This is a genomic window from Thalassobaculum sp. OXR-137, assembly GCF_034377285.1.
Classification (GTDB): domain Bacteria; phylum Pseudomonadota; class Alphaproteobacteria; order Thalassobaculales; family Thalassobaculaceae; genus Thalassobaculum.
In genome coordinates this window covers 4,191,133-4,248,239 of record NZ_CP139715.1, presented here as the reverse complement: position 1 = coordinate 4,248,239, position 57,107 = coordinate 4,191,133, and the positions used below count along the sequence as shown (strand labels likewise).

The following is a 57,107-nucleotide window of genomic DNA, read 5'->3' as shown; positions in this document are numbered from 1 at the left end:
CGTCGCCGCTGCTGTGCAGTTGCAGGATGTGCCGGTGGCGCGAGCCGGGGGCCAGTTTCGCCACGCCGGTTCCCTCGCACAGGGTCTGGGCGGCGCCGATCAGGCGGCGGCGCTCGGCGCCCGGATCCATCACCGCCACTTCCGTCAGTCCGTCGGTCAGGGTGATCGAGGCCGGCACGGTGATCGAGGCGTCGGTGAGGTTGCGCAAGGTGACGTCCAGAAACACCGGTTCGCCCAGGTCGAAGCTGCGCTTGATCACCGCCGGCGCGTCCTCGGCCGCCAGCTCGTTGGCCGGCCGAACCGACACCCGGATGTCCAGCACCGGGTCGGTCTTGAAGCCGGGCGTCCGGCCGGTGTCCGGCTGCAGCCCGATCCCGATGCCCTTGGGCGGCACGCTCCAGTTGCCCCAGCCGGGACAGACCTCGGGGTCCGGGCGGTGGCTCAGGTTGCGGCTGTCGACCGCGTCGAACTCGAGCTTGGAGATCGCCGGAAACAGAGGGCCGGTCGCCGGGTCGACGATCCGCAGCAGCTCCTGGATCTGGTTCATGATCCCGCAATTCTGCGCCCGCTCCACCGGCGAATGGCGCAGGCCCAGGGTATGGCCCATCTCATGGGCCATGGTGCGCAGGGCGACCTGGGGCGACCGGCCGATCGGCAGGCCGCGGATGCTCTGGTCGATCCGGGTGTTGAGATCGGCGACGGAACTGGCCAGGTCTGCGTCGAGGAAGACTGCGGCGCCCTGGCGCTGGCGGTCGATGTTGTCGAACATCAGACCGGCGATGTTGCCGAACTGCCCGGTGCCGTCGAGCCCGGACCAGTTCAGCGAGGAAACCAGGAACAGGTGCTGCACCCAGAGCGGTCCCGCATCGTAGCGGGCCACCTGTTCGGCCAGCATGGCGTCGAGCTCGCTGCGGGTCAGGCTGGGGTCGTTGGGGATCCGCCCGGCCGGCCGGATGACCTCGAAGTCGATGCCGGCCTTACGATAGATGTCCACCAGGGTTCGGGCGTTGTAGGTCTCGTCCTCCGGCCAGGGACGCCCCTCCATCTCGTGCACGACGAGCCGCAGGCCCCGGGGGAACTCCGCGGCTTTCACCGCCCACAGAGCGTGCGGACGGCCGTCGCACAGGATCGCGCCGGCCAGGACGGGGGCGGCGGCCGGAGCGGGGGCGAGGGCAGGGGTCGCGGGTGCCGCCGGCGGTCGGTGCAGCGTCGGCTGCAGGGTCAGCGCCATCGCGCAATCGGCGAAACTCCCGAAATCGCCGACCCGGTTGCTGGCGGTGCTGCCGACGGTCGGAACCCAGGAGAAGACCCGGGCTTGCAGGGTGAGGGCGTTGCCGTCCAGGCGGCCGCCCATGGACCGGAAATGGCAGGCGTAGTCGCTGCGGTTCGGCTGGCAGTACCAGCCGTCGCCGACGGCCAGACGTTCGCTCCCGTGAGGCAGCTCGCCGGCCGCCAACCCCCGCGGCACGCGGTAGAGATCGCCGGAGACGCAGAGCGCGCCCGCTTCCTGCGAGATCCGCAGCGTCCCCTGATGGGCCGGCGATCCGTCCTCGGCCAGCGTCAGCAGGTACCACGATCCCTCCGCCGTCCGGGCCGAGAGCTGCAAAGGCTCCGGCGCGGTGCCGGCTTGCGGCCAGGGGCACGGGACCGACGGAGGACTTGCGACGTCGCCGGCGAAGACTTCGGCATTCGGCGCCACAATCGACGTGACTTCCACGGTCCCAGCCCCCCGACCAGTTCTCGGCCAAATCATGAAGTGAACGGTGCAGCTTTTTCTTGCGCACCGCTTGCCGTCAGTGTGAATTCTCACACAGCTAATGGGTGAAGCCCATGGGCCGGATGGTGGTAGTCTGCGGCCCGCGATTTACGCAAATTTCAAGGAGTGGGGCGATGGCCGATGATGTGTGGAATGTTGGCATCTTCTACCAGGCGGACAACGGCGACTGGTACGAGGTGAAGAAAACCCGGTTGCTCGACCGGCTGGACAACAATCCGAATTTCGAGAAGGTCCTGAACAAGGCGGGCGCCCAGTTCCCGAATAAGGCCTTCGTGCTGCGCAGCGACGGCACCGCCGACCGCAGCGACAGCTTCAACTGCATGGAAGGTATCGACGGGGCCTGACGGCACGCGGTCACGATACCCGACAATCGCGCCTGTGATCCCAGACGATTGGAGGGAGTGGTGAACGACGCTGCGCCGGTTACCTTTCTGGAGATCGAGGGCACCACGCGTGCCTGTTCACCGCGCGAAACGATAGAGCGCGTGATGCCGTTGCTGCCTGTCTTCGGCATCACGCGTGTCGCCAACGTGACCGGCCTCGACACCATCGGCATTCCGGTGGTCATGGTCACCCGCCCGAACGCCCGCTCCGTCTCGGTGTCGCAGGGCAAGGGGGCGACCCTGGACGCGGCAAAGGCCTCCGGCCTGATGGAGGCGATCGAAATCCATCATGCCGAGCATATCCTGGCGCCGCTGCTGCTTGGTTCCTACAACGAGTTGCGGTTCCGCGAGACGGTCGTGGACGTCACCTCCATGGCTCTTTCGACCCGCAAGGATCTGACGGCGACGGCGCGGCTGCTGTGGATCCAGGGCTACGAGCTCGTGACCGGCGATCCGGTCTGGGTACCTTATGAGGCGGTCCATACGGATTTCCGCACGCCCTTCCCCGAGGGCAGCGGCTATTTTCTCTGCACCTCCAACGGGCTCGCCTCCGGCAATACGATCGAGGAGGCGATCTGCCACGGCCTCAGCGAGGTGATCGAGCGCGACTGCCTGGCGCTCTGGCGGCTTAGATCCCGGGAAGACCGCGACCGGTGCGAGTTGGATCTCTCCACGGTGACCGATCCCCACTGCCGCGCCTTGCTCGACCGGTATGCCGCCGCCGGGGTGCCGGTGCGGGCCTGGAACCTCACCTCCGAGATCGGGGTGCCGGTGTTCAACGTCTGGATCCCGACGCCGCCCACCGGAATGCCCATCTCCGTCAGCGGCTTCGACGGGCACGGATGCCACCCCTTCGCCCATATCGCCCTGTCCCGCGCCCTGTCGGAAGCGGCTCAGGGCAGGCTCACCATGATTGCCGGCGTGCGCGACGATATCGACCCGACGTATTACGACGAACGTCCGGACGAAACGCCGGTCGTCCCGCCGGTGGCCGAGACACGCTCCGCGCCGCCCCCGGTTTCCTATGGCGATGTGCCCAGCCTGCAGGGGCGCAGTTCCCGGGCGCTGATCGAGCGGATGGTCGAGCGGCTGTCGGCGATCGGGCTGGAGCAGGTGATCGTGGTCGACCTGACCCGTGCGGAGTTCAACATCCCGGTGGCGCGGGTCATCGTCCCGGGTCTGGAGGGCAATCCGAATGCCCGTCTCTATCGGCCGGGGCGCCGCGCGCTTCGCGCCGCCGGGATCGATCCGGAGCAGGGGGCAGCGTCATGACCCTGATCGTGTTCGGCGGGCCGTCGTTGGCGCCCGGCGCTCGGGAGCGGTTCCCGGAACTGTCCTTCCGCGGTCCCGCCCGTCAGGGCGACGTGTATCTGGCTCTGCGTGAGTCGCCCAGGGCGATCGGCATTATCGACGGCTTCTTCGATACTGTGCCCTCGGTCTGGCACAAGGAAGTGCTCTGGGCCATGGCCCAGGGTGTCCATATCCTCGGGGCCTCCAGCATCGGGGCCCTGCGCGCGGCCGAACTCGACAGTTTCGGCGTGGTGGGAGTCGGGAGCGTCTACGAGGCGTTTCGTGACGGCATGCTGGAGGATGACGACGAGGTGGCCGTCACCCACGGTCCGCTGGAACTCGGCCATCGTCCGCTGACCCTGGCCATGGTCAGCATCCGGGCGACCCTTGCGGCCTTTCCCGTGGATCAACTGTCGGACCCTGGCAGTCTGGCGCTGTATCGGGACGCGGCAAAAGCGCTGGGATACCGTGATCGGACAGTGCCCCGGATATCGGCGCGGGCCTTGGAGCAGGGCGGGCATCGCGGGGATATCGATACCCTGGCCGCACAGATCTCCGAAAAGCTCGTCGACGTCAAAGCGGAGGATGCGGAGACCCTGCTGACGATGATGCGGAACCGGGCCGCCGAATTCTCGGAACCGAAGACCGTGCGCTACACCTTCAACGACACCTCGGCCTGGCGGGCCTTCGTTGCCTGGGCGGAGGGCCAGGCGTGGCCGCGTGTCGCCTGAAACCCGTCAGCGCCGTTGCAGGTGGGCCCGCGTTTCGAGGACCGCCTTGCGAAGCGGCGGAGAGTCGAAGGCCTCGGCAGACGACAAGGCGGAGGCCAGGGCCTCGGCACCCTCTGTCTCGTAGCCGCGTCGGATCAGCACCTCGCCGAGCAGACGCAGGCGTTCAGAATCATAATAATAGGGGTGCTCTGACGGAAGGTCCGCGCCGGCCTGGGTGAGTTCGGCTTCGGCCTCCTCGAGAAGGTCGGAAGCCAGCAGACATTCCGCCAGCAAGGTCCGGGCATAGGGCAGCAGCTGTCCGCCGCCGCCGCTCTTATAGGAGCCGATCGACTCGCGGATCCGGGAGATTCCGGCTTGCCTGTCGCCAGAGAATGCAATTGCCCAACCAGCGAGAATGCCGCCACGGTCGATCCAGTAGCGCATACCCGACTTATTTTCGCTTGCGATAAGTGTTGACTGGTTCGCTTCGGCCAGTGCCTGTTCAGGGTTTCTCTCGCACTGCCAAATCGACGCGCAGATACTGTGCGAGTACGCGAGGCCGAAGACGTGCTGCATCCTTTCAGAACGCTGCTTGGCGGCCTTGATTGTCTCGAAAGCGGCGTCCCGATCTCCTAAGAACCAGAAATTCCAGGCGCTGAGACAAAGAGCGACAACACCGGGGTCTGTGCCCTGCGCCCCGATCGCTCGATTGATGCCCGCAGAACCGTAGAGCCGCAGGGCTTCCTGAAAGCTCGCGTGGGCTTCCTTGAAGCCGCCGGACCAAAGCCGATAGGCGCCGTTGGCGTTCGCCGCATCGACCCTCATCAGCGGATCTCTGGAGCGCGCGGCGATGGCGCTGAGCTGGCGGGTGAGAACTTCGACGAGCGGATAGTTGCCCTGGATCATGTTGGCGTTCCAGAGACCGCGCACCGCGTCGAAGGTCGACCGGCCGTCGTCGCTGGAGACCGTGAGGGACAGGGCCTTCTCGAACATCTCCTGGCCGACCTGATCGCCCCATCCGTAGAAGATGTTCCGGGTGGCACCGATGAGGTTGTAGATCCGCACCAGCCATTCCCGGCGGCTGCCACCTTCCTCCATGGCGTCCGCTTCGGCCGCGGCGAGCTCGAGCTGGTGGATCGATTCCGTCGCGGCGTACTGGCCCTTGAACTTCTCCGCCGCCACCAGACGGTAGCTCAGGCATTTCTCCACCTCGTCCGCCTCGGAGAAGTGCCAGGCCAGCACCTCCGGCAGGGCGGCGAAGCCGTCCTCCGCCGCGTAGGTCTCCATCGCCTGGGCGATCCGGCCGTGCAGGGCCGCCCTGTCGGCTTTCAGCAGGCTGGAATATCCGGCGTCGCGCAGCAGCGCGTGGCGGAACCGGAACTCGTCGCCGACCGCGGCACTGCCGGTCAGGATGCCGCGCGACTCCAGGTCCGAGATCACGGCGATGGCCTGGTCGATATCGACCCCGACGGTCCGCGCCACCAGACGCAGGTCGAACACGTCGCCGCAGACCGCACAGGTCTGGATGAAGGCCTTGCCGGGGCCGAGCTCGTCGATCCGCTCGTTCAGCAGGTCCATCAGCGTGCCCGGCGCGTCCTCCGGATCGACCTCCCGGCCGTCGCCGTTGCCCTTGCGGGCGGCGACCCGGTCGAGTTGGTGGGTGACGTACTCCTCGATGAACAGGGGAATGCCGCCGACCTTGGCCAGCACCGCCTGGGCGTCGAGATGGGCGAAGGGCTTCTCCGAGATCAGCAGGTCGACCATCGCCCGGGCGTCCTCCTGGGTCAGGCCGGACAGCTGCAGTTCGGTGACGTCGAGCTTCAGGCGGGCGGACAGGGTCTCCCGGCTGGTCAGCACGACCTGGATCGGGTGTTGCTCCACCCCCCGGCACAGCACCTCCAGCCACTCGGTGGAGGAGTCGTCGAGCCACTGGACGTCCTCGATGACCACGATGACCGGCGTGCGGGCGGCGAGCGCCTCCAGACGGCGCACCAGGGCGGCGACGACGCGGGCGCGCTCCTCGCCGGGGCGCGAGATGGCGACCCCGGACTGTCCGTCCTCCAGGATGCGCAGGATCGCCTGGGCGTTCTCGATTTCCTGTTCGCCGGGGGACGCGGCCAGTTCGCGGGTCAGCGTCTCCAGCCGCGATCCGCCGGGCGGCGTGGCGGCGTCCAGATGCCGGATCAGCTCGTCGCGCAGCGGCTGCCACGGGCTGTTGCGATGGTGTGTGTTGCCCTGCATCAGGACCAGATGCGGCTGGTCCTCGGTCACCGAATGGACGAACTCGTAGATCACCCGCGACTTGCCGATGCCGGCCGGGCCGACCACGCCGACGGCCGCCCCCTGGCCGAGCCGCGCCCCGTCCCACAGCCGGTGCAGGACCGTCAGCTCCTCGGTCCGGCCGACGAAGGCGCAGCGCTGCAGTGCGTCGCGGGCGAGGAAGCGCAGGGGCAGCTCGCGATGGCCACGCACCCGCCAGAACATTTCCGGATTGCGGAACCCCTTGAGCCGGATCGGCGGGTTCGGGGCGCAGACGAAGAAGCCGCCGGCCTTGCGGTAGACCGCGTCGGAGATCGCCACCTCGCCGGGATCGACCTGTTCCTGGAGGCGCCGCGCCACATGGGGCGCGCGCCCGATGACCTCGTAGAAGACCGACCCGCTGCTGGTATGGGCCTCGCCGACCAGCACGGAACCGGATGCGATGCCTGTGCGGCAGGCCAGCGTGGTCCGCATCGGCGTGCGGATCTTGGCGACCGCCTCGGCGACGGCGAGACCGGCGCGCACGGCCTGCTCGCTGGCATCCTCGCGGGCCAGGGGGAAGCCGAAATAGGCCAGCACGCCGTCGCCCTCGATCCGGGCGATATAGCCGCCGAACTGTCCGATCAACCGGGCGCACGTCCCCGAGAACGCGTCGAAGACGTTCTGGGCATCCTCGGGATCGAGGTCGTCGACCAGACCGGTGGAGCCCACCAGATCGACGAACATGACCGTCAGATGGCGTCGTTCCTTGACCGGACGCCGTGATTCCTCGGACAACGCCTTTTCCCCCAAGTGTAAGGCGTATTAAACACTAGATATTCAGTCGATCAGTTTATGTCCGGGAACGCCAGCATGCCAGCGACCAGCATAGACCGACCCGATCCTCCGCGCGCAGTAGATGTAGATCGCGAAGGGGTTTATGAAAATCGATCCAGAATGGAAAGAATGGTTAATATTTTCTACCTATCGATCGGCGCCAGCAGCCGCTCGACCAGGTACGGCGTGAGGATACCGGTGGGCCGGCGCCCCACCGAGAGCTGATATTCCTCGATCATCGACCGGGTTGCCGCATCGAGCCGGCCGGTCAGGAAGCGTCCCGTCATGCCGAGAGCGCGCTGGATATCCTCGATGTCGTCGCGGGTGAGGCCGGAGGCCTCCAGCGCGCTCTCGGCCCGCTCCGGTGCCGCTGGGTGGTCGGCGAGGACACCGGCGGAGGGCAGGGTGGCACGGGGACCGGCGATACTGCCGCGGGCCACCCGCGGGGGAACCAGCCGTCGCATCAGGGAGAACCAGAGATCGGCTGCGAGGGAGACGGCGACGGCGGTGACCGCGAAGCCGAGCAGCTTGGACGGGTGCGCGGCGATGGTGGACAGGGCCTGCAACCCGGCCGCCAGGGGGCTGTCGTCGGCGGACAGGGGCCAGCCGACGGGCAGGGCCGGCGATCCCTCGGCAACCGACGCCGCGCCGGCCCAGATCGCCCGGGCGATCTCCAGGGTGTCGAGATTGAACAGGACGGCCGCCAGCGCGGCCACGGCGAGGATCCAGCCCTGACTGCGGCGCCGGTACCAGCCGGTCACCCGGTCCATGGCGTCGTCGTACCACTCCTCGATCCGAAGCCGAAACCCGACCCGGTCGAACGCCGTCTCCTCGGCGAACAGACCGAGTGTCCGCTGAAGATCGGCGTTCGGGGCGGCGGCCACCAGGTCCGGGACCCGCGGCCGCGGCCTGTCTTCCGACTGCGCGAGGGTGGACAACTCGTCGAGGAGGGCGCCGGCGAACAGACGCGACGGCAGATAGGCCGGAGCGGACCGGCCGGCCATGCGCAGATTGCGGACCGCCGGATGATCCAGGATCCGTTCGGCCAGATTGTTGGTGACGCAGGGGTCGTCATGCTCGCCGCACAGGTCGCGGATCGTGCGGGCGAGGGCCTTCTGGCGGAGCCGAAGGGCGGAGGCGAAGATCTCCCGAAGGGCGGAACAGAGGAGTGCGGTCAGGATGTAGAGGAGGACAAGGCTGACAATCACGTCGATCAGCGATCCGGAAACGGGCATGCCGGTCTCCTGGCGGGAGCTGTATGCAGCTACGGGATGTCGTTGAAGAAGACGTAATTGCCGATCTGGGCGCAGGGGGCGTGCTCCCGGGAGTAGTAGGGGGAGACCCGCCGGTGGTGAAAGTGATCGGCCCCCAGGGTCAGCCCGCCGACTCGGCCCGCCACCAGATCGCGGGCGATGGTCACGCAGTCGGCGATCTCGGGATCTTTGAGGGAGATCGACAGCGTCCGTCCGCGGTTCGGATCGCCGGGGTTCCAGCAGCTGAACTGGTCCGGCTGGCGGCAGACAGCCTCCACGCTGAGCCCGAACCGGGGCGAGCGCTTGATCGCCCGGTTGTAGACCACCTCGGCAATGGCGAAGCGGGTTTCGGCCGGTTCGCGGCGGGCTTCCCCGTAGAGGGTGCGGGCCACGAGGTCGATGGCGTCGTCGAGATCGTCGACGGGTGGGCGGTCCAGCGGCATCGTGATGACGTCCATGTCTGTTAACAGGTCGAGGTCATGGTGCTTGGCGAAGGTGTCGAGCACGGGGGCGATGGGCGTGAAGACACTGATGTCGCTGCGGCCCTCATCGGCGCCGTCCCGATTGCCCCAGCCGTGGAGGCCGACTGCTCGGCCCCGATCGTTGAGCAGGCTGCCGCCGCTGTCGCCCGGGCGGGTGACGGCGCGGCACAGCGCCTGATCGCGGAAGCCAACACGCCGGCGGCCGAGGCCCGGCACGTCGGCGTCGACGGCCAGGGTGGCCCGTTCGCAGACCACCATCGTCCGCTGCCGCCCGCTTGCGGCACCGGTCAGGTGCAGATGCATGCCCGAGCGGATGTCCCCGCTGACCCCGGTGGGCAGCCTGCCGGTCAGGCGGGCGGCGGCCTCCGGGCGAACGATCTCCGCAAGGGCGGCATCCACGGTGTTCGGGTACCCGGCCTCGCTGGGGACCGGCGTCGTCCAGGCGACCAGCCGGGCGGCGGGCCGGCCGTTGCCGGTGCCGTCTGAGATCATCAGGCGATCGCCGACCTGCGGCTCCGGTCCGCCGGCCAGCACATGCCCGGAGCCCACGAGATAGGTCCGGCCGTCGAAGCGATGGCGCATCAGATATCCGTACGACCCCCAGGGCGCCCCCTGGCGGTCGGCCTTCACCGCGTTCAGATCGGCACCCGGCGCACCGGACGGCAGGACTCCGCCACGGGGAAGAAGCGGGGGGAGGGCTTCGACGTCGATGGGGATCCGGATATCCGAGGCCGGCAGCGTCAGGAAGGCGGGCGCGGGGGCGTCGAGAGCGCGCGACGGACGCTTCTGCGAGACGAAAACTTTCAGGCACCGCGCGCCGTCGTGGCGGCCGGCCGTTTGGCGCAATCCGATCCCAAAACCCAGGACAGTCTGCTCCCGCGCCCACTCCGCGCGCGGAGCGGATCCCGATGTCAGGCGTTCGAAGGCGGCGGCGATTGGGTCTGCGTCATCCATCTGGTCAGAGGCCGGGTCCGCGGTGGTTCAAGCTCGGGGTGCCGGGCCGCCGCCGTCGGGAGTAAGCGACGGCGACCCGGCTGGCGCTCTGTGTCGGTCTTGGTCTGCCCCCAAAGATGACGAGCGCCGTGACATCAACCTGCGCCAGCAGGAGCGGATATGCGACCACAGCCGTCACGGTGTTGCTGTGTTGATTCTCACGCTCACGTCGGAAAAGCGGCTTCCGCGCCGGCCGGACAGGAGTGACGCAGAGGGTTAACGACCGGACCGGGCCCGGGGGTCGCCCGGTGCCGTTCCGAAGACGAGAACGGTATCGACAGAATAGTCTCAATGGATTGCGCCGGACGCTCTCCCGGAACACGTTAATTATTTATAAACTGGTGGAAATTCAGCGAAAAGAAGAGCGGTCTTTTAACCAATCTTTAGACCTTTTCCCCTCATATGGCGCCCAACGCAATGGGTCTATCTGGAGGGAAAGATGAAAGTGTGGCTTGCAGAGAAAGACAAGGAGATGCGGACTGCCGCCTCGGCCGTCCTTGTCCTGGTCTCTGCCCTGTTCTGCCTTGCCGGCCCGGCCAAGGCCGAGCCCAAGGCGCTCACCCTAACGATGGACGAGCTTGTCACCGACGAGATCATCGCGGACATCCGCGAGTGGGTGAACGTTCCGGTCGTCCTCGAAGCCCTGCGCAGCCGCAACGAGGGAGCCGGTCAGCTCAATCAGAGCGAGATCGACCGGCTCGATAAGCAGTGGCGTGCGGAAACCAAGAATGAGGATCAGCCGCTGATCACCTCGGTCCTGGCCAACCCGCTGTCCTCCTACCTCTATCGGGTCCAGGCCCGATCTGTCGGTCTCCTGACGGAAGTCTTCGTCATGGATCGCAACGGCCTGAACGTCGGCCAGAGCTCGGTGACCTCCGATTACTGGCAGGGCGACGAAGCCAAGTTCCAGAAGACGGTCGATGTCGGCCCGGGAACCGTGTTCGTCGATGAGCCCGAGTTCAACGACGAGACCGCGACCTGGCGCGCCCAGATCAACCTGACGATCGACGACGACTCCGGCAATCCGGTCGGCGCCATCACGGTGGAAGTCAATCTGACGGAGCTGGAACGGCGCAAGCTGGCCGGTCTCGGGGCCTGAGGAGGACACCATGTCTGCTTTGAACAACATCTCGATCGGTCGGAAATTCGCCGGCGCGTTCGGCATTCTGGTCGCCATCATGCTGGTCTCCGGCGCGCTGACGTTCTACCAGCTGAGCCGGGCAACGGATGCGGCCAAAGAGGTCGACCGGGTCAACACCCTGCTCGACACGCTGACCGCCATGCAGGGCAATGCGATCGACCAGTCCGGCAGCATCAAGGAACTCCTGATCAGCGGCGACCGGACGTCGATCGACCGCTACCGGCAGCAGGGCGAAGCCTTCGACGCCGCCAGTCAGACCATGCTGAACGCGCTGGCCGACGATCCCGAGACCAAGCGGCTGACCGAAGAGTTCATCGCGGTGAACCGGCAGTGGCGGGAGACCGCCGAGCGTCAGATCGCCCTGATGCGCCAGCCGTTCACGGTCGACGAGGCCCGCCAGATCGAAAGCAACGGCGCCGGCCGCGAGTATGTCGCAGCCCTGAGCCAGAAGTTCGAAACCCTGAAAGAGCGCGGGAACAACATCGTCAGCGATGCCACCGCCAAGCAGGACCAGATCTTCATCATCGTCGAGGTCTTCGCCGCCGGATCCGCCCTGCTGGGCGTCATCTTCGCCGCACTGGCCTATCTCGTCCTCAACCGAGGCATTTCGCTGCCGATCAGCGCCATGTCCGTGGTCATGGGGCAGATGGCGACCGGCAACCACAACGTCACCGTCCCGGGTGCGGGCCGCGGCGACGAGGTCGGTCAGATGGCCGAAGCCGTGGAAGTGTTCCGCCGCAATATGGTGGAGAACGAGCGCCTGCAGGCCGAGGCCGCCGCCAAGCAGAAGGCGGAGCTGGACCGAGCGCAGGCCCTGCGCGACATCACCCAGCAGTTCGAGACCGAGGCGCAGTCGATGACCGCGGCGGTGGCCGCGGCGGCGACCGAGCTGGAGGGCACCGCCCAGGCGCTGAACACCATCGCCGATCAGTCCACGCACCAGGCGACCATCGTCGCCACGGCGTCGGAAGAGACCTCGATGAACGTGCAGACCGTCGCGACGGCGAGCACCGAGCTGTCGGCGTCGATCAGCGAGATCTCCCATCAGGTGGCGAACGCCAACAACCTGGCCAGCGCTGCACGCACCGACGCTCAGTCGACCGAGTCCGAGGTGCGGGCGCTGGACGAGGCGGTGCAGCGGATCGGCACGGTTGTCACCCTGATCCAGGAGATCGCCGAGCAGACCAACCTGCTGGCCCTGAACGCCACGATCGAGTCCGCCCGTGCCGGCGATGCCGGCAAGGGCTTCGCGGTGGTCGCCTCGGAGGTGAAGAACCTGGCCGGTCAGACCGGCAAGGCCACCGAGGAGATCGCGTCGCAGATCCAGGCCGTGCAGGACCGCACCAGGACGGCGGTCAACTCGATCGCCAAGATCGTCACCCGGGTGAACGAGGTGCAGGAAGTGGCCGCGGCCGTTGCGGCGGCGGTCGAGGAGCAGGATTCCGCGACCAAGGAAATCTCGCGGAATGTCGAGGAAGTCGCCACCGCCGCCAACGAGGTGAACACCAACATCTCGGGCGTGCGGGAAGCGGCGAGCGAGACCGGTGAGTCGTCCGGCCGGGTGCTCACCACCGCCCGAAGCCTGACCGAGCAGGCCGAGGGACTGAAGAACCGGGTCCAGGCGTTCCTGCGGGACGTCCGCGCCGCCTGATCCCGGAGAGAACTGCGAAGCAGCGGGCGGTCCAGCACGGGCCGCCCGTTTCTCTTTGCCGTCTCTGTCGCGAAATTTCTTCCCGGTCCATGTCACACCGGGGAGCGCTCCGTCGTCATGTCCGTGTCGACCCCGTCGACGCGTTGATCCGACACGATGGAGATCCCCATGACCCCCCGACTTGCCAATCCCTATCCGCTCGCCAAGGACGGCTTCGCCGCCATGGTCGCCCTGGAGAAGGCGATCGCCGCCAGCCCGATCGAAAAGTCGCTGCTTCACCTGATCAAGCTGCGCGCCTCACAGATCAACGGCTGTGCCTACTGCATCCACATGCACACCACCGAGGCCCGGCGCGACGGCGAGAGCGAGATGCGGCTCTATATGACCAGCGCCTGGCGCGAGTCCTCGCTGTATTCCGACCGGGAGCGGGCGGCCCTGGCCTGGACCGAGGCCCTGACCCGGGTCGCCGAGACAGGCGTGCCCGATGCCGACTGGGAGCTGGTCCGCGATCAGTTCGAGGAGGCCGAACGCGCCTGGCTGTCGCTGACCATCGGGGCGATCAATGTTTGGAACCGGGTGGCCGTCGGTTTTCGCTATAACCATCCGGTCGAGAGTGGCGCTGGACACGAGAATGCGGCCTGAGCCGGATATCGCTGATTTCGAGACGCAGCGGCCCGCGCTGCTGCGTCTCGCCTATCGCATGCTGGGATCCATGGCCGAAGCCGAGGACGTGGTGCAGGAAAGCTGGCTGCGCTGGCGCCAGGCGGACCGCGGGACCATCGGCAATCCTCCCGGCTGGCTGCGTCGGGTGGTCTCGCGGCTGTGCCTGGACCAGCTCAAATCGGCCCGGATGCGGCGCGAGACCTATGTCGGCACCTGGCTGCCGGAACCGGTCGTGGACGCGCCGGATCCGGAGTTGCTGGCCGACAACCTGACCTATTCGCTGATGCTCGCCCTGGAGCGGCTGTCGCCGCTGGAGCGCGCGGCGTTTCTGCTGCACGACGTCTTCGAGATGCCGCTGGCGGATGTCGCGGAAACCCTCGACCGGGAACCGGCCTCGGTGCGTCAGCTCGCCGTGCGGGCCCGCCGCCACGTACGGGCGGATCGGCCGCGGTTCCCGGTCGCGCCGGAAGAGGGCCGCCGGGTGGCCGCGGCGTTCTTCGAAGCCGCGCGGCTGGGCGATGCCGCTGCGCTGAAGGGGCTGCTGGCCGAGGACGTGTCCCTGCGAGCGGACGGCGGCGGCAAGGTGCTCGCCTTTCCCAATGTCATCCAGGGGGCGGACAAGGCGGTTCGGCTGTTCTGCGGCCTGGCGCGGAAATATGCCGGCCGGCTCCGCTTGGAGGCGCTGGTCACGGTGGACGGCCTGCCGGCGATCGTCTCGCGCAACGGTGGGACCCTGCAGGCCATGGTGCTGGAGGTGGTGGAGGGCCGCATCGCCGCGATTTACGTGATCCGCAATCCGGACAAGCTCGAACGCCTCAGCGGCGTCCTGGGCTGACCGGGCGCCAGCGGGCGCCGGCAGCACCGCCGGAGGACCAAGTACTGTAAGTCGCGGCACCGATCCGGCCTTCCATATCGCTTCCGGTCTGAGACACTTTGAGGTAATTTCAATTGTGTCGAATTACCGTTGAATTCCATGTCCGTGTCCCGCCCCTTCGCGCCGAATATGCACACGCTCGACCGCATCGTTCGGCTCGTGCTGGGTGTGGGCTGCCTCTATGCCGGCTTCATCGACTGGGGACTGATCCCGAATGCGGTGATCTCGGTCCTGGTGGGGCTGTTCGGCGTGGTGAATCTCGGGTCCGCGATTTTCGGATATTGCCCTGTCTATCGGCTTGGCGGCATCAGGACGAACAGGGCCTCGGAGTGAAGGGGCTGGAGGGGTGAAGGGGCTTGCCGCGCGCCTCGCCGCGCTGATCGGTACGATCGGCCTGGCCGGCCTCGGTTTCCTGTTTTTCATCTCCTATCAGGGGGCCCAGTCGGTCTCGGCGATCGACCAGGGACAGATGCTGGCCGCGCTGAGCCACGGCGGATCGCTGCCGTCCGGAGACCGGCTGGCCACGGTGGCGATCGAGCCGGGCGGGCCGCAGGTCATGCGCGGCACCGTCCCGGTGCCGGTGCTCGTCCGTATCGCCGAGGCGTTGCCGGAGGAGGAGCGCTGGGCCGAGGCCGACGGGCGCCGCTTCGTATGGACGGTGCTCGACCCGGCCGATGGCGCGCCGGCGACGGCCCTGGTCTACGAGAGCCCTCCCAGCTCCCGCGATCCCTTCCTGCGCCACATGATGCTGCCGCTGGGCATCGCGGCGGTCATCGTGGTCTGGGTTTCGGTCTGGGCCGGGCTGTACCTGGCCCGGCTGATCCGCACCGCCGAGCGGCAGAGCGCGCTCGAGGCGTCGCTGGCCGAAGCGACGGAGAACCGCCGTCTGCGGGATTCCTTCCTCGCCCATCTCAGCCACGAACTGCGCACGCCGCTCAACGCGATCATCGGCTTCTCCCAGGTCCTCGCCAGCGAGACCTTCGGTTCGCTGGGCAGCGGGCGGAACGTCGAATACGCCGAGAACATCCATCGTTCTGGACTGCATCTGGTGCGGTTGGTCGGCCACATTCTCGACCATGCCCGGATCGAGCTCGGCAAGGACACGGTGGTGGAGGGCGAGTTCGGATTGGAGGCGGCAATCCATGAGGCCGTATCGATCCTGTCGGCGGAGGCCGAACGGGATCTCGTGTCCATCCGGATCGACATCGCTCCCCATCTGCCGCGGTTGAACGCCGACCGCATGAAGACGATGCAGGTCCTGCTGAACCTCATCTCCAACGCGGTGAAGTTCTCCACCGGCGGGGGCAGCGTCACGGTCTCCGCGCGGATCGGTGACGGCGGGCAGATGGAGATCGAAGTCGTCGATACCGGCATCGGCATGTCGGAGCGCGACATGCAGAGCGTCCAGAAGCCGTTCAGCCGGGTCGCCTCCGACCCGCACCACACCAAGCACGGCACCGGCCTCGGCCTGTCCCTGAGCACCAGCCTGATGGTGCTCCATGGCGGGACGCTGACCCTGGAGAGCACGCTGGGAAAGGGGACACGGGCACTGGCTGTCTTCCCGGCGTGGCGCGTCCACCCGTTACATCCCGACGCCTGACGGTCGCGTCCCGGCCTCTCAGCCGGAACGCGGCCCGTCCCACTATTATTGCGCGAGGCCGAGATCGATCAGGTGCTGGGCACCCTTGAGGATCTCGGAATGGTCGCGCAGTTCCAGGATCAGCCGGGGACGCGCCTTCAGCGCCGCCACGGCCTTGAAGATCGACGGCCAGCGGATAGTTCCGTCGCCCGGCGCCCAATGCCGGTCGGCATAGCCGTCGGCGTCCTGCAGGTGGATATGGGCCAGAAGGTCGCCGGCGGCGGTCACGTAGCGGTCGACCGGCGGCGCACCCGTCGAGCCATGGGCGTAATGGGCATGGCCGGTGTCGATGGAGACCCGGACGGAGGGACTGTCGAAGGATTTCACCAGATCGACCCGGTGGGTGGGATCCTTGTCCTCGATGTTCTCGATCACCAGTTCGACCCCGATCTTCTCCGCCCGGGTGACCGCGGCGTCCAGGGTCTCGTGCACCCGCCCGAGCAGGTCCACGCGGCCCGTCGGATAGAAATCGATGTTGTTGTGACCCCAGGTGGTCACCGGGCTGTGCACCACCATCTGGGTGGCACCCAACTCCTCGCAGACGTCGAGGCCCTGCTGCATGCGCTTGCGGACCACCTCCCGGACGTCCGGATCCTCCGAGGCGATGGTGAAGCCCCAGAACGGGCCGTGGATGCCCAGGCGTCCCGTGTAGCCGGCGAGCAGCTCCTTCGCTTCGGCGGCGATCGGCTTCCAGTCGCCGCTGTTCAGGATGTCCGCCTTGATGAAGTCCTGGAGCTCTAGGTCGCGGTGATCGTCGCAGATCCAGTCGCGCATCTCGCGCAGGACCCGGACCGGCATGGCGGCGCCGAGCAGGGGCAGGGGGGCGGTATCGGTCATCGGAGGTTCTCGTCTGGTGGCAAGCGAAGCCCGAAGCTACGCCGCCGATCATGGCGGTGCCATCACCGTCGCGTGACGCCTGCGGGACGGTTTTGCGACCGATTGGCGGCGGCGGGCGCCAAGTCGCGGGCTGGACAACCGTCACGCTAGGGTGCAGGAACGAAAGCGACGCGCGAGCCGCGCCAAGAAAGATTGCTGTCCGCTATGGCGGGACAAACGCAACGAAGGCTCACAGGGAGGACTGCATGAGTAATGAACCGCATCTCCTGGTTCACGACCGCAAGGACAATGTCGGCGTGGTCGTGGTGGAGAACCTGGCGGCCGGCACCGACATGCTGTGCCGCGTTACCGAAGACAATTCCACGTTCCGCCTGAAGGTGCTCGACGACGTGCCGATCGGCCACAAGGTGGCCCTGGTCGACCTCTCCGAAGGCGATACCGCGATCAAGTACGGCGAGGATATCGGCCGCATGGTCGGCAGCGCCGCCAAGGGCAGGCACGTTCACGTGCACAACCTGAAAACCAAGCGCTGGTAGGAGGAACGACCATGGCGAATGCGATCGACTATGCCAATCAGAGCGTGACCGCCTGGCGCCGGGAAAACGGCCGGGTAGCGGTGCGCAACCACGTCGTCATCCTGCCGGTGGACGATATCTCCAACGCCGCCTGCGAGGCCGTCGCCAATAACGTGAAGGGGACGATGGCGATCCCGCATTCCTACGGCCGGCTGCAGTTCGGCGAGGATCTGGAGCTGCATTTCCGCACCATCATCGGCACCGGCGCCAATCCGAACGTGGCCGCCGTGGTGGTGATCGGCATCGAGCCGGAATGGACCAAGGTGATCGTCGACGGCATCGCCAAGACCGGCAAGCCCGTGGAGGGCTTCTCCATCGAGCAGAAGGGCGATTTCGAGACCATCCGTCAGGCGAGCTGGAAGGCCAAGGAGTTCGTCCACTGGGCGACCGAGCAGCAGAAGGAGGAGTGCGGGCTGACCGAGCTCTGGGTCTCCACCAAATGCGGCGAGAGCGATACGACGACCGGCCTGTCGAGCTGCCCGACCGTCGGCAACATGTACGACAAGCTGCTGCCGCACGGGCTGTACGGCTGCTTCGGCGAGACTTCCGAGATCACCGGCGGCGAGCATATCTGCGCCGACCGGGCGGCCAATAACGAGGCGCGCGACAAGTTCCTGCGCACCTTCCAGGCCTATCAGGACGAGGTCATCGAGCCGCACAAGACCTCCGACCTGTCCGACAGCCAGCCGACCAAGGGCAACATCCTGGGCGGGCTGACGACCATCGAGGAGAAGGCGCTCGGCAACCTGGAGAAGATCGGCCGCACCTCGAAATACATCGACGTGCTGGAACCCGCCGAAGCACCGGCAAAGGGCAACGGGCTGTACTTCATGGACACGTCCTCGGCGGCGGCCGAATGCGTGACCCTGATGGCGGCGGCGGGCTATGTGATCCACACCTTCCCGACGGGCCAGGGCAACGTGATCGGCAACCCGATCGTCCCAGTCATCAAGATCACCGGCAACCCGCGCACGGTGCGGACCATGAGCGAGCATATCGACGTGGACGTCTCCGGCGTGCTGAAGGGCTCGCAGACCATCGACGAGGCGGGGGACAGCCTGATCGAGATGATCGTGCGCACCGCCAACGGCCGGCATACGGCGGCCGAGGCGTTGGGCCATGTGGAGTTCGTGCTGACCAAGCTCTACCGCAGCGCCTGACGCCGAAAAGTGACCCCGGACCCGACGGGGGGTCGGATCCGGGGCCTAACGGCCGGGACTGAGGGGGGAGGGTCCCGACGACAGGGCTTGTAACGAGCAAGCCCCGCTGGTGGGGTGCCGCGGCCTTGGGGCTCCGGAGGTGGTCGGAGCGCCGCTGACGGGCCATCGGCACCGATTGGGATGGTCAGGACAAGAAGAGGGCGACCAGGGCGACGGCCATCATCGCCAGCCCGGACAGGCCGAGCGCTGCGGGCAGCAGAGCTTCCGAACGGCGGCGTGTGGGGACGGACATGACGGTCGATCCTCTCTATCGATCCCGGTGGAGCTCGAAAATTTCGACTCCCTTTGAAGACTGAACGCGAACCCCGACTATTTCCGGCGGTCATTGATAAATTTTTATCGATCTGGCCGGTATGAGACCCGTGACCCGGCGTCAGTCGGACGCATTGCGCAGCACCGGGCTTTGCTGTTCCTTGCGGGCATCCGGAATGCGGAGGACGCGATGAGTGAACGGCCGATCGGACTTGGTGTGCGCAGGGGCCTGCGCCTGAAATGCCCGCAATGCGGCGAAGGGCGCCTCTTCCGCAAGTATTTGAAGGTCTCTGACCACTGCGAGTGCTGCGGGGCGGACAACACCGTCTATCCGAGCGATGATGCGCCGCCGTATCTGTCGCTGTTCCTGGTCGGCCACTTGCTGATGCCGTTCATCGTGATGATGTCGCGGGACATGGATCCGCCGATCTGGGTGATGGCGTCGATCTGGCTGCCGCTGACATTGGCCTGCTGCATGATCTCGCTGCCCTACATGAAGGGCATGGTCGTCGGTTTCGCCTGGGCGCTGGGCGTGAAGCACCCGGACGCCGAAACCTGAGCGGCCCAGTTCGGCGCTTCTTTCAAACCCAAAAGATTCTCCCACTCCCCGGCCTTGTGCCGGGGCGAGCCCATCCGTTGACGCGAAGCGGGTGAGAGTCGGTTCAGGCCCAACCGGTTGCCCTGGAATAAATCCGGGGAGAGCGGGAGGGTTGGAGAGGGATTAACAGTTCCTCAGTCTCCCCGCTCCGGAACCGCAGCCGTTCCACAGACAGGGGCGCTCCGGGTCATGCATGTCTGGCCCAGCCGCCGCGGCCTCGGCTATTGTCGCGCCTTCATCAATGGAAGGATCCGAGAATGGCGAGTGACGGCGACAATCGGCCGACAGGGGCGGAAGCCATGGTGCGCATGCTGGAGGCCCATGGCGTAACTCATATGTTCGGGCTGTGCGGCGACACGACGCTGCCGTTCTATGACGCGCTCGCGCGGCTCGACCACAACATCCACCACATCCTGACCCGCGACGAACGCCACGCCGCGTACATGGCCGACGGCTATGCCCGCGTCACCGGCAAGCCCGGGGTCTGCGAGGGTCCCTCCGGCGGCGGGGCGACCTACATCCTGCCGGGGCTGGTGGAGGCCAACGAGAGCTCCGTGCCGATCCTGGCCATCACCACCGACGTGTCGACCACGGCGCGCGGCCGCTATCCTCTGACGGAACTCGACCAGGTGTCGATGATGCGGCCGCTGACCAAGTGGAACACCAGCCTGGACGATGCCAGCCGCCTGCCGGCGATGATGCGCACCGCCTTCCGGGCGATGACCACCGGCCGGCCCGGGGCGGTCCACCTGGCGCTGCCGTTCGACACCCAGAAAGGCTACGTGGACGCGGGCGAGCTCTGGGCCGATCCGCGCCACCAGACCTACCCGGCCGAGCGCGCCGGCGCCGATCCGGACGCGATCCGCGAGGCTGCGAAGATCCTCGGCAAGGCCAAGTCGGCGGTCGCGATCTGCGGCGGCGGCCCGGTCATCGCCGGGGCCGAGGCGCCGCTGGCGCGTCTGGCCGCACTCCTGGATCTGCCGATCGCCACCACCGTGTCGGGGCAGGGCGCCATCGCCGAGACCGACCCCCGCGCCGTCGGCGTCGTCGGCACCAATGGCGGCGTGCAGTCGACCCGCGACGTGGTGGAGGCGGCCGACGTGGTGCTGTTCATCGGCTGCCGGGCCGGCTCGGTGACGACCGAGCGGTGGCGCTGGCCGTCGACCGACAAGAGCATCATCCATATCGACAGCGACCCGATGGTGATCGGCGCCAACTACTCCACCGCCGTGGCGATCTGTGCCGATGCCCGTCTGGCGCTGGACGCCTTGGAGGCCGAGCTGGAGGGGATGTCGGGTCTCGCCCAGCAGAACGGCGTCGAGCGCGCCGCCGCCGCCTGGAAGGGCAAGCTGGACGCCTATGGCCCGCTGGCGGCGAGCCAGGAGCGGCCGATCAAGCCGGAAGTGGTGATCCAGGGCCTGATGGACATCCTGGACGACGACGCGGTGATCGTCGCCGATCCGGGCACGCCGTGTCCGTATTTCTCGGCCCATTACCGCTGGCGCATTCCGGGCCGGCACTTCATCACCAACCGGGCCCACGGGGCGCTCGGCTACTCGCTGGCCGCCGCCATGGGCGCGCAGGTCGGACGGCCGAACGCCCAGGTCCTGTCGGTCATGGGAGACGGGTCCTTCGGCTTCTGCTGCGGCGAATACGAGACGATCGTGCGCAACAAGCTGCCGATCAAGTCGGTGGTGTTCTCCAATGCGGTCTACGGCTGGATCAAGGCCGGCCAGGATTCCGGCTTCGGCAAGCGGTACTACAACGTCGACTTCAATCGCACCGACCACGCGGCGGTCGCCAGCGCCTTTGGCGTGAAGTCCTGGACCGTCGAGGATCCGGCGGAGTTCAAGTCGGTCATGAAGCAGGCCCTGGAGCATGACGGCCCGACCCTGGTCGACGTCATCTCCCAGCCGCTGCACGAGGCGGCGGCGCCGGTGTCGGAGTGGATCGCCTGATCCCAGTCCCGTCGGACGCCTGAAAAGCAAACAGCCCCGGATTGCGGTCCGGGGCTGTTTTCGTGTCGGGGGATGCCGTCGCCCGGTTAGAGCGCCTGCACCGAGCGGATGAACTGCCCGACCTCGGTCTCCAGGGTCGACGACTGCCGGTTCAGGTCGTCGGCCGCCGACAGCACCTGGGACGCGGCGGTGCCGGTCTGACGGGCCGCGTCCGACACGCCGGAGATGTTGCTCGACACTTCGGTCGTCCCGCGGGACGCCTCGGTGACGTTGCGGGCGATCTCCTGGGTCGCGGCCGTCTGCTCTTCCACGGCCGCGGCGATCACGGTGGCGATCTGGTTGATCTCGCCGATGACCTTCACGATCTCCTGGATCGAGGTGACGGAGCTCTGGGTCGCGGTCTGCATCTCCTCGATGCGGCCGCTGATCTCCTGGGTGGCGCTGGCGGTCTGGGTCGCCAGGGCCTTCACCTCCGACGCCACGACCGCAAAGCCCTTGCCGGCGTCGCCGGCGCGGGCGGCCTCGATCGTCGCGTTCAGGGCCAGCAGGTTGGTCTGTTCGGCGATGTCCTGGATCAGGCGGACGACGTCGCCGATCGCCTGGCTGGAAACTTCCAGGCCCTGGACCGTCTGGTTGGTCTTCGAGGCGGCCTCCACGGCCCGGCCGGCGATCTGGGTCGCCTGCTCGAGTTCGCGGCCGATCTCGGCGATCGAGCTGGTGAGCTCCTCGGCGGCGGCCGCGGCGCTTTCCACGTTGCTGGAGGCCATGGACGAGGCCCGCTCCACGGTGGCGGACTGGGACTCGGTGCGGTCGGCGGTCTCGGTCATCGACTGGGCCGACGCCTGCATCTCGGTGGCCGAGGAGGCCAGGCGCTGGATCAGGTCGGCGACCACCTTCTGGAAACCGGCGATGATCTCCTGCATGGCCTGGGCCCGCTTCAGCTTGGCCTCGGCTTCCGTCTTCGCCGCCTCGTCGCTTTCGCGCTGGCGGATCAGCGCCTGCTTGAAGGTCTCCAGGGTGGCGGCCATGCCGCCGATCTCGTCCTTGCGGTCGAGATAGGGGACGTCCGCAGCCAGGTCGCCACCCGACACGTCGCGCATGGTCTGCGTGATGTGCTGGATCGGGCCGGTAACGCGGCGGCGGATCACCTGCAGGCTGACGATGCCGAGGATCACCAAGCCGACCAGGAGGGCGCCGACCAGATACACCACCATCCAGCTCGCGGCGGCCTCGTCGCCGGCATAGCCGATGGTCTGATCCAGCGCGGTCATGCAGATCGCCACCAGACTGTCGAGCACGCGGCCGTTCAGGGCCTCCCACGCGTCGCGGTCGACCGTGTCGGCCTTGCCCTCATTGACGGCGGTCTCGATGGCCTCACGCTTCTGCGGGTATTCCTTGGTGACGCTCTGGGTCGCCTTGGCCAGGTCGGTCATCAGCGCCGGCGCGATGCCGGGGCGCGCCATCAGCTCGGTGAGCTGCTGCCAGCCGGCCTGGCCCTTGCCGCGGAGCTGGTTGATCTTGGCCCGCGAGGCGTCGGTGAATTTGCCCTCGCCGATGGCGGCCTGAATCGCGGTCGCCTCGAGGCCGACGGCATCGCGCGTCAGATAGGCGGCGTCCTTGATCGACACCAGCTCGGCGATGACCGGATCGACCATCCGCATCTGGGCGCCGAGCTCGCTGGAGATCGTCTCGAACTGATTGATGATGCTGGTCGCGGCCTTCTTCCAGTCGTCGGCCAGACCCGCCGGACGATCCGCCAGCGGCTGCTTGAGCGCGGCGTCGACCTTCTTGCGCAGGGTTTCGATCTTCTCCAGATCGCTGGCGATCGTGGCGCCCGTCACCGACTGGGCGCAGGTGATCTCGGCGCACAGGTCCACCAGCCGCTGGGTCGACGGCAGCGACGCGCTGCGGACCTCCTGGACGGACGCGATGAACGAAGCGCTCGCGGGATCGCCGGCCTTCAGCATGTTGACCACCGGGCCGCGTTCGCGCCGGGTGTTCTGCAGCGCGACGAAGGTCTCCTTCAACGCTTCAGCAGACTGCACCACCTCGCCCGACTGGTCGGCTTCGAGCACCGCCACCGTCATGGTGCGCAGTCCGAAGCCGGCGACGATGAGCAGCAGCGCGCCGTACAGACACATCAGCACTGTCGAGATGCGCGCGTTTTTAAATAAATTCACGGGAAATACTCCTGTTTACCGAGAGCCGGTCTGTTCGAGCTGGAGAAGCCGAAGCGGAAGGAGTGGAAGATTAAGTATTCAGATCTTAATTTTTTATTATCCGCGAGGCGGATTATTTCGGCACAGCGAGTGAATTAATCATTATTTTTAATATGGATATAGGGATAAACAGATATTCAAAGACATGCGTTAATAGACGCTTATATGATTAAGTAAGTGTTTATCGCCGTCCGACGATCAGGGGAGATCCAGCTTCATCCCGATATGGGACGGCTTAAACCCGAGCGCGGCATAGAACTGCTGCGCGTCCTCGCGTCGGGCGTCGGTGGTGAGCTGGACCAGGCCGCAGCCGGCCTCGCGCGAGCGGTCGATGGCGTCACGCATCATGGTCTTGCCGAGGCCGATACCCCGCACGGAAGAGGCGATGCGCACCCCCTCCATATTGGCCCGGGTCATGCCTTCCCGGCTGATCCCGGGGATGAAGGTTACCTGGACGCAGCCGATCACCGTGCCGGCGCGTTCGGCGACCAGATAGACGTTGCCGGCCTGCGCCGTCATCGCCTCGAAGGCGGCCAGGTAGCTGCGGGGGACGGGATCCTCCAGACGCTCGCGCGTCTTGCCCAGCGGATCGTCGACCAGCAGGGCGATGATGGCCGGCAGGTCGGCTTCGGCGGCGGGCCGGATGGCGATGCCGTTCTCGTAGTGCCGGGTTTCGTTGAGGATCGCGTCGGCGCTCATGGGATCGGCCCGTCTGTGGCGTTGAGAGCGGAATAGGCATTGGCCAGTCGGCAGAATTCCGGAACCGTCAGCCGCTCCGGCCGCAGGGTCGGGTCGAGGTCGGCGGCCTTGATCAGCGCATCGCCGCCCAGCCGCTTCAGGCTCTGGCGCAGCATCTTGCGGCGCTGGGAGAAGGCCGCCTCGGTGATCGTCTCCAGCGCGGTCCGGTCGGCCGGGGCCAGCGGCTCGGTGCGCGGCACCAGGCGGACCACGCTCGACCAGATCTTCGGCGCTGGCGTGAAGGCGGTGGGCGGCACGTCCATCACCTTGCGGGCTTCGCACAGCCAGGTGACCAGCACCGTAAGCCGGCCGTAGGCCTCGCTGCCCGGGGCGGCGGTCAGCCGGTCGGCGACCTCGCGCTGGAACATCAGGGTAAGGGACTCGAAGGCCTGCGGCGTGCGCAGCCAGATCAGCAGCAGGCGGGTGCCGACATTGTAGGGGAGGTTGGCCACGATGCGCCTCGGCTCGGGGCCGAGAGCGGCGAGATCGACTTTCAGCGCGTCGTCCTCGATCAGGGTCAGGGCCCCGTCCGACGCTTCGATCAGCGGGCCAAGGACCTCGGCGGCGCGGGCGTCGCGCTCGATCGCCACCACATGGGTGGCGCCCTCCAGAAGCAGGCCGCGGGTCAGGCCGCCGGGGCCCGGGCCGACCTCGATCGTCGTGCCGGCGGTGAGATCCCCGGCGGACCGGGCGATCCGGCGGGTCAGGTTCAGGTCGAGAAGGAAGTTCTGTCCCAGCGACTTGCGCGCCGACATGCCGGCCGCGGCGATCGCTTCGCGCAGAGGCGGCAACGCGGCCACCCGGGCGGCGACGGTCTTCTCGGCCGGGGGCTGGGTCATGGGGCGGCGGCGCGGCGGCGGGCCATCGAGCGGGCCATGTCGACCGCGGCCTTCAGGCTGTCGATGCGTGCCTGTCCGGTTCCCGCCAGGGACAGGGCTGTACCGTGGTCGGGCGAGGTGCGTACGAAGGGCAGGCCGAGGGTGACGTTGACGCCGCCCCAGAAATCGAGGGTCTTGATCGGGACCAGGACCTGATCGTGGTACATGCCCAGCACCACGTCGTAAGTCGTGCGGGCCTCCTCATGGAACAGGGTGTCGGCGGGCAGGGGGCCGCGCGCGTCGATCCCCTCGGCCCGCAGGATGGCCACCGCCGGGGCGATCACGTCGCCGTCCTCGCGGCCGAGGGCCCCGCCCTCGCCGGCATGGGGGTTCAGCCCGGCAAGCGCCAGACGCGGCGCGTCGATTCCGAAATCCCGGCGCATCGCGGCCGCGGTGATCCGGGCCGTGGTCACGATCTTGTCGGTGGTGAGCTGCCGCGGCACGTCGGCCAGCGGTATGTGGATGGTCACCGGCACGACCTTCAGCTCCGGCGAGGCCAGCAGCATGACCGGCACCACGTCGGGGCCGGACAGGGCCGCCAGATACTCCGTATGGCCGGGATGGGTGAAGCCGGCCTGGTAGAGCGTTTCTTTCTGGATCGGATTGGTGATTACGGCGGCCGCCTGGCCGGTGCGCACCAGCGCCACCGCGCGGGTAATGGCGTCCACCGTCGCCGGGCCGTTGGCCGGATCGGGGCGGCCGGGGATGCTGTCGGCGGGAAAGCCGTGTCGCAGGACCGGCAGGGCCGAGCCGAAGACGCCGGTCGCCTGCTCGGGCGCGTCGATGGGCGCCAGATCGACCGAAAGGCCGATCCGCCGCGCCCGCACCGAGACCCGGTCCGGATCGTCGATCAGGAAGAAGGGCGGCGTGGCCTGGTCACGGGCCGCCCACAGTCCGAGAGCCAGATCGACGCCGACGCCGGCGGGCTCTCCCGGCGTGACCGCAAGCGGGGCGTCAGACACGGGTTTCGATGAACGCAGCCTGGCGCAGGTCCCGCAGATAGCGCTGGGCAAGCACTTCCAGGCGCTGGTTCTCGAGTTGCCGGCGGATCTGCTCAGGGGGGGGCAGGTTGGTGGCAGGCTCGGTGCGCTCGCAGACCATGACGGCCATCACGCCGTTCGGCAGGTCGATCGGGGCGGTCTTCTGACCGGCCTGAAGGTCGGCGACCTGGGCGCGCAGCGCATCCGGCAGCTCGGCGATGCGGGACTTGCCCAGATCCGCCGCCACCGGGGAGCCGGCCTCCTTCGCCAGGCTCGCCAGCTGTTCGCAGCTCGTCGCGCGTGCGATGGCCGTGCGGACGGCCTCCGTCTGGGTGCGGCGCTGATCGGCGTCGTCGCTTGGACGGACCGGCAGGAAGATCTGGCTCAACTGCACCTCGGCCTGGGCCGGGTCCCCCTGGGCCAGCACCCGCGTGTCGGAGACCTGAAGGATGTGGTAGCCGACGATGGTGCGGATCGGATCGGAGACCTCGCCCTTCGACAGGGTCGCGACCGCGTCGGCGAGTTCGGGTGAAAGCTGGTCGGAGAGAACCCAGCCGACATCCCCGCCCACATTGGCGTTGGCGGCCTGGGAGAACTGGCGCGCGACCGAGGGGAAGGACGCGCCGGCGCGCACCTGCTCCACCAGCCGGTTCGCGAGCTGGACGACCTCGTTCTCTTTGGTCGGATCCTCGATGGTGAGCAGGATCTCCGATACCCGCTTCTGCTCCTTGCCCACGTCTTCGGCGAGCCGTGCCCGGGTCTCCTCGACCTCCTCGGCGCTGATCTCGATCTGGCTGGCGAACCGGCGCTGCACGAGCTTGGACCACAACAGGTTGGCGCGAAGCTGACGCTCGACCGTGGTCGGATCGATGCCGATCTGGGTGACGAAGTCGCGGAACTGTCCGGGGCGCAGGCCGTTGCGGGCTTCCAGATCGCTGCGGGCCCGGTCCATCTCGGCATCGCTGATGCTGACGGACAGGCGGGCGGCCTCCTGCATCTGCAGCTGCTCGTCGATCAGTCCGCGCAGGACCTGGGGCGCCAGACGCTGGGCCGTCTCCGAGCTGCGGGGAAGCTGGGAGGTGACGATGACCATCTCGATCCGATCGCGCAGGTCGCGCACGGAGATGATCTCGTCGTTCACCACCGCGGCGATCCGCTGGATCTGCTGGGCGTGGGCGACCGGTGGCGCGGCCATGGTCAGGGCGCCGGCGCTTACGGAGACCAGGGCGGCAAGGAACAGCGGTGCAAGACGTCGGGGCATTGGATCAGCATTCTCGTGCGTGCGGAACGGCGCCGAACAATATCAGTCTTGTCGGAGGTCCACCAACGCGTTGCGGAGATTTGTCGAGTTATTTGCTCTCCACACCACCCAGGTGGGTCAGAATCAGTCGGAACATGACCCGATCGTCAGGCTCGATATCCTCGTCGCTGATGTTCGACCGTTCGAAGTCGATCCCGAACAGGAGGCACTCGTCGCTGTAGGTGAAGCCGAAGCGGCCGCGCAGCAACCGGCTGCGGTCGTCGGAGAGGTCCTGGGTCAGGTTGCCTGCCACGCTCCAGTGGTCCGTCAGCCGGATCCCGCCATACATGTCGAGCTGTTCCCGGTCGCCGGTGAGGTCACTGCTCGCGTTCTCGTCGAGGGTCACGTAATTGCCGCCGAAATAGAACTGCGGAACGGCATAGGTGAAACCGAGCTCGTTGCGGTTCACCGTGGCGTCCTCCGGGTCTACCCGGAAGCGGTAGGTGAAGGTCAGCGGTCCGCTGGGGCGCACCGACAGGGCGCCGACCACGTCGGACAGGTCCTCTTCCAGGCCCGAGCCTTCTTCGAACGCTCCGTCGCCGTAGAAGCGGTAGCTCTGGCCGATCAGGACCTCCGTCGACCCGCCGCCGTCGCCGTAGACGCCGGCCCGCAGGCCGTAGTTGACGTGGCTGCCGCTGGTCACTCGGTCGACGCCTTCGTAGCGGTTCAGGCGGAACAGGTTGGTCTCGTCGAATTCGAAGGAGCGGCTGTCCTCGTTCGGGATCTCGTCCGGATTGCCGCCGCGCGGGCCCAGGACCACACCGGCAATGGGCTCGATGACCTGGGTCGTCGTCTCGCTGCGTCGGGCCAGCGGATACTGCCATTTCAGGCCAAGCTGCGGGAACACGCGGCCGTTCGTCTCGGTATTGCCGCTCTCCAGGGCGGTGGCGTCCGTGGCGTAGTAGGCGTCGGTCTGCAGCCGGGCGTTCAGGGTGTAGATCTCGCCGGCGTCCGACGTGTAGGGCAGTTCCCACCCGGTCACGGCCGAGGCCCGGCGGGTGTCGCCGCCGGTGTCACGGGTCAGCGCCAGCAGGCTGGCGTCCAGGCTGGTGCGCCCGCCGAAACGGCCGGGCTGTCCGACGTGATTGTATTCCGCCAGCGGCAGCACGATCGGCGTGTCGTCCGGGTCGCTGCTGGCGCGCAGGTCCTGGAACTTATAGGCCGCCAGCGAGGTGTAGTTCCGGCCGCGGAAGCCCTCGGCATAGAGCCGGCTGGTAAGGACGTCTGGGCCGCCGATGTTGTAGCGCCGCAGATAGGTCCGCTGGCTCGCCTGTTCGAAATCGAAGCCGCCGCGCCAGGTCCGGTTCAGGCTGAACTTGCCCTCCCAGTCCGCGTGCCCTTCGAAATCGTAGTCGTCGGACGACCGGTCGTCGGTGCTCTGCTCCACATAGGCCACGGAGTTCCGCAGGTTGATTTCACCCCGGGAGAAGCGCTGGCGGTATTCGCCCAGCAGAATGCCGCCGGCCGAGGAATGCATCCGCGGCTCCAGCAGCAGGTCGCTGGTCTCGTCGATGACGTAGTAATAGGGCTGGCCGTAGATCACGCCGAGTTCCTCGGAGATCCCCATGGTCGGCGCCAGCAGGCCGGAGCGGCGGTCCACGGTCGGATCCGGGTGGCGCAGAAACGGCGTGTAGGCGACCGGGACGCCGTAGAACTCCAGGGTGGCGTCCTCGTAGATGATGTCCTTGGCGACCTCGTCGTGGATGACCTTGACCGCCTTGATCTGCCACAGCGGCGCCTTGGTCGGATCCTCCTTGCAGAGGTCGCAGGGCGAGAAGACCGCCTTGTCCAGCTCCTTGCGCTCGCCGCCGGTGCGGCGCCCCTGGACCGCGGCGAGGCGCGAGCCGTCGACCAGCAGACCGCGGAAGTTGTTGATCGTTCCGGTCTTCAGCTTGTCGTTCAGCTCGACATAGTCGCTGAACAGCACTTCGCCCGAGGGCTCCATCAGCGAGACGTTGCCGGACGCGATGACGGTATCGGCCCTGCGGTTGTAGCTGACCGTGTCGGCGAGCAGGACGCGCGGTCCCTGACTGAGCTCCACATTGCCGCGGGCGGTCACGATGCCGAGGGATTCGTCGTAGACCACTTCGTCGGCCACCAGCAGGACCGGCGTCTCTTCCACGTTCACGTCCTGGGCGACGGCCCGGCCGGCCGCGGACACGACCGACACGAGAAGCAGGAGGGCGGCAAGGAGCTGTGTTCGGGTCATCCGTCCTCGAGGTGCAAAAGGCTGGTCATGCCGAGCAGCATTGTAACGGCTGCCGGTGTCCACGCCGCCAGAACTTCCGGAATCCGCGCGGACAGGCCAAGCGCGAAGACGATGTCGGACAGGAAATACAGAAGGAATCCGAAGAACAAGCCGGTAGATGCCCAGGACAGGGCGTTGCCCCGCCGGGTCAGCCGGAGCGAGAAGGTCGCCGCGATCAGCACCATCGCCGTCATCAGCAGCGGCGAGGCCAGCTCCGCGTGCCAATAGAGCCGGTGCTTGATCGCCGAGAAGCCGGCATTCTCCAGCACCCGGATGAAGCCCGGCAGTTCCCAGAAGGACATGGTGTCGGGCGACGCGAAGCTGTCCTGGATGTTGTCCACGGTCAGGTTGGTCGGCAGGGAGACCTCGTCGAGCCGTTCTGGCCGGTTCTGGGCGGTGGTGACGACGACGTCGTGCAGGGTCCACTTGCCGTTGGCCAGGAGTGCTTCGCGGGCGTCGATGCGGCGCTGGAACCGGTCCTCGCCGTCGAAGATCAGCACCATGACGTCGCCGAGCCGCGCTTCCTTCTCGTGAGCGCTGCGGGCGTTGAGCACGACCTGGCGGTCGTCACTTCGCTCGCGCAGCCACAGGCCGCCGGCACCGACGGACAGGAAGCTGTCGGCCCGGTTGCGCAGGACGGAGTCCTCCAGCGCATGGAACCGCTCGATCATCACCGAGGAGATCGGGTTGAGGACGGCCACCTTGATGATCCCGAGGGTGAGGGCGACCATGATCGCGGGCATCATGAACTGCCAGACAGACACGCCCGCGGCGCGGGCCACGACGAGTTCGTTGGTTCTGGTCAGCCGGGAGAAGGCCAGCATCGAGCCGAACAGCACGGCGAAGGGCATGATCTGGCGCGCCATGTTCGGCAGCTTCAGCAGCGCCATCTGCAGCAGCACGATGAAATACGCGTTGTCCTTGCCGGCGCCGCGGCGCAGCAGCTCGATGAAGTCGAGCAGGAACACGATGGCGATGATCGCCGCGAAAGAGCCCAGGACCCAGACGGCGAACTGGCGACCGATATAGCCCGACAGGGTCCAGGAGAACCGCATGGCGTCAGCCGGTCGCGGCTGGGGAGGCGGCGGCGCGGGTGCGCAGCCGGTTCCGGGAGAGGGCGACGAGCGACAGCAGGAACGGAATCAGGACAGCCAGCCACATGAGGCCGATCATCGGGGGCGATTTCGCCGCCAGATACTTGGTTCCGAGCCCCGCCGCCTCCGCCACGCCGGCGAGCAGGACCGCGACGATGATCCGCATGGCCTGGCCGCGCCGTGAAAATTCACCCGAGAGCAGGACCGCGAGTCCGATGGCGGTCAGGGTCAGCGCGAGGAGAGGGGTGGTGAGCCGCTGGTGTCCCTCGGCGATCAGTTCGTTGGCGTTGCTGCCGGCCGGCGCGTGTTCCGCCGGGTTGAGGAGCTGGTGGATGAACAGCTCGTTGGCGTCGCGGAAGTTCCGCTGTTCCTGCTCGTCGCCGCCGCCGAGGTCGATGGTGTAGCGGTCGAAATACAGGATGTTCACCCGCCCCGTCTCGACGTCGCGCTCCTGCCGGCTGCCGTTCGCCATGACCACGCGGGGGCCCGTGGGGGTGCTCACCAGGGCGCCGCGCTCGGCCACCAGGGTGACCGGCTTCGCTTTGTTGCGCTGGTCGTGGACGACGATGCCGAGCAGCGTGCCTTCGTCCTCGCGGGTGCGGACATAGACCGTCAGGTCGTCGCCCAGGGTGCGGAACTCGCCCTCGCGCAGGATCAGGTTCTCGAAGTTATGCCGGATCTGCCACTGCAGCTCCTTGAAGCCGCGGTAGCTCATCGGCATCAGATAAGCGGTCATCAGGAAGCAGAGCGCGGTGGTGCCGACCGCGACGATCAGCGCCGGCTGGGCCAGCCGCAGCGGGCTGAGCCCGGCCGCCGCCATCACCACCATCTCCCGGTCGGCGGTCAGCTTGTTGTAGACGAACAGCACGCTGGCGAAGCTGGCGATCGGCAGGACGATCGACAACCAGGTCGGCATCAGCATGACCGTCAGATAGACGAAGGTGTGGATCGGCAGGCCGCGGTTGACGATCAGGTCGACGAACCGCAGCGACTGGGACAGCCAGATCACACAGGTCAGCGACACTACGATGAACATCATCGCGGTAACGATTTGTCGTACCAAGTAGAGGTTCAACCGCATTCGCGTGCCGGATCGCCAGTCTCGCCTGTATCGCCAAATTCGTTGTGGCGGCGCATGATAGCCATAAGGAGCGGCGTTGACACCGCACAAGCCAGACGGCTACCCCAAAGTCAGCCTGCCCGCAACCATGGGAGCATTCGATGAAGATCGCCTTCACCAAACCCGGCCGCCCGAAAAAGGGTGCGGTGGTCTGCGCCGTCATGGAGGGCGGCAAGCTGTCGCCGACCGCCCGAGAGATCGACCGCGAGACCAACGGGCTGATCGGAACCGCGATCGCCGGCTCCCGGTTCTCCGGCAAGGCGAACCAGACGCTGACCGTGTTCACGCCGTCCGGACGGGTGCTGCTGCTCGGCGTCGGCGATCCGGCGAAGATCGATGCGACGTTCGCGGAAACCGCCGGCGGCACCGTCTACGCCGCCCTCGCCAATAGCGGCGAGAAGGAAGCCACGGTGATGATCGAGGCCTCGGAGAACAAGCGCGCCGAAGTCGCCGCCCACATGGCCCTCGGCGTCGCGCTGCGGTCCTACAGCTTCGACATCTACAAGACCAAGCAGACCAAGGACGACAAGCCGACCCTGACCAAGCTGACCGTGGCCGTCGACGGCCATGCCGAGGCGAAGAAGATCTACGACGTCGAGGCCGCCGTGGCCGAGGGCGTGGCCTTCACCCGCGACCTTGTGTCTGAGCCGCCGAATGTCCTGTTCCCGGTCGAATTCGCCGATCGCGTCGCGGCGATGAAGGATCTCGGGCTGAAAATCGACATCCTGGACGAGAAGCAGATGGCCAAGCTCGGCATGGGCGCCCTGCTTGGCGTCGGCCAGGGCAGCGAGCGCGAATCGCGGATGGTCGTGATGCGCTGGGAAGGCGGATCCAAGGATCAGAAGCCGGTGGCCTTCATCGGCAAGGGCGTGTGCTTCGACACCGGCGGCATTTCGTTGAAGCCGGCCGGCGGCATGGAGGACATGAAGTTCGACATGGGCGGCGCCGGCGTGGTGTCCGGGCTGATGTGCGGCCTCGCCAAGCGCAAGGCCAAGGCCAACGTCATCGGCGTCATCGGCCTGGTGGAGAACATGCCCGACGGCAACGCCCAGCGTCCGGGCGACATCGTCAAGTCCATGTCCGGCCAGACCATCGAGATCATCAACACCGACGCCGAGGGTCGGCTCGTTCTCGCCGACGCGCTCTGGTACACCCAGGACAAGTACAAGCCGGAATTCATGATCGACCTCGCCACCCTGACCGGCGCCATGATGGTGGCGCTCGGCGAGGAGACCTGCGGCTACTTCTCCAACGACGACACGCTGGCGGGCGAGCTTCAGGCCGCCGCCGACGCGGTCGGCGAGGCGGTGTGGCGGATGCCCCTGGGCGACGCCTACAACAAGATGATGGACAGCGACGTCGCCGACATGAAGAACGCCGGCGCCCGCTGGGGCGGGGCGATCACGGCGGCCTGCTTCCTGGAGCGTTTTGTGAACAAGGTGCCGTGGATCCACATGGACATCGCCGGCGTCACCTGGTCCCGCAAGGACCGCCCGACCTGCCCGAAGGGGGCGACCGGCTTCGGCGTGCGGGCACTGGACCGTCTGGTTCGGGATCACTGCGAGAAGTAGGGGGGGGCTCGCCCACCCCTTTTCCGGCCCTGGGCCGGGACCTAGAGCACCTGCAGTCGGAGCGCCGGGGATCTTCCTCAGGCGCTCCAACGGCCCCTATCCTGGCCCCGGCTCGGGGCCGGGGAGACGAAAATCTTTTCCCTTTAAGCTCATACACTCCCCGGATTTATTCCGGGGCGAGGCCGGTCAAATGCGTAACCTTGCACGGTTCAGACATGCCTCTACCGCTACCCCGGAATAAATCCGGGGATTGTTCGTTTGGGGTAATTCAGATCCCGGTGGAAACCGTCGCGTCCACATCCACCTCCAGGCGCGCCTCCGTCCCGCCGGTGAGCCGGAAATAGGCGTTCTGCGGGCGGTCGAGGGCGAAGGTCTCCTCCTTCGTCAGGCCGAGATACAGGCCGCGGAACACCTTGTTCACAACCCCGTGGGCGACCACCACATGGATGCCCGGCGTCGCCTTCAGGTGCTCCAGCACCGGGCGCAGGCGGTCCTGCACCATCTGGGTCGACTCGCCGTTGGGATGCTGGAAGTTCCACGGGTCGCGCCGGCGCAGCTCGGCCAGTTCCGGGTGATCCTGATCGATCTTGTCCCAGCCGCCGTAGCCGTCGTGGTCGCCCAGCGTGATCTCCTTCAGCCGGTCGTCCAGCACGATCGCGTCGAAATCGATCCCGAGATGCTCGGCGATGATCGCCGCGGTCTGTCGGGTGCGGCCGAGCGGGCTGGCCGTCATCGCCGGATCGGCGCCCCCCAGCACCTGCCTGAGGTCGCGGCCGATGGCATGGGCCTGGGCCAGGCCCGCATGGGTCAGGGGCGCGTCCAGATGCCCCTGGAGGCGGCCGGTGCGGTTCCACACGGTCTCGCCGTGCCGGATGAGATAGATCGTGCTGTCCATGGGCTTCGATTAGCCCAACCCGCGCGCCGGAAAAAGCCCTATCGCCTGCCGACCCCATAGGGTATCCGGGGCGCGACCAACGAAGGAGCCGACGATGACCGCCGACACGACGCCCAGCCCGCTTCTGGCCGACCTGCGCCATGATGTCGCCGAGCTCGCCGAGACCGACATCGTCCGGGTTTCCGTTCACGGCTGGGGCAAGAAGGATCTGGTGCCGTTCTGGTTCGGCGAGGGCGACCAGTCGACTCCGGACTTCATCGCCAAGGCGGCCTCGGACGCGCTGCTGCGCGGCGAGACATTCTACACCGACCAGCGCGGCATCAAGGAGCTGCGCTCCGAACTGGTCGACTACACGCGGCGCACCTTCGGGGTGGAGGTCGGCGACGAGCAGGTCAGCCTGGTGACCGCCGGCATGTCCGGCCTCTACCTGGTCATGGACATGCTGATCGAGCGCGGCGACGAGGTGGTGGTCGTCGGCCCGGTCTGGCCGAACATCTACTCCACCGTGACCGTCCATGGCGGCACCGTGCGCGACGTGTCGATCAGCCTGGAAGCGGACGGCTGGAAGCTCGATCTCGACGCCCTGTTCGCCGCCGTCACCGAAAAGACCAAGGCGATCTTCATCAACTCCCCGGGCAATCCGACCGGCTGGCTGATGGAGAGCGACCAGCAGAAGGCCGTGATGGACTTCGCCCGCGAGAAGGGCATCTGGGTGGTGGCCGACGAGGTCTATCACCAGCTCGTCTTCGACCGCGACGTCGCCCCGTCCTTCCTGCAGGTGGCGGAGCCGGACGACCGGCTGATCGTGGTGAACTCGTTCTCCAAGTCCTGGATGATGACCGGCTGGCGGCTCGGCTGGCTGACCCATCCGGCGGCGCTGGCGCCGGTGATCGCCAAGCTGGTGCAGATCACCACCTCGGGCGTGCCCCAGTTCCTCCAGCGCGGCGCCATCACCGCCCTGCGCGAGGGCGACCAGGTCATCCGCGACCTGCGGGTCCAGTGCCAGACCGGCCGCGACATCGTGTTCGACCGGCTGGACTCCTGGCCGATGGTCCGCGCCGCCCGGCCGAAGGCGGCGTTCTACGCCTTCTTCGCGGTCGACGGCATGACCGACAGCCTGGCCATGGCCAAGCGGATCATCGACGAGGCGAATGTGGGCCTGGCGCCGGGCAGCGCCTTCGGGCCGTCGGGCGAGGGCTATCTGCGGCTGTGCTTCGCCGCCGGCCCGGAGACCCTGAGAAAGGGGCTGGACCGCTTGGAGCCGATCCTCGGCAAGGGCGCCGATCAGGCGCGCGGGGCCTGACGGACGGACAAATCTCAGGTATCCTCAGCGGCAGACTGAACCAGAGGCAGAACCATGGCGCTGCGTCCGACCGGCCCCGGCGATTCCCGCATTCCCGCCCGCAGGGAGGGCAGGGCCGTCGTTCCGTCGCGGGTCGATGCGCCTGTCGCCCCGTCCCCGGCCGCCCGCGCCGCTCCGGAGCGCGGCTACCGCCTGAAGACGGCGACCACCGATGCCGAGATCGAGCGACAGATCCAGCGGCTCATGGTGCTGATCGCCAACGACAACATCGATCCCGATGCGCCGCCGGGCAGCTATCTCAATCTGCTGATCTGATCCCGTCCTGCCGTTCTCGCCGCCGGTCAGAGAAAGGGCATCTTCTCGTCCCGTGAGACGGGTTCGACCACGCGCGTGTCCGTGGCGATCACGTCCCCGTCCAAGGTGAGAAACCGCCGGATTTCGGTGTCCCCATGCGGGTACTCCGCCGCGCGCGCACCGGCACTGGCGACCACATGGTAATCGGTGCATCCCAGCACCACTGGCGTCACGCCGTCGCGATCCCGTAGTGGCAGGATCAGCCGCTCGCCGACGCCGTAGCGGCTGATGAGGATGTAGACGGTGCCCACCGAGTGAAACAGGCAGGGTTCCGCACACAGGCGGGTGAACCGGTCGCGCAGGTGGTCGCCGAGGCGGCCCGGATAGATTTCCTGCAGGCTGCGCCGGTGCATGGGGCGCGCGTGGGTGTTCAGGATGGCGTCGCCGGCCACCCGATACACAAAGTCTTTCGCGTCCTGCTGCCAGCCTGCCATCCAGAGGTTCGGCAAAAGGTCGGGGAGATGCAGGGGGTCGAAGTCGGTGAGGGTCGGTACGGATCCGCCGTCCCGCAGGTCCGTCCAATAACTGAACAGGCGTCCGATCCGATCGCTCGACGAATTGGGGAGCTGCACTGAGGTAATCCGGTTGGATGAATAAACGCTGATGCCGCTCAATGATGCGGCGTTCTTTCCTAATATTGCGCTGCAGCAATTACCATATCTCGACCCGGTTGTCCCGCTTAACCGAGAAGATGGGGCGCGACCATGGTCGCACCCGAAAACCCCAGAAGAATCAACAGGACACGGGCGAATACCTGGTCGTCGATCCGTCGGTAGACGCGAAAACCGAGCCAGCCGCCGAGCCATGCGGCGGGCAGCGCCACCAGGATAAGCTGTCCGACATCGGCGGTCAGCCGTCCGGCGACGGCGTAGCCGGTCAGGGTGGCGATGTGCATGGCGGTGTTGAACAGCTGAAACACGCTGCGCTGCCGGTCTTTCGGCCAGCGCCGCAGGGAGCACCAGATCGTCGGCACCACGCCGGACAGTCCCGCGAAACCGCCGAGGACGCCGCCGGCCCAGCCGATGGCCCCGTCCACCGTCCGATTCTCGACCGCGACCGAGGGCATGCGCCGGCTGATCAGCGCGGAGGTGGCGTAGACGATCAGCACCACGCCGGCGAACAGCCGGAAGGTATCCGGCGACATCTGGCTGAGCAGCCAAACACCGACCGGGACGCCGACGATCCCGCCGAGAACGAAGGGTATCGACGTGCGCCAGTCGAGGCGGCGCCACATCATCGGCATGATCTGGAGCTGCACGGCGAGGGAGCAGCCGACGATCAGGGGGGAGATCAGCGCGGCGGGCAGCATGTGGCTGTAGATGCCCAGCGTGGTCGCCGCGAAGGCGAAGCCGGCGAGCCCGCTGGCGAGACCGCCCATCAGGGCGCCGCCCGCGACGGCGGCGATCAGCAGCGGCGTAAGCTCGGTCACCGGCGGAAGCCGCCGGGTATCACTGGTGGGTGGTGGGGTAGGCGGTCAGGAGATGGCAGGCGCCCTTACCGTCGGCCATCACGAAAAGCCGCAGGCCGTGGGCGGGGATGGCGGCCGCCGTTCCGCGCTGGACGAGGCGGCCAATCGGCTGTTCGAAGGCCATGCGGATCTCCGCGACGTCGCCGCCGTTGGCCTTGGTCGCCCAGTCGTCCAAATCCGTCTTGTCCGGCGTCAAGGCGAGGCCGATGACCTGCCGGGCCGTGACGCGGTCGGGAAAGGAACTGGCGGCAGAGATCTTCGGCTCGCGTTTGAGCCGGTCAATCAGCCAGGCGTCGCTCTTGGCGACGTGGCGATCGACGGTGTGGCCCCCCTTGAGCTCCTGCTCGAGGAGCCACCCGTCCTTGAATTCGCCGGGAATACACTCTGCGGAAGCCGCCGCGCTCAGGGAAACCAATGCCGCCGCGATCATCGCGGCGGCAGTAACCAGTGAACGTGGCGACATGTACGTCCTCAGCTCATGGCCTTCTGCAAATTCTCGTCGAGCTTGGCGAGGAATTGCTGCGTGGTCAACCACGGCTGATCAGGGCTGATCAGCAGGGCCAAGTCCTTGGTCATCGCGCCGCTCTCGACGGTGTCGATGCAGACCTTCTCCAGCTTCTCGGCGAACGCCGCCACTTCCGGCGTGTCGTCGAACTTGGCGCGGAAGGACAGGCCACGGGTCCAGGCGAAGATCGACGCGATCGGGTTGGTCGAGGTCTCCTTGCCCTGCTGGTGCTGGCGGAAGTGACGGGTCACCGTGCCGTGGGCGGCCTCGGCCTCGACGGTCTTGCCGTCCGGCGTCATCAGCACCGAGGTCATCAGGCCGAGCGAACCGAAGCCCTGGGCCACGGTGTCGGACTGCACGTCGCCGTCGTAGTTCTTGCAGGCCCACACGAAGTTGCCGGACCACTTCAGCGCCGAGGCGACCATGTCGTCGATCAGACGGTGCTCGTAGACGATGCCCTTGGCATCGAACTTGGACTTGAACTCGGCGTTGAAGACCTCTTCGAACAGGTCCTTGAAGCGGCCGTCATAGGCCTTGAGGATCGTGTTCTTGGTCGACAGGTACACCGGCCAGCCGAGGTCGAGGCCATAGTTGAAGCAGGCCCGGGCGAAGCCGCGGATCGAGTCGTCCAGGTTGTACATGGCCATGGCCACGCCGCTGCTCGGGAAGTCGTAGACCTCGCGGGTGATTGCCTCGCCGTTCTCGGGCTGGAAGGTGATGGTCAGCTTGCCCGGACCGTCGACCAGGAAGTCGGTGGCGCGGTACTGGTCGCCGAAGGCGTGACGGCCGATGACGATCGGCTGGGTCCAGTTCGGCACCAGGCGCGGGACGTTCTTGCAGATGATCGGCTGACGGAACACGGTGCCGCCGAGGATGTTGCGGATCGTGCCGTTCGGCGACCGCCACATCTTCTTCAGGCCGAACTCCTCGACGCGCGCCTCATCGGGGGTGATGGTCGCGCACTTCACGCCCACGCCGTATTCCTTGATGGCGTTGGCGGAGTCGATGGTGATCTGGTCGTCGGTCTTGTCACGGGCCTCGACGCCGAGGTCGTAGTACTTCAGGTCGATGTCGAGATAGGGGAAGATCAGCTTGTCCTTGATCATCTGCCAGATGATCCGGGTCATCTCATCGCCGTCGAGTTCGACGATCGGCTTGGCTACTTTGATCTTCGCCATTGGGCGCTCCTGCACATGTTTGACGGGTCGGGACTTCGGTGAGGTCGGCGGCACAATATCACCGGCCTGCCGCGGTTCAAGGCCACCTTTAGAGCCACTTGGCCTTCAGGTCGCCTTCCGGTGCGTGCCAGTTGCCGATGACGTCGTAGACCTCGGACGGGCTGTCGACGACTTTATAGAGCCCGCGGTTTTCCTCGCGGGTGAAGCCGGCGCCGATCGTATGCTCGATCAGGGCGAGCAGCGGCTGCCAGAAACCGTTCACGTCGACGATGACCACCGGCCGGTCCGACAGCTTGAGCTGGGACCAGGTCAGGACCTCCATGGTCTCGTCGAGGGTGCCGAGACCGCCGGGCAGGATGACGAAGGCGTCGGCGCGCTCGTACATGATGCGCTTACGCTCGTGCATGCTGTCGGTGACGATCAGCTCGTCGAGGCCGGCATGGCCGACTTCCAGATGCTGCAGAAAGCTCGGGATCACCCCGACGACCTTTCCGCCGGCTTCCAGGGTGGCGTCTGCGGTCAGGCCCATCAGGCCGACGCGGCCGCCGCCGTAGATCAGCGTGCCGCCCTGGGCACCGATCAGACGGCCCATTTCGGTGGCGGCGGTCTTATACACGGCGTCAACCCTGGAAGAAGATCCGCAGAAGACGCAAATAGACTGGGAGTGTGACTTGCTCATGGCGCCGTCTTTCGCACTGCCGGCGTGTCAGGTCAATCTCCCGCGCCGCGATTGTACGACGCGTGTTGTGGGTTTAATGTGAGTGAAACGAAAAGGGCTGCAGCCTAATGGTTTCTAAGCCGGCACTCGTGGGCGTGATGGGCGGTGTTGCGATCCTGGCAGCGCTGGGCCTGAACTTTTGGCTGGTCCCCGGCGACGAGGAGGAGCCCAAGACGACGGTCAGCGCGCCGGCCGGGTCGTCCACGGGCACTCAGCAGGGCGGCGTGAACGTTCCCTCCACCGGCACAGCGAATTACGGCTCGGTCCTGCCGAAGCGCGAGCCGTCGAAGAAACCGGCCGCCTCGCCGACCGATCCGGCCAAGGAACCGCCGGCCGTGATGGCGAAGCGCAGACCGAGCTTCGATATCGTGCGGGTCGATCCCGATGGAAACACCGTCATCGCCGGGCGCGCGAAGCCGAACGCCGAGGTCACGATCCTCGACGGCGACCGGGAGATCGGCAAGGTCACCAGCGATGAGCGCGGGGAGTGGGTGTTCCTGCCCGACCATCAGCTTGGTCCGGGCCAGTTCTCCCTCACTCTGAGGCAGACGGGCGAAAGCGAGACTGCCGAGTCCGAAGAGGCCGTCGTGCTGGTGGTTCCGGAGAGTGGCAAGGATATCGCCGGCCGTCCGACCAGCGAGCCGAGCCAGCCCTTGGCGATGGTGATGCCGCGCGACGAGGCCAAGGGCGGGGCCACCCGTGTGCTCCAGGCCCCGACCGCCGGCCCGGCCACCGCGGATGCGGCGCCGTCCGAGACGAAGACGGTGACGGCGGACGCCCAGTCACCGGCAAGCGCGACGCCGGCCGCAGAGATCCCGCCGGCTCAGTCGGCGGCCGCCCCGCCCGCCGAGACCGCGGCGTCCCAGGCCAAGCCGGCTCAGAGTGCCACGGCAGAGAATGCTCCGGTCCAGAGCGTTCCGTCCGCGACCACGGGTTCGGATCAGCCGGCGTCGGATGCGCAGAGCGCGCCGTCTTCGGTCGCGGTCAAGGCCTTCCCCGAACCGGCTAAGGCGCCGTCTTCTGCCGATCAGCCGGCCGCCGCCGATGTTGCTCAGGCGGGCGACGTGTCGGTCGACGTGATCGAATATGACGACAAGGGCGAGGTGGTCTTCGGCGGCCGGACCGAGCCGAACGCCGATGTCGAGGTCTATATCGACAACAAACCCGCCGGCAATGCCACCGCCGACGCCGAAGGCCGCTGGCAGCTCACGCCTAAGGAGCCGGTCGCGCCGGGCAATTACAATCTGCGAGTCGACAAGGTGGACTCCGGCGGGAAGGTCGCCGCGCGGGTCGCTTTCCCCTTCGTTCGGGCGGCACCGCTTAAAGGTTTGCCGAACGACAGGCTTGTGGTTATCCAACCGGGTAACAATCTCTGGGTCATTGCGACCCGGGTGTACGGCGAAGGTCTGCGCTACGTGCAGATCCATGACGCCAATCGCGATCAGATCCAGAATCCGGATCTGATCTATCCCGGGCAGGTCTTCGGCCTGCCGACGGTGAACTGATCGACGGAAACCTGCCGTGCTGAACTCAATCCTCGTGCCGATCGCCCGGGAAGGGCGACCGTTCATCGCGATCTTCGCCGTAGCGACGATCGTCCTGGCCATGATCGCCGACTGGCTCCTCGTTCCGGGGATGATCCTGACGGCGTGGTGCGTCTATTTCTTCCGCGACCCCAACCGGGTGACGCCGGTGCGCAACGGGCTGGTGATCAGCCCGGCCGACGGCGTGGTTGTCTCGGTCGGCCCCGCTCCCTGGCCCAAGGAACTGGCCATGGGCGAGGGCGAGGTGCAGCGCGTCTGCATCTTCATGAACGTCTTCGACGTCCACGTGAACCGGATCCCGGTCGACGGCCGCATCACCAAGCTTGCGTATGTCCCCGGCGCCTTCGTCAACGCCTCGCTGGACAAGGCGAGCGAGCAGAACGAGCGGCAGCTCGTGGCGATGGAGACCCGCGACGGCCGTCCCACGGCCTTCGTCCAGATCGCCGGCCTGGTCGCCCGCCGCATCGTCTGCAAGATCAGCGAGGGCCAGACCCTGCTGGCCGGCGAGCGCATGGGCATGATCCGTTTCGGCAGCCGGGTCGACGTGTACCTGCCGCCGGACGTGGCGCCGCTGGTGGCGCTCGGCCAGCGCTGCGTCGCCGGCGAGACCGTGATCGCCGACCTGGACAGCGGTGAGAAGGCGCGGGAAGGGGCGGTTCGATGAGCCGTCTGCGCCGGCGCAGAGGTCAACGTTTCAGCGGCCTGTCCTTCAACAAGCTGCTGCCGAACATCATCACCGTGATGGCGCTGTGCTTCGGCCTGTCGGGCCTGCGCTTCGCGCTTGCCGAGCGGTGGGAGTTCGCGGTCTCGATGATCCTCCTGGCGGCGGTGTTCGACGCCCTGGACGGCCGCATGGCCCGTCTGCTCCGCGCCCAGTCGAAATTCGGCGCCGAGCTCGACTCCCTGTCGGACTTCGTATGCTTCGGCGTGGTGCCGGGGGTCGTGGTGTTCCTGTGGTCGATGGTTGGGCTGCAGAATTTCGGCTGGATGGCGGTGCTGTTCTTCGCCACCTGCTGCGTGCTGCGGCTGGCGCGGTTCAACGTGCGCCTGGACGACGACAAGCCGGCCTTCGCCTATAACTATTTCACCGGCGTGCCGGCGCCGGCCGGTGCCGGTCTGGCCCTGCTGCCGATGATCCTCGACTTCCAGTTCGAGTTCGGCCTCCAGGATGCGCCGGTGTTCGTGGCGATCTGGCTGACGGGCGTCGGGCTGCTGATGGTGAGCCAGATCCCGACCTATTCCTTCAAGCAGATGAAGGTGCCGCAGCGCTGGGTGCTGCCGACGCTGATCGGCGCCGGGCTGGTGATCGCCGCGGTGATCAGCGCGCCCTGGTTCTCGCTGGGCATCGTCCTGATCGTGTATTTGGCGACCATTCCGCTCGCCGTGCGGACCTATCGGCGGCTGCTGAAGGCGGCGGACGAGATGGCCGATGCAACGCCGGCCGCCGGAACCGAGGCTCCGGGCACCGAGCCGGAGCGGACAGAGACGGCCGGCTAGCGGTGTTCGACGCCGCACTCCGCCGGGTCATCGATCCGCCGCTCGACGCGGTCGGCCGACGGCTCGCCGGAGCCGGCATCTCCGCCAACGCGGTCACCGTCGCCGGCTTCGTCGTCGGCCTGGGCGCCGTTCCGGCGCTTGCGGTCCAGCGTTACGATCTCGCGCTGGCCCTGATCGTGGCCAACCGGCTCGCCGACGGCCTGGACGGCGCCGTGGCCCGGACGACCGGGCCGAGCGACCTGGGCGGCTATCTCGACATCGTCCTGGACTTCATCTTCTACAGCGCGGTGGTCTTCGGCGTGGCCCTCGGCCGGCCCGAGGAGGCCGTCCTGGCCGCCTTCCTGATCTTCAGCTTCATCGGCACCGGCGCCTCGTTCCTCGCCTATGCGATCATCGCCGCGAAGCGCGGCCAGTCGACGGAGGCGCGGGGGCGCAAGTCGATCTTCTATCTCGGCGGCCTGACCGAGGGGGCGGAGACGATCGCCTGCTTCGTGGCGATCTGCCTGTTTCCTGGCTGGTTCCCCTGGATCGCGGGCGTGTTCGGCGCGATGTGCTGGCTCACCACCGCTAGCCGGATCGGGCAGGCGGTGGTATCTTTTCGGGACTGACGCCGACGGGGACTACTCCGCCGCCTGCGGCTCCGGCCCAGGTCCGGCCCCTTCCGATTTGCCGCCGCGACCGCGCCGGAACATCCCGCCGACCCGACCCTTGAAGCCGCTCCAGCCGGCGGCCGCCTTGTCGCGGAACATCAGCGCGCAGGGCGTCACGACCAGGGTCAGCACGGTGGCGAAGGCGAGGCCGTAGACGATGGCCGTGGCCAGGGCCACCCACCACTGGGTGGACGGCGCGCCCACGCTCACGTCGCGGCTCACGAAGTCGATGTTCACCTGCATGACCATCGGGATCAGACCGAGGATCGTGGTGACCGTCGTGAGCATCACCGGCCGCAGACGCTGTGCGCCGGTCCGCAGGATCGCATCGCGGGTATCGACGCACTGCGGCCGGATGGTGTCGAAGGTGTCGATAAGAACGATGTTGTTGTTCACCACGATGCCGGCCAGCGCGATGACGCCAATGCCGGTCATGACGATGCCGAAGGGCGAGCCCGTGATCATCAGCCCGATGATCACGCCGATGGTCGACATGATCACCGCCGAGAGGATCAGAAAGGCGGAATAGAAGCTGTTGAACTGCGTGACCAGGATGATCGCCATGATGAACAGGGCGATGCCGAACGCCTTGACCAGGAACGCCTGGGCCTGCTGCTGCTCCTCGTCCTCGCCCTTGAAGGTGGCGTCCACGTTGGCGGGAAGCGGGTTGCTGTCGAGCCAGGCGCGCAGCTCCATCACCTTGTCGTTCGGCAGGATGCCGTCGCGCACGTCGGACTTCACCGTGATCGCCTGACGGGTGTCGACGCGCCGGATCTTGCCGGTCTTGGGCTCCGCGCTGCGCTCCACGAAGTTGGTGATCGGAATCAGCCCCTTCGACGTCTCGATGCGGATCCGGTCGATCTGCTGCAGGGTGCGGTACGCCTCCGGATAGCGCACGACGATGTCGATCTCCTCGTCGCTGTCGTCCGGACGGTAGTCGCTGATCTTCAGGCCCCTGGTGACGAGCTGGACGTACTGCCCGGCCAGGGAGACGTCGGCGCCGTAGCGGGCGGCCTTGCCCCGGTCGACCGTGATCTCCCACTCGATACCGGGGACGTCGCGCGTATCGTCGATGTCCTTCAGCCCGTCCATGCTGTGGAACTTGGCCATGGTGATGTCGGCGGCTTCGTTCAGCGCCTCGCGGTCGCGGGAGCGGAGCTCGATCTGCACCGGCTTGCCGGTCGGCGGGCCGCTCTCCTCCTCGCGCGGCTCGACGGAGATGCCGGCCATGCCGCGGGTCCGCTCGGCGATCTCCTCCAGGATCTGACCGGCGGGCGGGCGATGCTGCCAGTCGGCGAACTCCATCTGGATGCTGCCGATCACGTCGTCCGCCACGTCGTCGCCGCCGCCCTGCTTGGTGGGGCCGACATAGGTGTAGAGCGATTTGAAACCGCCCACATCCATCACCACGGCCTCCACCGGGAGCACCAGGTCGAGCTTCTCCTCCACCGAGAGGTTGCCGCGGGCGTGGACGTAGACCTGGGCGATGTCCGGCTCGACGTCCGGGAAGAACTCGATGCCGTTGCCGTGGGTGGCGTAGTAGTACTGAACCCCGACCAGCGTGGCGATCGACAGCAGCAGGACGATGCCGGGCATCCGCAGGGCCCCGTTCAGGACCCGCAGGTACAGGCCGGTGAAGCCGCTGATCTCGCGCAGGTCGCCGGTCTCCGCGGCGGCGAGCTGCCGGCGGTCGGATTCGTTGGCGGCACTCGCCTTGCCGATCTGCGCACCCAGGGCCGGCACGAAGATCAGCGCCATCAGCAGCGAGGCCGACAGGGTCGCCAGCAGGGTGATCGGCAGGAACTTCATGAACTCGCCGACCACGCCCGGCCAGAACAGCAGCGGGAAAAAGGCGGCGAGGGTGGTCGCGGTCGAAGCGATGATCGGCCAGGCCATGCGTTGCCCTGCCAGCCGGTACGCCTCCAGCTTGCTCAACCCTTCGGCCATCTTCCGATCGGCGAATTCGGTGACCACGATCGCGCCGTCGACCATCATGCCGACCGCCAGGATCAGGCTGAACAGCACGACGATGTTGATCGTCAGGCCGAGCGACGACAGCACCAGGATACCCAGCAGGAACGAGCCGGGGATCGCCATGCCGACCAGGCCGGCGGTGCGGATGCCCATGGCGCCCACGATCACGATCATCACCAGCAGAATGGCGCTCATGACGTTGTTCTGCAGGTCGCTCAGCATCAGGCGGATGTTGTCGGACTTGTCCTGGCTGAAGGTCACCGTGATGCCGTCGGGCATGAGCGGCTTGGCCCCGTTGACCACCGCCCGCACGTACTCGATGGTCTCGATCACGTTCTCGCCGGAGCGTTTGGAGACCTCCAGCGCGATGGCCGGCTGGCCGTTCAGGCGGGCGTAGGTCTCGCGGTCCTTGAAGCTGCGCTGCACGGTGCCGATGTCGCGGATCCGCACGATGGCGTCGCCATTCGTCTTCAGCGGCTGGTCCAGGATATCGAGGACGCTCTCGTAGAGGCCGGGGACCTTGATCGGGAAGCGGCCGGTGCCGGTATCCAGAGCGCCGGCGGCGATCAGGTTGTTGGAGCGCTGGACCAGGTCCAGAACGTCGCCCGCCTTCAGGCCGTAGGTCTCCAGACGCACCGGGTCGATCACCACCTCGACCAGCTCCTCGCGCTGGCCGGTGAGCTTCGCCTCCAGCACCGAGGGGATGCCTTCCACCGCGTCGCGCAGTTGCTGCGCGGTCCGCAGGAGGACCTGCTCCTCGACATTGCCGGACAGGGTGACCACAAGCACGGGGAAGAGCGAGAAATTGACCTCGTTCACCGTCGGTTCGTCGACATCCTCCGGCAGCTCCGGCTTGGCGATGTCGACCTTCGCGCGGACGTCGTCCAGCGCCTGGTCGGCGTCGAACCCGGCGTCGAATTCCAGCGTGACGTTCGCGCCGCCCTCAAAGGCGGTCGAGCGCATCTCCTTGACGCCCTCGATTGCGCGCAGCTCCTGCTCCATCGGACGCAGGAGCAGACGTTCGGCATCCTCGGGCGAGATGCCCTCGTAGGTCATCGAGACGTAGATGATCGGGATGTTGATGTCCGGATCCGCTTCCTTGGGGATCTCGATATAGGACACCGTCCCGGCGATCAGGATGAGCAGCAGGGCCGACAGGGTGGTGCGGCTGTGGGACAGCGCCGCGGAGATCAGCGCGTTCATGAGCCGGCGGCTCCGGCCGCTCCGCCGACCATGACGGGCTCGACGGTCTCTCCGTCGGCCACCAGGTCCTGGCCGACCACGATCACCTTCGTGTTGTCCGGCAGGCCGCCGACCCAGGTCCCGCCGTCATCGATCCCGATGATGGTGACCGGCGTGAAATGGGCGGTGTTCTCGGCGTCCACGGTCATCACGCCGACCCGGCCCAGCTCGTCGAGCCGGAAGATCGACGGGGTGACCCGGTGGGCCTCGACGGCGGGCAGGGCGATCGTGATCTCGGCCGAGAGCCCCTGGCCGAAGCGGTTGTTCGGGTTGTCGAACTCGATCTCGATGCGGAACGTGCGGGTCTCGTTGTCGGCCACCGACGAGACATAGCTCACCACGCCCATCATTTCGTCGCCGGTCGACAGCCGGGCATGGGCCGGCATCCCGACTTCGATCTGCGGCGCCTGCCGCTCGGCCACCTGGGCGGTGATCAGAAGGGGGTTCAGTTCGACCACCTGCGCCACCTCGTCACCGACCGCGACGTAGTCGCCGATTTCGACCATTCGGTCGTCCAGGACGCCGCGGACCGGGGCTTCGATGCGGGTGCGCGCCAGATCGACTTCGATGGTCCGGCGTTCCGACTTGGCGGCCTCGAGTTCGGCCTTGGCGCCGGCACGGGTGGTTTCCGCCTGGAACCCCTTGGCGGCGAGCTTGGAGGCGGCGGTGTATTCCAGCTGACGCTGGGCGATCCGCGCCTTCGTCTCCTCCAGCCGGGCGGCACGGTCCGCCTCGTCGATCCGGACGATCTCGGCACCTTTCTCGACGACGGTGCCCTTGATCGCCGGCGTGGCGACGATCCGTCCGGCGGTTTCCGCCTTCAGGGTGACGATGCGCACCGCCTCGGTATGGCCCGAGCTCACCAGGGAGGCCACGAAGGGCGAGGCGGACGTCTCCTTCACCCGGACGCGGGTGATGGCATCGGCCGGCGGCGCGGTGATCTTCGGCGGCGGCTGGGAGGCGGTGGCCGGCTTTTCGCCCATCTGTCCCGAGGCGATCCAGGCCACGGCCCCGATCGCCAGGAGACAGGCGAGAACGACGGATCCTTTGATGCGCATGCCGGATTCCTATTCTGCGGCTTCAGGGCGCCGCGCGCGATAGGCGCGCAGTTCCGCGATCAAGGGGCCTTTCTGGCTTTCCAGATAGTCGGCGGCGGCCCGATACAGGGAGATGCCGAAACCGGCCACGGTCTCGCGGCCGGGATCGCCGGTGCAGTCGTTCTGTTCCCGCGCGGCCATCTGCTCGGCGATGTGGTTCTGCTTGGCCCGGTACATGTCGACACGCTGGTCGATCAGCTCGATCACGCGGGCTTCGGGCAGGCGGGTGGCGAAGAACAGCAGGAACAGGAAGTCGGAGCGGAAGGTGTCCGCTTCCGGCGTCACGGTCAGCGCGGCGTCGACCAGCGCGTTGCCGGCCGGGGTGATCGAGTAAACCTTCTTGTCCGGTCGGCCGTCCTGTTCCTGGGCGCGCGCCTCAACGAGGCCTTCGGACAGCAGCCGGGACAGGGCGGGATAGATCGACCCGAAGCTCGCGCTCTGGAAATGCGCGAACGGACCTTCCTCGAACATCTTCTTGATTTCGTACCCGGTCGCGTCGCCCTTGGTCAGGACCGCGAGGCAGAGTGTGCGAACATCCATGGGCGCCTCGACTGCCAACATCTATCGGCTGGATACATATCGCCTCGATATATGTCGGATCGATATACGACTTTCAATAGTTTTGTGCAGTCGGCGGGAACGGGCAGGTGGAGTGGCGCGGTGGAACGGGGAAGGTCGGGACGCGCAAACGCAAACGGCGGCGCAGAATCTGCGCCGCCGCCTGAAATCTCGATGCGCCAGTGAATTCTCAGAGAGGGCTGAGATCCTCTGCCGCCATCTTCCCGTTGCGCTGCGGCTTCAGCTCGAAGGCGATAGCCTGCCCTTCGTCGAGGCCTTGCAGTCCGGAGCGCTGAACGGCGGTGATGTGAACGAACACGTCCGCGCCGCCGTCGTCCGGCTTGATGAACCCGTAACCTTTAGTGGTGTTGAACCACTTCACCGTGCCAGTGGCCATTCGATATGCACTCCACGTGATGCGTCCACCAATCTTGAAAGTACACCCTCTCAGGACGTTCGAGGGGGCCTTCAAAGGCGACCGCACGTACGTGGGACGACGTCTCGTCCCGTCTCCTCAGACGATGCCAGTCCCACCGGGACTTAGGCGATTCGTAAAGGTTAACGGGGAAATTGTCGATCAACAATATTTGAAACTGGCGTGACACTGCCGATTCGCGGCGCGGAGACTGTCCGTTACTTTTCCGATTTTTTAACAATATCCGAGGGTTGCATGGCGACGTTATCAGCACCCACTACGGTATTTTGTTGTGCCGCGACTCGCGTAACTGCGCGGCCTTGCGTCACTGCCCCACGGCAATTTTGTTAAGAATTGCGTCACCGTTCGCCTGATGCGCGAACACCGTGCAACCCGGCGGCCGGGCTAGAACTTCTCGACCCAGGGGCGGAGTTCGACTTCCCAAGCCCAGGCGCTGCGGTGCTGCTGGACGAAGTGCCAGTAGGTCTCCGCGATCGCGTCGGGGCTCAGCGTGCTGTCGTCCTCCTTCGCGCCGTAGGAGGAGGCGATGCCGCCGTCGATTACGAAATGCCCCACATGGATGCCCTGGGGGTGCAGTTCCCGGGCCAGGGCCTGGGCGAGGCCGCGCAGCGCGAACTTGCCCATGGCGAAGCTGGAGGAGTTGGGGAAGCCCTTCACCCCGGCCGAGGCGCCGGTGAAGAGCAGGGCACCATGCTTCTTGGGCAGCATCCGCTTCACCGCCTCCTGCGCCGCCAGATAGGCGCCGTAGCCGGTGATCAGCAGGGCGTCGCGCACCTTCTCCGGGTCGGTCTCGTGCACCGGCCCACGGACCCGGGCGGACGGGTTGTAGACCACGACCTCCGGCTCCCCGATGTCGCGGTCCACCGAGGCGAAGAGATCCGCCATGTCCGTCGGCGAGGCGGCATCGCAGGCATAGGCCGTCGCCCCGGTCTCCTTGGCGAGATCGGCCAGCTTGCCGGCGTTGCGGGCGGCGAGCGCCACCCTGTAGCCGTTGGCGGCGAACTTGCGGGCGAGCGAGGCGCTGAGGCCGGCGCCCGCGCCGATGATCAGCGCGGTCTTGTCGGACATGGGGTTCCTCCGGATCGGTCGGCGTCAGCCCTTCTTAGAGCCGCGCGTGGCGGTCGGTCTAATCACATCCCAGGGTTCGGGCATCTCGCCGACCGGAACCTCGATGATGGTCGGGCGGCGGGCGGCGAAGGCCTCCTTCACCTGGACCTCCAGCGCCTCCGGGGTCTCGGCCCGGCGGCCGTCGGCGCCATAGGCCTCGGCCAGCTTGACGAAATCCGGATTGGTGAAGGTCGAGGCGATGACCCGGTTGTCGTGCAGGTTCTTCTGCATCCGCAGCACATTGCCATAGGCGCCGTCGGCGAACACCACCGCCACCAGCGGCAGACCGTGATGGACCGCCGTTGCGATCTCGTTGGAGGTGAACATGAAGCCGCCATCGCCGTTCACCGACAGCACCGGCTTGTCCGGATGGGCCGCCTGGACGCCCAGCGCGGTCGCGTAGCCGTAGCCCAGTGTCCCCTGGTAGCCCGGGGTGACCATCATGCGCGGCCCGTAGACCGGGAAGCCGACGCGGCTGACATAGCCGACCTGGGTGAACTCGTCGACGAAGTAGCCGTCCTCCGGCAGCGCCCGGCGCAGCGCGTCCAGGAAGGCCATCTGCGGGCCGCAGATGTCGTGGAACCGCTGCCAGTAGCGGGCCTTGAGCGCCGCGAACTCCTCGGCGCGGGAGGCGCGGGCCGCATTATGCTTCGGCAGGGCGTCGAGGATCGCCCGTGTGGCGGTGTCGGCGTCGGCCAGGATGCCGATTTCCGGCTTGGCGATGCGGACCAGTTCGGTCGGGTCGAGGTCGATATGGATGACCTTCAGCTCGTCATCGGTGCCCCACATCATCCGCTCCGGCTGCATGCGGCAGCCGATGCCGATGACCACGTCGCAGCTCGACCAGTATTCCGCACCTGCCGGGTGCGGCAGGGCGTAGGGCGAGCGCTCGTCGATCACGCCGCGGCCGTTCTGATAGGAGACGACCGGCGCTTCCAGGGCGGCCGATAGTTCGCGCACCGCCTCGACCGCGTCATAGGCGCCGCCGCCGACCAGGATCATCGGGTTCTTCGCCTTGCCCAGCAGCTTGGCGGCGGCCTCGATCAGCTCGGGATCGGCCTCCGGATGGCGGATCTCGTAGGGCGCGACGGGGGCGACCATGGCGCGCTGCTCCAGCACGTCCATCGGTACTTCCACCGCAGCGGGGCGCGGACGGCCGGAGTACATGGCGCGGAAAGCGTCGGCGACCATGCCGGGGACCTCGCTGGGATGGTCTGCCCGGCCGGCGAACTTGGTCAGCCGCTCCAGGATGCCGAGCTGGTCGGGGATCTCGTGCAGCATGCCGTAGCCGCGGCCCATGGCCCCGGACAGGATCTGGCCGGTCAGCGCCAGCACCTTGGCGCTGCAGCCATAGGCGGTCGAGAGCGCGGCCCCGGTGTTCAGGATGCCCGGCCCCGGAACCACGGCGTAGGTGCCGACCTTGCCGGTCGACTGGGCCCAGCCGAAGGCCATGTAGGCGGTGCCCTGCTCGTGGCGGGCGTTGAGCACGCGGATCTCGTTGGAATGGTCGTGGAAGGCGTTGAACAGGTGGTCGAGCTGGATGCCGGGCAGGCCGAACACGGTGTCGATGCCGTGGGCGGTCAGCGCGTTCACCATCGCCTCCCCACCGGAGATCGGGCTGCTGGTCTTGGAGGGAGAGGCGGTCATGGTCGTTTCCTCGTTTTCGGTCGTCTTTTTGTCGATGATGTCTGTCAGGACCGGGCGTCGTGGATGGCGCGCCAGACCTTTTCCGGGGTCAGCGGCAGGTCGACATGCTCCACGCCGAGCGGGCGCAGGGCGTCGAGCGCGGCATTCACGATCACCCCGGGCGCGCCGATGGAGGAGACCTCGCCCACGCCCTTGGCGCCGATCAGGCTGTTCGGGCTGGCGGTCGGTGCCCAGTGCAGGTCGAACAGCGGCATGTCGTCGGCCCGGGGCAGGGCGTAGTCCATCAGCGAGCCGGACAGCACCTGTCCGGAGTCCGGATCGTGCACCATCACCTCCATCAGCGCCTCGCCGATGGCCTGGCCGATTCCGCCATGGAGCTGGCCGCGGGCGGTCTGCTCGTTGATCACCCGACCGAGATCGTCGACGCCGCTGAACCGGTCGATGCGGACATGGCCGGTGTCGGGGTCGACCTCCACCTCCACGGCATAGGAGCCGTTGGGGAAGGTGGTGTGCAGGCCTTCGAAATCGAGCTGGGCCATGCAGCCGGTGCCGAGATCGCCGTCATACTGTTCCGGCGGGATGCCATCCCAGCCGGCGGCGACGTCGGCGAGGCTGATCTTCCGGTCGGTACCGGCGATGCGGAAGTCGCCCAGCCCGTATTCGATGTCGACGGGAGCCGCCTCCAGCAAGTGGCCGGCGACCTGCTTGGCCTTGTCGAGCATGTGCAGGGCGGTGCGGTGGACGGTGTTGGCGGCGATCGGCATCAGGTTGGAGCCGCCGGTGCCGCCGCCCTTGGCGAGAAAGTCGCTGTCGCCCTGTTCGACGCGGATGCGCTCGACCGGGATCTCCAGCGCCTCGGCGGCGACCATGGCGAGCGCGGTGCGGTGGCCCTGGCCGGAATCCTGGGTGCCGGTGCGCACCAGTACCGAGCCGTCGGGCAGGGCGCGCACTTCCGAGCGCTCGGCGACCGACCCGCCGGTGGCGTGCATGTGGGTGCCGATGGCGAAGCCGCGCCGCTTCCCCGCCCGCTCGCTGTCCTGCTTGCGCCGGCCGATACCCTCGGCCTCGCTGATCTCGTGGATGCGGGCGAAGATGTTGGGGAAGTCGCCGCCGTCGATGGTCTCGCTCATCGCCGTCGTATAGGGCAGCAGATCGGGGGTGATCAGGTTGCGCCGACGCAGGTCCATCCGGTCGATGCCCAGCCGGTCGGCGGCGACGTCGATCAGCCGTTCCAGGGTGCCGCCGCTCTCCGGCTTGCCGGCCCCGCGATAGGCATCGGTGGTCATGGCGTTGGTGAAGACGCCGCGCACCCGGTAGTGCATCCCCGGGATCCGGTAGCAGTGGCCGAAGGTCCGCACCGCGCCGCCGGTGACGATGGCCGGGTTCACCGCGTTCCAATAGGCGCCGATATCGGCGAGCGCGTCGATCTTGAAGCCGAGGAACCTGCCCTCCGCATCCAGGGCGAGGGCGGCACGGTCGACCCGGCCGCGGCCCATGGCATCGGACACGAAACTCTCGGTGCGCGAGGCCTGCCAGGCGACGGGCCGTCCGGTCGCCTTGGCGGCGGCCAGGACCAGCACCTGCTCCGGATAGGGCCAGATTTTGACGGCGAAGCTGCCGCCCACATCCTCGGTGACGACGCGCACGAGGTCGGCGTCGACGCCCAGATACGTGGCCATCGCGCCCTTGAGCGACATCACGCCCTGGGACGGGGTGGTGAGCGTGTAGCGGCCGGTTTCCGGATCGAAGGCGCCAATGCAGCCGCGGGTCTCGATCGGCTGGATGGCGACGCGCGGGTGCCGCACGGTCAGCTCGATCACATGGGCGGCGGCGGCGAAGGCCGCCTCGGTCTCCTCCCGGTTGCCCTTCTCCCAGTCGATGGCGACGTTGCCCGGGACCTCCGGCCAGATCTGCACCGCGCCGTCGAAGGCCGATTCCGGATCGGTGACGCTGGGCAGCTCATCGATATCCAGCAGGATCGCCTCCAGGGCGTCTTCTGCGGTCGAGTCGGATTCGGCGAGGATGGCGGCGATCGGCTGGCCGACATATTTGACCTCACCCTCGGCCAGGACCGGCCGGCGCGGCTCGGCCATGGGAGAGCCGTCCGCATTGTTCACCGGCGACAGCGCCGTCATCGGGCCGATTCCGAACGCCGCCAGATCCGCCGCCGTCAGGATCGCGACCACGCCCGGCAATTCGCGGGCCGAGTCGATCTCAAGAGCCGAGATCCGCCCATGCGCGGCGGGGGAGCGCAGTACGCGCATCGACAGGGCGTCGGCCGGGCGGACATCCTCGACGTAACGGCCGCCGCCGGTCAGCAGTCGGGCGTCTTCAAAACGATGCATGGAGAGCCTGCGGTTCAGATGGGATGATCGACGGTGTCGCACCGCGATGCGTGCGAAGGTCGAGCCTCGCATGCGCCGATAGGCGATTGCCAGTGTTTTGCTTTAAGGATCTGTAAACCAGAATGTTCGATACACTGGCTGTGGAAACCGCGACGCTCGGACACGATGGCCTCAACTCTTCCAAACAATCTCGAAAAGTTGCTGAAGGAAGCCACCAAGGGCGTAGACGCTGTGGAGGCCTTCCGCTCTTACGTGAAGTTGCTCGATGCAGGGTACAAATCTGCCGAAAAACTTGGCTCGGAGATCCGCAAGCAGGAGAGAAACTATAATAGGTTGAAAGAGGACCACGCGTTCTTTTCCCGCCACCGCGCCAAGGTCGACGTGCTGCTGCGGGCGATGCGCGAAACCTTCGTGAATTCCACCAAGGCGCTGCGGACCCTGGAGGAACTGGCCCAGAACTATCCCGCTCAGTATGTCTTCGACGTCTGCAATCTCGGCTCGTACCGTCTCGGCTCGGTCCAGGGCTGGTCGTTCCTGAGCATCCAGTCGGCCTCGCGGACCGATGCGGACCAGAACTACGCCAACGCCGTGATCCCGGCGATCGCCCAGGTCCTTCCAAACCACCGCGACTATGTCGAGCTCCGCAACAGCGGCATCGAGGAGCGGATCCAGAGCGAGTTCGACAAGCTCAACGAGATGCGGCGGGTGAAGGCTGAAATCGACAACAATCTGCCGAAATGGAGCGACGCGATGAAAGCGCTGGCCGACGAGATGAAGCCGGCGGACATCGAACGTCTGAACGCTCAGGAGCGCACCGTTCAGGAGAAATTGAAGGCCGGGACCGTATTCAAGTTTGCGAACAGCGCCTGAATACCTAAATAGGGAGGATATAGACTCTCAAAAGCATCGCGGGCGCCAATCCGCGGGTATGGAGATCGCCATGACGACGACCCCCAATCTCGCGGCAGGGAAGCCTACGCTTGCCGCACTTTTCCATCACGAAGCGGCGCCGGGCGTTCTGCTCGCCATCGCCGCGGTGATCGCCCTGATCGCCGATAATTCCCTGTTTGCCGGACTGTACGATCGCCTGCTGCTCGCCTTCGTCTCGGTGACCGTCGAGGATGTCGGGATCGAGAAGCCGTTGCTCCTCTGGATCAACGACGGCCTGATGGCGATCTTCTTCTTCCTCGTCGGCCTCGAGATCAAACGCGAGGTGATCCAGGGCAAGCTGTCGTCGCTGCGGGCCGCGAGCCTTCCGGCGTTCGGCGCCATCGGCGGCATGGCGGTGCCGGCGCTGATCTACGTCGCCCTGAACGCCGCCACGCCGGAGACCCTCGGCGGCTGGGCGATCCCGGCGGCCACCGACATCGCCTTCGCGCTCGGCGCGCTCGCACTGGTCGGCTCGCGGGCGCCGGCGGGTCTGAAGATCTTCCTGCTGGCCCTGGCGGTGCTGGACGATCTCGGCGCAATCGTCGTCATCGCCCTGTTCTATACGGCCAACCTGTCCCTGGGCGCTCTCGGCATCGCCGCCGCCGGCTTCGCCGTGCTGCTGGCGATGAACCTGCTCGGGGTCAAGCGGATCGGCCTCTACATCGTGGTCGGCCTGGTGATCTGGGTTGCCGTGCTGAAGTCCGGCGTCCATGCCACGCTGGCCGGCGTTGTCGTCGCCTTCACGCTGCCGCTGCGCGGCAAGGAAGGCGAGTTCCGTGAAGGCGGTTCTCCCCTGGAGGTGCTGGAGCACGTGCTGCACCCGTGGGTCGCGTTCATGATCCTGCCGCTGTTCGCCTTCGCCAATGCGGGCGTCCCCCTTGCCGGGATGTCCGTCTCGGATCTGTTTGCCCCCGTGCCCCTGGGCATCGCCGCCGGTCTGGTGGTCGGCAAGCCGATCGGCATTCTCGGCGCCTGCTGGATCGCGGTGCGCCTCGGCTGGGCCAACCTTCCGGACGGCGTGAACTGGCTGAAGCTCTACGGCGTGTCCCAACTTGCGGGCATCGGCTTCACCATGTCGCTGTTCATCGGCACGCTGGCCTTCTCCGATCCGGCACTCCAGTCGGCTGTGCGTATCGGCGTGCTGGGCGGAACGATCGTCTCGATCGTGCTCGGCATGACGGCCCTGGCCTGGGCGCTGAAGGATCAGTCCCCGAGCACCGACACCCGTGCGGCCACGCCCGCCGAGGCCGGGCACGACTGACGCGGCTGGCACCGCCGCCAGGAAGCAGGGCGCACGGCCGCGATGTCCGGTCGTGCGCCCTTGTGATTCAGCGGGCGCCTTTCTCGGGGTGCAGCACCAGGTCCTCGGGCATGTCCACCTCCATCGCCAGCAGGTGGAAGGCGAAGGACTTGCCGTGGGTATCCAGGTTCAGCGCCCCGTTCACCCCGCCTTCCAGCACGTCGTCGATGACGAAGTTGAAGGCGGGGAAGGTCGGCAGCTCATAGCGGGTCACCGCGCTCGCGCCCTTATGGGCGAAGTGCTGCTTGACCGCCGCCTCCGTCACCTGCTCGCGCAGATAGGGGAAGGCAGCCTCGTGATACGGAATCAGGCTGATATTGACCCGGTTGCCCTTGTCGCCGGTGCGGCCATGGGCGACCTCGTGCAGCGGGACGCGCAGCACGCGGCGGTTCTTCTCGTCGGTCATCGGGCAGTCTCCTCGACGAGACGGGCGGAGGCCGAGACCTTGGCGCGGTCGACCAGGATGGAGGCCGTGGTGATCTGCGGCACGATGCGGTGCCGCACCCCGCCGCCGCCGGCGGGACCCGAGCAGTAGAGCGACAGCACCTCGTCGGCGATCCATTGGGCCATCTGCCTGTCCGGCCCCTTGGTCGCCATCCGGACCCGGTATTCGCCGTCGGTATCCCAGTCCGCGGCGCTCCGCAGGTCGCCGCCGTCTCCGTCGAAGGTGGAGACCGTGCCGATCAGGTCGAAGCGCAGCGGCCAGTTGGTGCCGAGATCGCGCACCCGGGTCTGCAGCGCCTCGATCGCCAGCTCCGCCCGGCGCCGGGCGTTCGGGCCGGCATAGGTGATCTCGCCTTCGCCCATCCAGCCGCCTTCGAAGCTGACCGTCGCCTTCAG

Annotated in this window: 50 protein-coding genes (2 of these 50 only partly in view); 22 read left to right on the top strand and 28 right to left on the bottom strand. The window is 67.1% G+C overall.

All coding sequences use genetic code 11. From position 1 onward, the window contains the following. Positions 1 to 1,717, bottom strand: the 5' portion of a protein-coding gene (locus tag T8K17_RS19870) for a hypothetical protein (protein ID WP_322331464.1). The gene continues 476 nt to the left of window position 1, outside the view; only the first 1,717 of its 2,193 coding nucleotides appear in the window; it begins with the start codon at positions 1,715 to 1,717; the stop codon falls past the left edge of the window. A gap of 173 nt (positions 1,718 to 1,890) precedes the next feature. Here T8K17_RS19870 and T8K17_RS19865 point away from each other — a divergent pair, with 173 nt between their 5' ends. From T8K17_RS19865 to T8K17_RS19855, 3 genes are read left to right on the top strand one after another with little or no spacing between them, the layout of a single operon-like run. Further along, on the top strand, positions 1,891 to 2,121 hold the full coding sequence (locus tag T8K17_RS19865; RefSeq protein WP_322331463.1) for a hypothetical protein: 231 nt from the start codon (positions 1,891 to 1,893) through the stop codon (positions 2,119 to 2,121). A 60-nt stretch (positions 2,122 to 2,181) separates the two neighbouring features. Beyond that, positions 2,182 to 3,432 carry a YcaO-like family protein gene (locus T8K17_RS19860; RefSeq protein ID WP_322331462.1) on the top strand — a complete coding sequence of 417 codons (1,251 nt, stop codon included), beginning with the start codon at positions 2,182 to 2,184 and terminating at the stop codon, positions 3,430 to 3,432. Beyond that, positions 3,429 to 4,181 (top strand): TfuA-like protein, encoded by a 753-nt coding sequence (locus tag T8K17_RS19855; RefSeq protein WP_322331461.1) that lies wholly within the window; start codon positions 3,429 to 3,431, stop codon positions 4,179 to 4,181. Before T8K17_RS19860 ends, T8K17_RS19855 begins: the two co-directional genes overlap by 4 nt. Before the next feature lie 6 nt (positions 4,182 to 4,187). On the opposite strand, the gene T8K17_RS19850 is transcribed toward T8K17_RS19855, so the two are convergent. The 3 genes from T8K17_RS19850 to T8K17_RS19840 form a co-directional block, all read right to left on the bottom strand. Beyond that, on the bottom strand, positions 4,188 to 7,196 hold the full coding sequence (locus T8K17_RS19850) for an ATP-binding protein (protein ID WP_322331460.1): 3,009 nt from the start codon (positions 7,194 to 7,196) through the stop codon (positions 4,188 to 4,190). Between the two features lie 182 nt (positions 7,197 to 7,378). Further along, a complete protein-coding gene (locus tag T8K17_RS19845; RefSeq protein WP_322331459.1) occupies positions 7,379 to 8,470 on the bottom strand; it encodes a peptidoglycan-binding domain-containing protein in 1,092 nt (363 codons plus the stop codon). Positions 8,471 to 8,499: 29 nt separating this feature from the next. After that, on the bottom strand, positions 8,500 to 9,816 hold the full coding sequence (locus T8K17_RS19840; RefSeq protein WP_322331458.1) for a cell wall hydrolase: 1,317 nt from the start codon (positions 9,814 to 9,816) through the stop codon (positions 8,500 to 8,502). Between the two features lie 586 nt (positions 9,817 to 10,402). Here T8K17_RS19840 and T8K17_RS19835 point away from each other — a divergent pair. From T8K17_RS19835 to T8K17_RS19810, 6 genes are all read left to right on the top strand, one after another. Next, positions 10,403 to 11,062, top strand: coding sequence for a hypothetical protein (locus T8K17_RS19835; RefSeq protein WP_322331457.1), 660 nt, complete (start codon positions 10,403 to 10,405; stop codon positions 11,060 to 11,062). Between the two features lie 10 nt (positions 11,063 to 11,072). Beyond that, positions 11,073 to 12,755, top strand: a complete 1,683-nt coding sequence (locus T8K17_RS19830; RefSeq protein ID WP_322331456.1) for a methyl-accepting chemotaxis protein — start codon at positions 11,073 to 11,075, stop codon at positions 12,753 to 12,755. 168 nt (positions 12,756 to 12,923) lie between these two features. After that, positions 12,924 to 13,397 carry a carboxymuconolactone decarboxylase family protein gene (locus T8K17_RS19825; protein WP_322331455.1) on the top strand — a complete coding sequence of 158 codons (474 nt, stop codon included), beginning with the start codon at positions 12,924 to 12,926 and terminating at the stop codon, positions 13,395 to 13,397. Further along, complete coding sequence (locus tag T8K17_RS19820; RefSeq protein WP_322331454.1) at positions 13,387 to 14,253, top strand: sigma-70 family RNA polymerase sigma factor; 867 nt, start codon at positions 13,387 to 13,389, stop codon at positions 14,251 to 14,253. The genes T8K17_RS19825 and T8K17_RS19820 overlap by 11 nt, the downstream gene beginning before the upstream one ends. A 138-nt stretch (positions 14,254 to 14,391) precedes the next feature. Continuing rightward, complete coding sequence (locus T8K17_RS19815) at positions 14,392 to 14,625, top strand: DUF2892 domain-containing protein (protein WP_322331453.1); 234 nt, start codon at positions 14,392 to 14,394, stop codon at positions 14,623 to 14,625. A gap of 13 nt (positions 14,626 to 14,638) precedes the next feature. Continuing rightward, the gene (locus tag T8K17_RS19810; protein WP_322331452.1) at positions 14,639 to 15,892 is read left to right on the top strand and encodes a HAMP domain-containing sensor histidine kinase; all 1,254 of its coding nucleotides are present in this window, start codon (positions 14,639 to 14,641) and stop codon (positions 15,890 to 15,892) included. Positions 15,893 to 15,937: 45 nt separating this feature from the next. On the opposite strand, the gene T8K17_RS19805 is transcribed toward T8K17_RS19810, so the two are convergent. After that, positions 15,938 to 16,768 (bottom strand): sugar phosphate isomerase/epimerase family protein, encoded by an 831-nt coding sequence (locus T8K17_RS19805; RefSeq protein ID WP_322331451.1) that lies wholly within the window; start codon positions 16,766 to 16,768, stop codon positions 15,938 to 15,940. A gap of 245 nt (positions 16,769 to 17,013) precedes the next feature. Between T8K17_RS19805 and T8K17_RS19800 the strand changes: the two genes are divergently transcribed. The 4 genes from T8K17_RS19800 to T8K17_RS19785 all read left to right on the top strand — a co-directional run bounded on the left by T8K17_RS19800 (position 17,014) and on the right by T8K17_RS19785 (position 21,371). Beyond that, positions 17,014 to 17,304, top strand: a complete 291-nt coding sequence (locus tag T8K17_RS19800) for a UxaA family hydrolase (RefSeq protein ID WP_322331450.1) — start codon at positions 17,014 to 17,016, stop codon at positions 17,302 to 17,304. Positions 17,305 to 17,315: 11 nt separating this feature from the next. Beyond that, entirely contained in the window at positions 17,316 to 18,503 is a 1,188-nt protein-coding gene (locus T8K17_RS19795; RefSeq protein ID WP_322331449.1) for a UxaA family hydrolase, read from the top strand. A 502-nt stretch (positions 18,504 to 19,005) separates the two neighbouring features. Then, entirely contained in the window at positions 19,006 to 19,374 is a 369-nt protein-coding gene (locus tag T8K17_RS19790; RefSeq protein ID WP_322331448.1) for a DUF983 domain-containing protein, read from the top strand. Between the two features lie 296 nt (positions 19,375 to 19,670). Continuing rightward, positions 19,671 to 21,371 carry a thiamine pyrophosphate-binding protein gene (locus T8K17_RS19785; RefSeq protein WP_322331447.1) on the top strand — a complete coding sequence of 567 codons (1,701 nt, stop codon included), beginning with the start codon at positions 19,671 to 19,673 and terminating at the stop codon, positions 21,369 to 21,371. Between the two features lie 86 nt (positions 21,372 to 21,457). Here the strand turns inward: T8K17_RS19785 and T8K17_RS19780 are convergent, their stop codons facing one another. The 8 genes from T8K17_RS19780 to lptF all read right to left on the bottom strand — a co-directional run bounded on the left by T8K17_RS19780 (position 21,458) and on the right by lptF (position 31,909). Further along, positions 21,458 to 23,551: a HAMP domain-containing methyl-accepting chemotaxis protein gene (locus T8K17_RS19780; protein ID WP_322331446.1), complete on the bottom strand. Its 2,094-nt coding sequence runs from the start codon at positions 23,549 to 23,551 to the stop codon at positions 21,458 to 21,460. Between the two features lie 237 nt (positions 23,552 to 23,788). Continuing rightward, positions 23,789 to 24,289, bottom strand: coding sequence for a GNAT family N-acetyltransferase (locus T8K17_RS19775; protein WP_322331445.1), 501 nt, complete (start codon positions 24,287 to 24,289; stop codon positions 23,789 to 23,791). Further along, positions 24,286 to 25,167: a 16S rRNA (adenine(1518)-N(6)/adenine(1519)-N(6))-dimethyltransferase RsmA gene (gene rsmA / locus T8K17_RS19770; RefSeq protein WP_322331444.1), complete on the bottom strand. Its 882-nt coding sequence runs from the start codon at positions 25,165 to 25,167 to the stop codon at positions 24,286 to 24,288. The genes T8K17_RS19775 and rsmA overlap by 4 nt, the downstream gene beginning before the upstream one ends. Continuing rightward, entirely contained in the window at positions 25,164 to 26,168 is a 1,005-nt protein-coding gene (pdxA, locus tag T8K17_RS19765; protein WP_322331443.1) for a 4-hydroxythreonine-4-phosphate dehydrogenase PdxA, read from the bottom strand. Before pdxA ends, rsmA begins: the two co-directional genes overlap by 4 nt. Next, positions 26,161 to 27,447: a peptidylprolyl isomerase gene (locus T8K17_RS19760; protein WP_322331442.1), complete on the bottom strand. Its 1,287-nt coding sequence runs from the start codon at positions 27,445 to 27,447 to the stop codon at positions 26,161 to 26,163. Before T8K17_RS19760 ends, pdxA begins: the two co-directional genes overlap by 8 nt. An 88-nt stretch (positions 27,448 to 27,535) precedes the next feature. After that, positions 27,536 to 29,695 carry an LPS-assembly protein LptD gene (locus T8K17_RS19755; RefSeq protein WP_322331441.1) on the bottom strand — a complete coding sequence of 720 codons (2,160 nt, stop codon included), beginning with the start codon at positions 29,693 to 29,695 and terminating at the stop codon, positions 27,536 to 27,538. Then, positions 29,692 to 30,789: an LPS export ABC transporter permease LptG gene (gene lptG, locus T8K17_RS19750; protein ID WP_322331440.1), complete on the bottom strand. Its 1,098-nt coding sequence runs from the start codon at positions 30,787 to 30,789 to the stop codon at positions 29,692 to 29,694. Before lptG ends, T8K17_RS19755 begins: the two co-directional genes overlap by 4 nt. A gap of 4 nt (positions 30,790 to 30,793) precedes the next feature. Beyond that, positions 30,794 to 31,909: an LPS export ABC transporter permease LptF gene (lptF, locus tag T8K17_RS19745; RefSeq protein ID WP_416153135.1), complete on the bottom strand. Its 1,116-nt coding sequence runs from the start codon at positions 31,907 to 31,909 to the stop codon at positions 30,794 to 30,796. A 140-nt stretch (positions 31,910 to 32,049) separates the two neighbouring features. Here lptF and T8K17_RS19740 point away from each other — a divergent pair, with 140 nt between their 5' ends. Then, positions 32,050 to 33,519 carry a leucyl aminopeptidase gene (locus T8K17_RS19740; protein ID WP_322331438.1) on the top strand — a complete coding sequence of 490 codons (1,470 nt, stop codon included), beginning with the start codon at positions 32,050 to 32,052 and terminating at the stop codon, positions 33,517 to 33,519. A 268-nt stretch (positions 33,520 to 33,787) separates the two neighbouring features. Here T8K17_RS19740 and T8K17_RS19735 read toward each other — a convergent pair whose 3' ends face one another. After that, positions 33,788 to 34,414, bottom strand: coding sequence for a histidine phosphatase family protein (locus tag T8K17_RS19735; protein ID WP_322331437.1), 627 nt, complete (start codon positions 34,412 to 34,414; stop codon positions 33,788 to 33,790). A 94-nt stretch (positions 34,415 to 34,508) separates the two neighbouring features. On the opposite strand from T8K17_RS19735, the gene T8K17_RS19730 reads away from it, so the two are divergent. Both T8K17_RS19730 and T8K17_RS19725 read left to right on the top strand, forming a co-directional pair. Next, on the top strand, positions 34,509 to 35,717 hold the full coding sequence (locus tag T8K17_RS19730; protein ID WP_322331436.1) for a pyridoxal phosphate-dependent aminotransferase: 1,209 nt from the start codon (positions 34,509 to 34,511) through the stop codon (positions 35,715 to 35,717). 54 nt (positions 35,718 to 35,771) lie between these two features. Then, positions 35,772 to 36,032: a hypothetical protein gene (locus tag T8K17_RS19725; protein WP_322331435.1), complete on the top strand. Its 261-nt coding sequence runs from the start codon at positions 35,772 to 35,774 to the stop codon at positions 36,030 to 36,032. Positions 36,033 to 36,058: 26 nt separating this feature from the next. On the opposite strand, the gene T8K17_RS19720 is transcribed toward T8K17_RS19725, so the two are convergent. The 5 genes from T8K17_RS19720 to T8K17_RS19700 all read right to left on the bottom strand — a co-directional run bounded on the left by T8K17_RS19720 (position 36,059) and on the right by T8K17_RS19700 (position 39,901). Next, a complete protein-coding gene (locus T8K17_RS19720; RefSeq protein ID WP_322331434.1) occupies positions 36,059 to 36,685 on the bottom strand; it encodes a PAS domain-containing protein in 627 nt (208 codons plus the stop codon). 65 nt (positions 36,686 to 36,750) lie between these two features. Beyond that, positions 36,751 to 37,500, bottom strand: coding sequence for a sulfite exporter TauE/SafE family protein (locus T8K17_RS19715; protein WP_322331433.1), 750 nt, complete (start codon positions 37,498 to 37,500; stop codon positions 36,751 to 36,753). A 19-nt stretch (positions 37,501 to 37,519) separates the two neighbouring features. Beyond that, positions 37,520 to 38,002, bottom strand: coding sequence for an RNase A-like domain-containing protein (locus T8K17_RS19710; RefSeq protein ID WP_322331432.1), 483 nt, complete (start codon positions 38,000 to 38,002; stop codon positions 37,520 to 37,522). Positions 38,003 to 38,010: 8 nt separating this feature from the next. Continuing rightward, a complete protein-coding gene (locus tag T8K17_RS19705; RefSeq protein WP_322331431.1) occupies positions 38,011 to 39,222 on the bottom strand; it encodes an NADP-dependent isocitrate dehydrogenase in 1,212 nt (403 codons plus the stop codon). Positions 39,223 to 39,310: 88 nt separating this feature from the next. Next, positions 39,311 to 39,901, bottom strand: a complete 591-nt coding sequence (locus tag T8K17_RS19700; protein ID WP_416153134.1) for a TIGR00730 family Rossman fold protein — start codon at positions 39,899 to 39,901, stop codon at positions 39,311 to 39,313. Positions 39,902 to 40,008: 107 nt separating this feature from the next. Here T8K17_RS19700 and T8K17_RS19695 point away from each other — a divergent pair, with 107 nt between their 5' ends. From T8K17_RS19695 to T8K17_RS19680, 4 genes are read left to right on the top strand one after another with little or no spacing between them, the layout of a single operon-like run. Further along, positions 40,009 to 41,445 carry a LysM peptidoglycan-binding domain-containing protein gene (locus tag T8K17_RS19695; protein WP_322331429.1) on the top strand — a complete coding sequence of 479 codons (1,437 nt, stop codon included), beginning with the start codon at positions 40,009 to 40,011 and terminating at the stop codon, positions 41,443 to 41,445. A 16-nt stretch (positions 41,446 to 41,461) separates the two neighbouring features. Next, on the top strand, positions 41,462 to 42,148 hold the full coding sequence (locus T8K17_RS19690; protein ID WP_322331428.1) for a phosphatidylserine decarboxylase: 687 nt from the start codon (positions 41,462 to 41,464) through the stop codon (positions 42,146 to 42,148). Continuing rightward, positions 42,145 to 42,981 (top strand): phosphatidylcholine/phosphatidylserine synthase, encoded by an 837-nt coding sequence (locus tag T8K17_RS19685; RefSeq protein ID WP_322331427.1) that lies wholly within the window; start codon positions 42,145 to 42,147, stop codon positions 42,979 to 42,981. The genes T8K17_RS19690 and T8K17_RS19685 overlap by 4 nt, the downstream gene beginning before the upstream one ends. A 2-nt stretch (positions 42,982 to 42,983) precedes the next feature. Continuing rightward, positions 42,984 to 43,589, top strand: a complete 606-nt coding sequence (locus tag T8K17_RS19680) for a CDP-alcohol phosphatidyltransferase family protein (RefSeq protein ID WP_322331426.1) — start codon at positions 42,984 to 42,986, stop codon at positions 43,587 to 43,589. A gap of 12 nt (positions 43,590 to 43,601) precedes the next feature. Here the strand turns inward: T8K17_RS19680 and T8K17_RS19675 are convergent, their stop codons facing one another. From T8K17_RS19675 to T8K17_RS19645, 7 genes are all read right to left on the bottom strand, one after another. Continuing rightward, positions 43,602 to 46,808, bottom strand: a complete 3,207-nt coding sequence (locus T8K17_RS19675; protein ID WP_322331425.1) for an efflux RND transporter permease subunit — start codon at positions 46,806 to 46,808, stop codon at positions 43,602 to 43,604. Then, positions 46,805 to 47,905: an efflux RND transporter periplasmic adaptor subunit gene (locus T8K17_RS19670; RefSeq protein ID WP_322331424.1), complete on the bottom strand. Its 1,101-nt coding sequence runs from the start codon at positions 47,903 to 47,905 to the stop codon at positions 46,805 to 46,807. The genes T8K17_RS19675 and T8K17_RS19670 overlap by 4 nt, the downstream gene beginning before the upstream one ends. A gap of 9 nt (positions 47,906 to 47,914) precedes the next feature. Further along, entirely contained in the window at positions 47,915 to 48,484 is a 570-nt protein-coding gene (locus tag T8K17_RS19665; protein ID WP_322331423.1) for a PadR family transcriptional regulator, read from the bottom strand. 208 nt (positions 48,485 to 48,692) lie between these two features. Next, positions 48,693 to 48,899, bottom strand: coding sequence for a cold-shock protein (locus T8K17_RS19660; protein WP_028793031.1), 207 nt, complete (start codon positions 48,897 to 48,899; stop codon positions 48,693 to 48,695). Between the two features lie 423 nt (positions 48,900 to 49,322). Next, a complete protein-coding gene (locus tag T8K17_RS19655; RefSeq protein ID WP_322331422.1) occupies positions 49,323 to 50,006 on the bottom strand; it encodes an SDR family NAD(P)-dependent oxidoreductase in 684 nt (227 codons plus the stop codon). Positions 50,007 to 50,030: 24 nt separating this feature from the next. Continuing rightward, the gene (locus T8K17_RS19650; protein ID WP_322331421.1) at positions 50,031 to 51,692 is read right to left on the bottom strand and encodes a thiamine pyrophosphate-dependent enzyme; all 1,662 of its coding nucleotides are present in this window, start codon (positions 51,690 to 51,692) and stop codon (positions 50,031 to 50,033) included. A gap of 44 nt (positions 51,693 to 51,736) precedes the next feature. Then, complete coding sequence (locus T8K17_RS19645) at positions 51,737 to 54,037, bottom strand: xanthine dehydrogenase family protein molybdopterin-binding subunit (RefSeq protein ID WP_322331420.1); 2,301 nt, start codon at positions 54,035 to 54,037, stop codon at positions 51,737 to 51,739. A gap of 333 nt (positions 54,038 to 54,370) precedes the next feature. Here T8K17_RS19645 and T8K17_RS19640 point away from each other — a divergent pair, with 333 nt between their 5' ends. Continuing rightward, positions 54,371 to 54,907: a hypothetical protein gene (locus T8K17_RS19640; protein WP_322331419.1), complete on the top strand. Its 537-nt coding sequence runs from the start codon at positions 54,371 to 54,373 to the stop codon at positions 54,905 to 54,907. A gap of 70 nt (positions 54,908 to 54,977) precedes the next feature. After that, on the top strand, positions 54,978 to 56,228 hold the full coding sequence (nhaA, locus tag T8K17_RS19635; protein ID WP_322331418.1) for a Na+/H+ antiporter NhaA: 1,251 nt from the start codon (positions 54,978 to 54,980) through the stop codon (positions 56,226 to 56,228). Between the two features lie 67 nt (positions 56,229 to 56,295). Here the strand turns inward: nhaA and T8K17_RS19630 are convergent, their stop codons facing one another. Both T8K17_RS19630 and T8K17_RS19625 read right to left on the bottom strand, forming a co-directional pair. Then, positions 56,296 to 56,673: a hypothetical protein gene (locus tag T8K17_RS19630; protein ID WP_322331417.1), complete on the bottom strand. Its 378-nt coding sequence runs from the start codon at positions 56,671 to 56,673 to the stop codon at positions 56,296 to 56,298. Further along, positions 56,670 to 57,107, bottom strand: the end of a protein-coding gene (locus tag T8K17_RS19625) for an acyclic terpene utilization AtuA family protein (RefSeq protein ID WP_322331416.1). 942 nt of this gene lie beyond the right edge of the window; the window shows 438 of its 1,380 coding nt (coding positions 943–1,380); the start codon falls outside the window, past its right edge — the gene reads right to left on this strand; the stop codon is at positions 56,670 to 56,672. The genes T8K17_RS19630 and T8K17_RS19625 overlap by 4 nt, the downstream gene beginning before the upstream one ends.

Coding starts and splice junctions, on each gene's coding strand:
- T8K17_RS19705 (WP_322331431.1), bottom strand. CDS start 39,222: ATGGCGAAGATCAAAGTAGCCAAGCCGATCGTCGAACTCGACGGCGAT.
- T8K17_RS19760 (WP_322331442.1), bottom strand. CDS start 27,447: ATGCCCCGACGTCTTGCACCGCTGTTCCTTGCCGCCCTGGTCTCCGTA.
- T8K17_RS19830 (WP_322331456.1), top strand. CDS start 11,073: ATGTCTGCTTTGAACAACATCTCGATCGGTCGGAAATTCGCCGGCGCG.
- T8K17_RS19695 (WP_322331429.1), top strand. CDS start 40,009: ATGGTTTCTAAGCCGGCACTCGTGGGCGTGATGGGCGGTGTTGCGATC.
- T8K17_RS19700 (WP_416153134.1), bottom strand. CDS start 39,901: ATGAGCAAGTCACACTCCCAGTCTATTTGCGTCTTCTGCGGATCTTCT.
- T8K17_RS19865 (WP_322331463.1), top strand. CDS start 1,891: ATGGCCGATGATGTGTGGAATGTTGGCATCTTCTACCAGGCGGACAAC.
- T8K17_RS19820 (WP_322331454.1), top strand. CDS start 13,387: ATGCGGCCTGAGCCGGATATCGCTGATTTCGAGACGCAGCGGCCCGCG.
- T8K17_RS19735 (WP_322331437.1), bottom strand. CDS start 34,414: ATGGACAGCACGATCTATCTCATCCGGCACGGCGAGACCGTGTGGAAC.
- T8K17_RS19710 (WP_322331432.1), bottom strand. CDS start 38,002: ATGTCGCCACGTTCACTGGTTACTGCCGCCGCGATGATCGCGGCGGCA.
- rsmA (WP_322331444.1), bottom strand. CDS start 25,167: ATGACCCAGCCCCCGGCCGAGAAGACCGTCGCCGCCCGGGTGGCCGCG.
- T8K17_RS19835 (WP_322331457.1), top strand. CDS start 10,403: ATGAAAGTGTGGCTTGCAGAGAAAGACAAGGAGATGCGGACTGCCGCC.
- T8K17_RS19660 (WP_028793031.1), bottom strand. CDS start 48,899: ATGGCCACTGGCACGGTGAAGTGGTTCAACACCACTAAAGGTTACGGG.
- T8K17_RS19655 (WP_322331422.1), bottom strand. CDS start 50,006: ATGTCCGACAAGACCGCGCTGATCATCGGCGCGGGCGCCGGCCTCAGC.
- T8K17_RS19800 (WP_322331450.1), top strand. CDS start 17,014: ATGAGTAATGAACCGCATCTCCTGGTTCACGACCGCAAGGACAATGTC.
- T8K17_RS19795 (WP_322331449.1), top strand. CDS start 17,316: ATGGCGAATGCGATCGACTATGCCAATCAGAGCGTGACCGCCTGGCGC.
- T8K17_RS19645 (WP_322331420.1), bottom strand. CDS start 54,037: ATGCATCGTTTTGAAGACGCCCGACTGCTGACCGGCGGCGGCCGTTAC.
- T8K17_RS19650 (WP_322331421.1), bottom strand. CDS start 51,692: ATGACCGCCTCTCCCTCCAAGACCAGCAGCCCGATCTCCGGTGGGGAG.
- T8K17_RS19665 (WP_322331423.1), bottom strand. CDS start 48,484: ATGGATGTTCGCACACTCTGCCTCGCGGTCCTGACCAAGGGCGACGCG.
- T8K17_RS19805 (WP_322331451.1), bottom strand. CDS start 16,768: ATGACCGATACCGCCCCCCTGCCCCTGCTCGGCGCCGCCATGCCGGTC.
- T8K17_RS19825 (WP_322331455.1), top strand. CDS start 12,924: ATGACCCCCCGACTTGCCAATCCCTATCCGCTCGCCAAGGACGGCTTC.
- T8K17_RS19845 (WP_322331459.1), bottom strand. CDS start 8,470: ATGCCCGTTTCCGGATCGCTGATCGACGTGATTGTCAGCCTTGTCCTC.
- T8K17_RS19785 (WP_322331447.1), top strand. CDS start 19,671: ATGGCGAGTGACGGCGACAATCGGCCGACAGGGGCGGAAGCCATGGTG.
- T8K17_RS19790 (WP_322331448.1), top strand. CDS start 19,006: ATGAGTGAACGGCCGATCGGACTTGGTGTGCGCAGGGGCCTGCGCCTG.
- T8K17_RS19675 (WP_322331425.1), bottom strand. CDS start 46,808: ATGAACGCGCTGATCTCCGCGGCGCTGTCCCACAGCCGCACCACCCTG.
- T8K17_RS19755 (WP_322331441.1), bottom strand. CDS start 29,695: ATGACCCGAACACAGCTCCTTGCCGCCCTCCTGCTTCTCGTGTCGGTC.
- T8K17_RS19815 (WP_322331453.1), top strand. CDS start 14,392: ATGTCCGTGTCCCGCCCCTTCGCGCCGAATATGCACACGCTCGACCGC.
- lptF (WP_416153135.1), bottom strand. CDS start 31,909: ATGCGGTTGAACCTCTACTTGGTACGACAAATCGTTACCGCGATGATG.
- T8K17_RS19725 (WP_322331435.1), top strand. CDS start 35,772: ATGGCGCTGCGTCCGACCGGCCCCGGCGATTCCCGCATTCCCGCCCGC.
- lptG (WP_322331440.1), bottom strand. CDS start 30,789: ATGCGGTTCTCCTGGACCCTGTCGGGCTATATCGGTCGCCAGTTCGCC.
- T8K17_RS19670 (WP_322331424.1), bottom strand. CDS start 47,905: ATGCGCATCAAAGGATCCGTCGTTCTCGCCTGTCTCCTGGCGATCGGG.
- T8K17_RS19730 (WP_322331436.1), top strand. CDS start 34,509: ATGACCGCCGACACGACGCCCAGCCCGCTTCTGGCCGACCTGCGCCAT.
- T8K17_RS19685 (WP_322331427.1), top strand. CDS start 42,145: ATGAGCCGTCTGCGCCGGCGCAGAGGTCAACGTTTCAGCGGCCTGTCC.
- T8K17_RS19740 (WP_322331438.1), top strand. CDS start 32,050: ATGAAGATCGCCTTCACCAAACCCGGCCGCCCGAAAAAGGGTGCGGTG.
- T8K17_RS19775 (WP_322331445.1), bottom strand. CDS start 24,289: ATGAGCGCCGACGCGATCCTCAACGAAACCCGGCACTACGAGAACGGC.
- T8K17_RS19855 (WP_322331461.1), top strand. CDS start 3,429: ATGACCCTGATCGTGTTCGGCGGGCCGTCGTTGGCGCCCGGCGCTCGG.
- nhaA (WP_322331418.1), top strand. CDS start 54,978: ATGACGACGACCCCCAATCTCGCGGCAGGGAAGCCTACGCTTGCCGCA.
- T8K17_RS19630 (WP_322331417.1), bottom strand. CDS start 56,673: ATGACCGACGAGAAGAACCGCCGCGTGCTGCGCGTCCCGCTGCACGAG.